This window comes from Shewanella gelidii (assembly GCF_014647855.1).
Classification (GTDB): Bacteria; Pseudomonadota; Gammaproteobacteria; order Enterobacterales; family Shewanellaceae; genus Shewanella; species Shewanella gelidii.
This window is the reverse complement of sequence record NZ_BMPZ01000001.1, coordinates 576715-634385: the sequence shown is the minus strand read 5'-3', so window position 1 is coordinate 634385 and position 57671 is coordinate 576715. Positions and strand designations below refer to the sequence as shown.

Sequence of the window (57671 nt, the reverse complement as noted above, 5' to 3'; positions counted from 1 at the left end):
GTAAAACCGATTACTTCGTGAATGAACGAAGCGCTGATGTGAGTGATTTCAGAACGCCTAAATACTTGGGGGAGTCGGTTGGTACCGTCAGTAAAATTGGCCGTGACCACTTTGTTATTGATAGCCAACACCAGTTTAGCAACGGCGATGGCTTTTGCTTTTTCGATGCCAAGCACTCATCTGCAGTGCTATCAGATGACAAATTGCAGGGATTGAGGATTAATCGCGCTGATGGCAAAAAGTTGTTTGTTGCGAAGCTGCCGAAAGATTTACAAATCGGTATGCAATTGTACCGAAATCATGATCAAGCATTTGAGTCAGAACTAGCGAAGGACTCATCGAAGCGTATATTGCCTGTGCGCATGGCGCTTCGAGAAGCCGATGATGGGCTTGCACTGACCATTTCCGACGAATATGAACATCAGGCAACCGTTAAACTTGCAATACACAAAGAATTTGCACAGGACAAAGAGCGTTCACGGAAAACTCTGCATAAGCAACTTGGCAAGCTAGGAAGTACTGATTTCGAACTTCTAGAGTTAAAGACACACGGTGTAGAGCAATATTTTTTGCCAGCATCCGTGCTGAATGGTTTGCGTCGTGATGCGGTTGCGGCTTTACTTGAGGCTCGTCTGCAATCATATCAACGCCCCCCTGTTGGCTCGATAGATAAAACGGCCGTGTACCCTGAGAAGCATTTGAGTTATCTCGGGAATGTTGCCAATCAGAAAGCAAAATCATTTTATCAGCAACACGGTGTGATCCAGGTTGAAGATGCATACGAAAAGAACCGTGTTATCCAGGATGCGCCGCTGATGATCACGAAGCATTGTTTGCGCTACAGCTTTGATTTGTGCCCGAAAGAAGTGCCCGATATAAAAGCAGATCCTATGGTGCTTGAAATGGGGAATGACACCTTAAAATTGGTCTTTGATTGTTTAAAATGTGAAATGTTAGTAGTGGGTTCCAGCAAGCAGGTTTAGCTAGCAATAGCCCAATGGTAAAGTGCTGTGCTATGTTAGCGAAAAAAGCGCGATTGGGTACATGCAAAATCGTCGTTTTAACACCATGTATTTAAGTTATTGATGCAGCATGAGTATTCACCCTGCATTACGACACACTGAAGGGAATGATTATGGGATTATTTGATGCACTTATTGGCAACGCTTCTGAAGTCGACCTAGAGGATTTAGGCTCCGAATTAAGCCCGATAATGGGTGACAGCGAAACACTCAATCTGGCATATAAAATGGTGCGTGATCTGTTTATTTTTACAAATAAACGATTGATTTTGATTGATAAACAAGGGATGACAGGAAAGAAGGTTAGCTACCATTCGATTCCTTATAAATCGATTACTCATTTTGAAGTGGAAACCTCGGGTCACTTTGATATGGATGCAGAGCTCAAAATTTGGATCTCTGGTCAAAAAGAGCCGTTAGTGAAAGAACTGAAAGCGGGCACTGATGTGGTGGGTATTCAAAAAACTATCGCCAATTGCGCTTTGGGTTAATCCATAAATGGCATACCGTTTTACAAGAAAACAGCCAGCATTATTGCTGGCTGTTTTGATCTCGTGTTTGAATCCTGTTGTTCTAATCTTCGCTGTCTCCCAGAGAGAGCAAGGTGGCATTGCCGCCAATGGCGGTAATGTTATTACTGCGAGTTTTTTCTGTGATAAATCGGCTCAGATAGTGGGGTCCGCCGGCTTTTGGCCCGGTTCCTGAAAGGCCTTGACCACCAAAGGGTTGTACACCAACCACGGCACCAATTTGATTGCGATTGATATAGACGTTACCGACGTTCAGTTGGTTCGCAAGATGGAGAGCTTGGGTTTCATTGCGACTATGGATCCCGAGAGTTAGACCATAACCGGTACTATTAATTTCATTAATTACCTGTGGCAATTCAGAGGCTTTATAACGAATTACATGCAAAATAGGCCCAAACTGCTCTTTCTCAAGCACCTTAATTGAGTCAATTTCAACTGCTGTTGGCGCAACAAAATATCCGTGATGCGTACATTCAGGAAGTGCAACTTGTTTCAACAATCGGCCAACTTGTTTGATGTGGTCAATGTGGGCGTACAAATTCGCTTGAGCCGTTGCATCAATGACTGGGCCGACATCAGTTTTAATTGAAGTTGGGAAGCCAATTGTAAGCTCATCCATCGCACCTTTTAAAACATCAATGACTCGGTCGGCGATATCATCTTGAAGATAGAGTACTCTTAATGCCGAGCAGCGTTGTCCTGCACTGGTAAACGATGAGTCGATCACATCGGTCACGACTTGTTCGGGCTGAGAGGTTGAGTCCACTAACATAGCGTTTTGGCCACCAGTTTCCGCGATCAAAGGAACAATGGCTCCTCGTCGGTTGGCAAGCGCTAAGTTAATCCGTTTGGCAGTATCGGTTGAGCCAGTAAAGCAAACCCCTGCAATTCGCTCATCGCTCGTTAGCTTTGCTCCTACGGTTGCACCGGTGCCAGGCAAAAACTGCAGTACATCTTTTGGGATCCCGGCTTGATGTGCCAACTCAACTGCGCGAAAGCCAACTAAACAAGTTTGTTCTGCTGGTTTTGCAATAACAGTATTGCCTGTTGCTAGTGCCGCAGTGATTTGACCTAAGAAAATCGCGAGTGGGAAATTCCAAGGACTGATACAAACAAATACCCCGCGACCTTCAATAAAGAGCTCGTTTAACTCACCTGTTGGTCCAGGAAGTTGAGTTGGTGTTTGCATCATCTTCCGAGCTTGTACCGCATAATAGCGGCAGAAGTCGACGGCTTCACGAACCTCATCGATGCCATCTTGAATGCTCTTGCCCGCTTCTCGGGCGCAAAGGGCGATAAGCTCTTCACGATTATCTTCAAGTAAATCGGCAAGCCTATAAAGTGCTGCAGCTCGTTCACTTACACCACCATTATTCCAGGATGTAAATGCTTGCTGTGCGCTTTGCAACGCGGTCTCTATCGCCGATTCGTCTGCAAAAATGACTTGACCTACGATTTGTGCAGCATCATAGGGACTGGCGACTTGGTGGCACATCTCTGAATTTGAATGACTTAAAACCGCTTCACCATTGATGATTGGACCCGCTTGCCATTGGCTCCCTTCAAAATGTGATAACTTATTGAGAAAAGGGGCAGATTCAGAATGAATATTGAGATTCACACCACTTGAGTTTTTTCGCTCGTCACCAAAGATATCGCAGGGTTTGCAAATTCGATTATTTGCTAAAGTGGCAAATCGCTTCATTGTGTTTAGTGGATGCACAACCAATGATTCAATCGGTGTTTTAGGGTCGACTAGCTTGTGTACAAATGAGGTATTCGCCCCATTCTCAAGAAGGCGACGAACCAAATAAGGTAATAGATCCTTATGTGCGCCAACCGGTGCGTAGATCCTTACATGCTGCTGTCCTGCTTCTGCAAGAATAGTGTCATATAACTCTTCTCCCATCCCGTGTAGCCGCTGGAATTCATAGTTACGCTCGCCTGCCATATCGCAAATGGCCGCAACTGTTTGGGCATTGTGGCTAGCAAACTGAGGGTAGATCGCACCTAATGTTGCTTCGGACAATAAATAACGAGCGCAAGCCAAGTACGAAATATCAGTACCCGCTTTGCGAGTAAATAGGGGATAACCGCCTTCGCCGCCAACTTGAGACCATTTCAATTCGCTATCCCAGTAGGCGCCCTTTACTAATCGCAACGGTATTTCGTCACCTTGGTTTTTCGCAAGACGCGTGATCCAGCAAAGTACCGGCAAGGCACGTTTAGAGTATGCTTGGACAACAATACCGAGTAAGCCCCACCCTTTCGCAGCTTCGGAGTTATAGAGTTTCTGAAAGAGCTTTAATGACAGCTCTAATCGATCCATTTCCTCAGCATCAATTGAGATTCCAACATTCACGGATCTCGCTTGAGTAACTAGTCGGATCAGGGTGTCATAAAGCTCGGTGAGAACTCGGTCTTCATTTGCGACCTCGTATCTTGGGTGTAATGCAGAGAGTTTGATGGAGATTGTCGGCCGCGGTGCTTGAGATTCGTCATAGGATTGCTGTCCTAATGCGCGGATCGCATCAGAATAGTCATCAAAATACTGGCTCGCATCTTTCATGGTTAATGCCGCTTCACCAAGCATATCGTAACTGTGGGTATAGCCGAGCTGACGCTTAGACTCGCTATTTTTAAGCGCTTCTTTAATCGTACGGCCCAAGACAAACTGTTTACCCATGATCTTCATTGCGGCCAGCATGGCTTGGCGGATCACTGGTTCACCGACACGACTCACTAGTTTATTTAGCAGGCCGCTAGGTTTGCCATCAGTGGGGTGATCGAGTTTGACAACTTTACCAGTTAGCATTAACCCCCAAGTCGAAGCATTCACTAGCACAGAATCACTGCGGTTTAAGTGCTCATCCCACTTCGCACCGGAAAGCTTATCTTCAATCAACGCATCTGCAGTTGCGGCATCGGGGATCCGCAGTAGTGCTTCAGCAAGACACATTAAAATAATGCCTTCTTGGGTTTCTAAACTGTATTGCTGCAAGAAGGCATCAATGCCAACCATTAAGCCTTTTTTATCATACTGACGTACTTTGGTGACCAGCTCATGTGCGCGTTGGGTGACACGGTCAATCGTATCTTCGCTTGCAGGGACAAGTTGGATCAATTCGGTAAGGTATTGTTCTTCATCAACAATATAGTTATCGGTAATTGCTGTGAATAATTGATCAAGTTCGGCATTATCGTAGCGACCAGCTAGTACTTCACTCGCTTTGAACATAGTCATGGCTTCCGTCAGGTCTGGTAAGAGAGTTTCCTATGTACTTGCAAATATTTATCTGCCTCATAGGTATCGTGACCGAATAGGCTCAGCACAATCTGAATTGTTCGCCTGTGAGCCTATCAGTTCCCACTTTTTATTTTGTATACAATATGTGGTTTTCGCCGAGAATTATATACCACTCTTTTTTGATCGTGATAGCAAAAAATAAAAAACTGAGCGGTAGGTTGGTATAGGTGGGTTGTGGCTAGCCTTTGGGTCACAAGGTTGGGTTGGTTTTTTTGAAGTCCATGCGAAAAAAAGCCAGCTTATCGCTGGCTTGTATGAGGTTGATATTGGCTACCACCGATCTTTTCTGCGGCCACCTGGGCGAGGTAGATACACCAAAATAATACCAATGATTGCGCCAATCAGAGCAATGATGCCGCCTTCTCGCCATAGGGTAAATTGCTGGTTATCAATGACCTTAGCTAAATCGGCTTTGGCTTTGTCTCGCTCCACAATGGCTTGCTCATAATCTCGCTTTAGCTTGGAAAGCTGTGATTTCCGGCTAGAGAGTTCACGACTGGTATTGGCGCTATTGTCTTGATTTTCTGCGAGCTGTGTTTCTAAGCGCTTAATCTTATTTTGAAGCTCAGGAACGAGGTAACGAATACTTTTCTTGGCGCTGAGTAGCTTTGTGAGAACCCAACCTTCACGGTTTTTATGGTCAACGATTTTAGAAAAATCACCCTGTGTTTCATTCAAATAAGTAACCGCTTTACCTGCTTCGATGCTGCCCAAAATACGATATTGGGTGCCTGGGCCACCGTGCAAATATAGATAGACATTGTCAGAGATATAACGAGTCTGACCTGCGGCCAGTAGGTTAGTTGATAGAAACATCATACTAACTAAGAAAAATAGTCTTAACACTTAGTCTTTCCATCAGAGAGTTGTACGCCACATGCTAGGGATTTCAGCCGTATTTTGCAAGGCGCAAAATTGCCTATTTAGTTTAATTTTCACTTAAAACATTAACTTAATTTAGTTTCCGTTCGAACCAAAGAGATATCCAATGGTTGCGGGGTTATAAAGACGCTAACTTCGTGTTCAAAAGATTATTCTAATAGTGACCAATGGGGCAGAATTTCTAGGCAAATTGATTTACTTTGAGCTTTCATCAACATGTGTTTGCGAGGTTATAGCAGACCCATGAGAGCTTGGCCTTGACGGAAGAAGTTAGATACTTGTTCTACTCGTTCATCTAGTCTGTGGGGCGTAATGAACAGCAACCAATTAAATGAAGCGGCGCTTTTAGCTGAAATAGAACGTCTAAAATCACAATTGGCGAAGCTTGAACAGAGCCAAAGTGCAAATGTCGCACGACTTTATCAAACTGAGGAACGACTTGCTGTTGCGATGCGTGGGGCAAGTGATGGCCTTTGGGAGTGGGATTTAGCTTCAAATGAAGTTTACTACTCACCGCGATGGAAGGCGATGCTTGGTTATGAGGAACATGAATTAGAAAGTCATTTTGGTACTTGGGAATCCCTGGTCCATAAAGGCGACCACGCTTATGTATTGAGCTGTGTGCAAAGCTATCTTGAAGGCTCTGCTACCTCGTTTGAAGTCGAAATGCGTATGCAGCATAAACAAGGGCATTATGTTTATGTTCGCTCTAGAGCGTTTAAAGTGGCGCCATCGCCACATGCGGCGCCAAGTCGTTTAATTGGCACCCACGTAAACATTTCCGACCAAAAAAAATCCGAGTTATTTGAAGAGCAAAGCAATAATATTCTAGAGATGATTGCGAAGGGAAAGCCTGCCAGCGATATCTACATCGAAATAGGTCTGCTGTATGAAGAGCGCCATCCAGGGCTAAGATGCTCAATGTTAGAATTGAGCGGCAATCGCTTATTGCATGGCGGCGCGCCTAGTCTACCAAAAGCTTATTGTGAAGCGGTTCATGGATTAGAGAATGGCCCCGATGTCGGCTCTTGTGGTACGTCAACTTATACGGGAAAGCGGGTGCTCGTAGAAAATATTGAAACCGATCCAAAATGGGCCAAACTGAAAGAGATTGCAATGCCGTTTGGTATGCGCTGTTGCTGGTCCGAGCCGATACGAAGTTCAGCAGGTGAAGTGATCGGTGCTTTTGGTATGTATTACGATCATCCCGCCTTACCGACCTCCGATGAACTCATCGATTTAATCGCTGCTGCACGGATCACCAGTATAGTGATGGAGCGCGAGAAGAATCTGCGCCGGATCACGGATTTAGCGTACACCGATCCATTAACTCGCCTTTCAAGTCGTGCACATTTTTACTCGACGGTGGAAACCTTGATCGCGCTAAACTCTGGTCATTTGCAGTTTAGCCTTTTATACATCGATCTTGATAACTTCAAAGGGGTTAATGATAGTCTTGGTCATGATGTTGGGGATTTATTATTGCAAGAGGTCGCTGCTCGGTTAAAGCGAGCGCACCGCGAAGAAGATTATATTGCGCGATTGAGTGGCGATGAGTTTTGTATTCTCGTCACTGATAGCCTTGATAATCGCAATGCCTCCTATGTTGCAAGTCGTTGTATTCAAATGGTGGCAGAATCCATGGAGTTGATGGGGCGAAAATACACCCCAAGTTGCAGCATTGGTGTTGCCCATTACCCAGACAACGGCCAAAATTTACAAACTTTGTTGAAAGCTGCTGACACGGCGTTATACGCGGCGAAAGCGAGTGGTAAAAACTGCTTTGTACTATACGAGCCAGAAATGACGGCTAGCGCTGAATATCGGTTTAAGGTAGAGCAGTGCCTCCGTGAGGCTGTTGAATTGCAGCAATTAAACTTGGTGTATCAACCGAAAGTTGATCTGACTACGGGCGCCGTAGCCGGTTTTGAGGCGTTATGCCGATGGTCTCATTCGCAGCTCGGACCAATTTCACCGATTGAGTTTATTCCCATCGCCGAACAAATTGGCGTCATTAAACCTCTGACTGCGTGGGTGTTAACCTGTGCTTGCAGACAAGCTGCGCATTGGAATCAGATCAGCGACGCTGATATCAGTCTTGCTGTGAATATTTCTCCGAGTCATTTTCTGGACTCGGACCTGGTTGGGCTTGTCAGTGGCGTTTTGCAAGAGACTGGACTGCCACCGTATTTACTTGAACTTGAAGTCACAGAGGCCTTGGTACAAACCGACCAATTAAATTTGGTGACTTTTGGGAGCCTAAAGGCTATGGGGGTAAAAGTGGCAATTGATGATTTTGGCACCGGCTATTCTTCTTTTGCCTCTTTGAGTCATTTGCATGTGGATTCACTGAAAATCGACAAGTATTTTGTTGACGATATGCTCAATGATACAAAAGTGAAAAAGTTAGTGGGTTCAATGATTGAAATGGGTCATAGCTTAGACTGTAAAGTCATTGCGGAAGGTATAGAGTTGCGTGATCAATTAGAAATCCTTCAAACTTTCGGTTGCGATGGTGCGCAGGGGTACTTGTTTAGTCGCCCTGTTGAGGAAGATCAGGTGCCAGACTTACTCCAAAAGGCGACGTTGTTTACTTAACTGTGTTACTTCTTTTTTATGCGATAAAAAAACCGGCCTCAAATTTTTTTGAGGCCGGTTTAAGTATGCTCTATGTCTGGTGCTAAGGCGCCAGAAGACTAATCGTTAGCGATTAACCAAAGATACCTTTAATGGTGAAGAAGAACATAATCGATAAGCCAGCTCCTGCAGGCAGGGTGACGACCCAAGAAACAACGATGTTACGCACGACACCAATGTTAATTGCGGCAATACCACGAGCCATACCGACACCTAACACCGCACCCACGAGTGTTTGAGTGGTTGAGATGGGCAAGCCTGTGCCCGAAGCAATCACGACGGTAGAAGCGGCTGCAAGCTCTGCTGCGAAACCGCGACTTGGAGTCAGGTGAGTAATGTTCTTACCAATAGTCTTCATGACGCGTTGACCGAAGATAGCCAAGCCTAAAACAATACCTGTTGCGCCAAGAGGTAGAATCCACCAAACGAGTTCAGCTTTCTTCGAAATTTCACCACCACTTTGTACAACAGAAACAACAGCTGCTAGAGGACCAATTGCGTTGGCTACATCGTTAGAGCCGTGTGCAAATGCCATACAACACGCTGTGACAACCATCAGCACTGCGAAAACTCTTTCAACGTTACCGTAGTGGGTTTCTCGGTCGGCAGAAGGGCTCATCTTTAAACGAGATATTGCCAACTTACCAGCGAAGAATACCAATACCGCTACAGCAACCGCTAGGCTGTATGCTTCCACGTTGTCGAACTTGATGCCAATGTGCTTGAGGCCTTTTTTAATGGTCACAAGTGACATAACAAAGCCCGCGAGGCCCATATAAAACGGCACGTAACGTTTTGCATTCGCAAGTGGGTCTTCGGTGTCAAAAATTAGCTTTTGCACACTAATGAAGATGGAGTAAGCAATAAAGCCTGATATCGCTGGTGTGACAATCCAAGAGCCAACAATGCCAGCGACTTTGCCCCAAGCAACAGCATCAGTGCTCACACCGACTGCTGCGAAACCTACGATGGCACCAATAATCGAGTGCGTTGTTGAAACAGGCCAGCCGAGTGCGGATGCCACAACAAGCCAGATACCTGCGGCAAGTAACGATGCAATCATGCCGTATACCAGAAGCTCTGGTGAATCGACAAAGTAGCCCGAATCGATAATGCCTTTACGAATTGTACTGGTGACTTCACCACCCGCGAGGTATGCCCCGGCGAATTCGAAGATCATCGCAATAATAATTGCTTGCTTAATCGTAATTGCGTTTGAACCTACAGAGGTTCCCATTGCATTTGCGACGTCGTTGGCACCAATACCCCATGCCATCAAAAAACCAAATGCGGCCGCGATGGCAATAAGCCATGGGCCATTGGCGACTAATACATCAACCATTTTTGTAACCTTTCTAAATTAGACTTTTGCTAGCATTAGTTCTAAACGAGAACCTACGCGCTCAGCTAGATCAGCAAGCTCGCCAACCCATTCGATAATCTTGTAAAGAATCATAACGTCGACAGGATTCAGCTCTGTTTCCATGGCGAATAGTTGGCGACGTACTTGGATTTGTAGCTCATCAGTGTCATCTTCAATGCTGTCAAGTTCACTGATCATTTTGGCAACTAGCTCAACTTCACGGCCTCTGAAACCTGTTTCTAGTAGGTCATCAAGTTCGTTAATAGCTTCTTTCGCTAGTTTTACTGCATCTAGGCAACGTGCAACGTAAGTGTTGAAGGTGCTTTGAATTTGAGGTGGGATGATCATCTCACGACCGATAATACGGCCAGAAATGTCTTTTGCTTTATTTGCGATTTTATCTTGCTGAGTCAGTAATTCGAGCAGGTCCGTGCGCTCTACTGGCATAAATAAGCCGCCTGGGAGTTTCATGCGGATTTCACGTTTCAAAACGTCCGCTTCTTTTTCAGTGTTGCTGATTTGCATTCTTAAATCAGCTGCACGTTCCCAGTCACTAGCCATTGTAGCTTCGAAAAATGGCACTAAAAGTGCGGCACATTCATCGACTTTATCAATATGTTCTTGCAACGGTTTAATTGGCGATTTTGCAAACACGCCCATAATAGAGTTTACTGGCATAGCCTTTACCTTTTCAGGTGGATCCATTTATGTAAATTGCGGGCGCATGGTAACCTAAGCGTCCACGTATTGAAACTGTGTTTTTGTATAAAAACTCACAATTTTTATTCCAACGAGTTATATAGTAACGCTGGAGACGGGATGATATCCGCCTATTGTGACAGCTATGTGACATTATGAATTTTTAATGACAGCCAAATGACACTTTGGTGACCAAGTGAGCAGTGAGTCAATGGACACTGAGATTGAACTAAAACTATTTCTTCAGCATAAATATAAAAATGAGCTTATAGAGTATTTAGATAAACTGCCTAAAAGTGAACCTAAGCCCACGTTGCAGTTAGGCAATTGCTATTTCGATACGCCTCAACTTCAACTCCGACGCTGGAAAATGGGGTTAAGGGTTCGTTCCCAAGAGCAGCATCGACAGCAAACGATTAAAACTGCGGGGTCCGTTGTTGGTGGGATCCATGCAAGACCCGAATATAATGTTGATATTCAAAGCGACACTCCCATCCTCAACTTATTTCCTGAAGATCTTTGGCCGCAAGAGGCGAATCTTGCTGATATTCAATCCGAAATCGTCCCCTTATTTGACACCGATTTTGAGCGCCGGCTCTGGCATGTTTATTGTGACGAGAGTTTAGTCGAAATCGCATTTGATATTGGTTACATCAGTGCCGGCGGTAAAACTGAGCCCATTTGTGAATTGGAATTCGAACTACTTGCCGGTGAGGCGCAGGCGTTAGTTAAGCTTGCTGCAAGTGTTGCCTCAGCAGTGCCAGTTCGTTTAGGTAAAGCCAGTAAAGCACAGCGTGGATACAGATTGGCAGCACAATCAAGCCCTCTTGGGCTCGAAGCGCTCGAATTTATTGCGCTCCCGCCGAGCCTTAGTTTAAACGATACTTTAGTGACCTTACTTGAAACAGGCATTGAACGTTGGCAACTGATTGAGGATATGATTTGTAATAGTACCTCCATGCCAGCAGAAAGTGCCGAGCTTTGGTATCGCCTCAGAGCATGTGTTCGTTTATTGAAATTGACACTTGAGCAGTATCAAATGGAGACCAGTGAGCTAGATGCAAGCTTTGCGCTTATCGAGTCGCACTTAGTCTTTATCGAGAAAACCCAAAGCCTTGCGCAAATCGTGTTGCAGCGAAAGTCTTTGATGGGTAAGTTACCCCAAGCAAAGGTGTTGCAGCAGCAGGCTAAAATTCACCTCCATGATTTAAAGCTTGCTGAGCAACTACAAAAACTGTGGGACTTGCCTGAATATGGTCAATTGCAGTTAGCATTAGTCGAGCTCATGATGGCAGCACAGAAAGGCTCGGTTTTACTCGATAAAAAAGAAAGTTTACGTAGTTTTTCTGACCGATTACAGGAAGCGTCTTGGCAAAAAATTGTGAAAATTATGCCGAGTAAAGCTTCATTGTCGAGCTTGGACTATCAGCAATTTGCCCAAGCCCTAGATGAAAGTATTTTAGTCGGCTTTGCTTATGGCCAGCTTTATTCAACTAAAGAGCGAGATTTCTTTCGGCGGCCGTGGCAAGACTTAGTGCTAGGCATTCGTACACTTGCGAGTTATCAGCAGCTAGAAGTATTAGGAAAAGAGAGTGGGATCGATATTGAGCAATGGCTTGAAGATAAATCCCATAGTTTATTGGTCGCAATGGAGCATTCAAGGCGCTCAGCATTAGCGACTGAGCCTTATTGGCGCTGAAGTCTTCATCAATAAATCGAATGCCAAAAAAGCAGAGGGATACGCTCTGCTTTTTTGTGGGTGAATTATCGATTCAATTTTTCGATTGTTGCTGATCGAGCTGCGTTTTTAAACTTGAGATTTCAGCCATCATTTTTATCTGATTTTCTTCCATGCGGCCAAGGGCAATTTCAAGTTCCGTTTTTATTTCTTGATTGTGACTATCTAAACGTTCGTTCTCTTCTGGCGCGACAAAAACAGACGCCATATAACCCGATATGACACCGAAGAAGCTGACGCCACAGACGATTACGATACTACCAATAATATGACCTGCACTGGTCACCGGATAAAAGTCACCGTATCCCACGGTAGAAATGGTCACAATAGACCACCATATGGCATTTTCAGCTGTTTGAATATTTGCGCCTTCAGCGCCGCTTTCGACTAACAAGATCAGAACCGAAGCAAAAGAAAGTATCGTTACCATGGCCAGCATCAAACTGGCTAGGGTGGCCTGTCGGCGTTGTTTTAATAGCGGTAACAGCAATGAGCGTGTCATGCGGATTAAGCGAATGACTCGTAAAATTTGGAATAATCGTGCAAAGCGAAGTGGTTCTATTGCTGGGATACTTGCAACTAAATCAATCCAATGGTGCTTGAAATAATAGGCTTTCTGGCGAGCTTTGAGCAGCCCGTAGGTAAAATTAATGAGAAATATGACACAAATACTGGTGTCTACATAAACTAATAATCGATAGGTTTCTTCGTCCAGTTTTGCAAAAGTCATGGTTAACACAATGATGACAGCAAAGAAGGAAAGCAGCATCATTGCGAGTTCAAATGGCGTGGGAGCGGTCGGCCGTACAGATGCTTTGCTCTTGTCAGTCATGATTTGCGAGATCCTATGCAAATAAGCGGGAAGTCTTCATAGATTAAAAGACCATAAGCAGACTGTATAGAGAAGAATTTGATTATGGCTCAGCTGAATAGCCTTTCAATGACGTTAAGTTTGATCTGTATCGACGAAGTTGACTAGATCATCGAGCACACGCTTTTTGATTTCGAGTTGATTGTCGGGTGCTAAATCGTATTTCTCTGCAAGTTGCGCATAGTCAGCGGCATTAAGCGATACGGTAAGGCGAGGGCGCTTTGGTCGTTTAGATACCGACAGACCTAGAATCGTTCTTATTTGATCGGATGGACTGACTCCAGCATCGAGTGCAGCTTTGCGAATTGAATATTGAAACTGTTCATCAAGGTCAAAAGCCACTTGGGTTGCTTTGGCTGCTTTTTGCTCTTGAGCCCACTGTTCAGGGAGTTGTTTCTTACTCATTTCTATGCCCGTTTTTTCTATGAAATATGCTGTTTACTGTGGTCAATTATACCTGTTATTTAACTGGCCAGTATTCCCGAATATCCGATAATGGGCGATAAATGGTTAACATGACATCAGTTTCGCCATTTTCATAGACCTCAATATCAATGGCAAAGTCTTCTTCTGCATCAAGCAGTTGGTATGACTCAAAAGCTTCACCGCGGTGTTGTGAGTCTTCTTCTTGAGGTGGGCGCTGACCGCGGTAATCTTGGCGATGGAAATAGCCGAATTGTCCGCTGGTTTGCAAATGGTATTGGTCGGTTGTCCATGCTGAGAATTCTGTGTCTAACTCTGGAGATAATGGCAGACGATCTAATTGAACTTGAGCATTTTCTTCGAAAATCTCACCAAATTGCTCTAACGCAAATAGCTGTTCAACTTGGCCGCGATTGAGCTTGATTGAGAAAGCGAGGTAAGTTTCGTCATCTTCATCAATTGACATGAAGATGGTTTCATTATCATGACCTTTGAGCAACCACTCTGGTTCTTGAGAACGCTGGTACTCATAGGTGCTTACACTTTCAACTTGAAGCTGTTTGCCTCTTAGCTGGGATGGCAGCGCAAAACTATCATCTATGGAAATCATATCGCCTTTGACAAGTTTATTGGGATGATCCAACTGGCGTGCAGGTGCTTCTTTTTTTCCAAAAATGCCATCAAATAAACCCATCTTAATTCTCCAGCGGTGGCGATTGATATCGACAGATATTGATCCCCTATTTAGTACCAAAAAAAGAGCCAAGTGGGGCTTGGTCAAACCCCACTTGAAAGCTCAAGGGTGATCATGCTTTCCATTGAGAAAGGCTGCGAACCTCTCTCTGTTTTTAATTAACCTTTGCGGTTTTTTAAACGCTCCAACACGGCACTTGCATCAGCTTTTTGTTCACCAATACCTGCTTCCGCTAGCTTCGCTTGTAGTGAGCTATCACTATTTTCATCAGCCAGTGCTTCAGAAGCTTTCATCCGGTCATCAACTTGTTGCTGACGTGCTTTAATGCGCTCTAAAGAATCTTTGGCATTCAATAGCTTTGAGTTACTGCTCGCAAAAGAGTCCGTGATCGTTGCTGTCGCTTTTTGAACGCTTTCAGTCGTCTTTACCATGCTTAGTTGGCGTTGGTAATCGGTTAACTGACGCTCAGTTTTGCGAACCAGTTCTTTAAGACGTGTTGCATGGGCACTAAAGCTATCATTTGCAGTTTGTTGCTCAGCAAGCTCACTATCCAGTTGCGCGATTTTTTCAGCGACTTCAAGTGCAAGTGCTTCGTTCCCTTTTTCCAGTGCTTGCGTTGCGTAACCTTCATGTTCCGCGACAGCACGTTTAATGCGGTCAACTTCGCGACTGGCTTGCATTTCTTTTGCCATCACGTCGGTTAATTCACGCTTGGCTTTGGTTAAGTGTTTCTCAGCATCACGGATTTCTTGTTCAAAAATACGTGTTGAATTTGCATCGACGATGGTCTGGCCAACTTCAGTTGCGCCGCCACGGAAAGCCGTCATAATTTTGTTTAAAATGCCCATAGTGTGGCTCCTTATTTAAGATAGTCGACCATTTCGTCGATGACTTCGAGACAGTTGTCTGACAATACAGACAGTTCCTGCTCGACATCTAACATGCTTGATTGAGTTGAAAGTGCACCAAATACCACGTACTTGTCATCGACTTTGGCGAATGAAGACAGTGGCATTGGAATATTTAACTCCAACATCGTTTCAAACATTTCTGCACGGCGCTCTTGATTGACTTCATCTTCGCCCCACAGGTAACTAATACATAAAATTTGATTTTGAGTGACGGAAACAAACACTGGAATCTCTTCACGGCCGACGATATTGACCTGTAAAACTTCCACGTCACCATCAATTGGATAACAATCAAATTGAAAACCGGTTTCGCTGTTATCACCAAGTCCATTTAAATGGTTCGCAATCGTATGGATATTCATATTTGTCCTTATTGACATATTATGTCTGTGTTCAAAGATAGCACTGAGACATAATATGTCAAGCGCTAATTTCCAATTAATTTATTTTATTGTCGTACTAATTAAATAACGATAACCCTTGCTCTTGTTGCCACGCCTGTAAATGGTAGTGATACAAGTTTAAGGAACCTATGGTGTTACTTTTGATCTCTGCTTTGTTTTGATAAAAATTCCCTGGGAATTCAAATGCAGCTCGAATAAGCCCTGGTGTAAGCCATGCTTCGTCGATATCGAGTGTGTCGAGTTGCTTTAACCTTTGTGCTCCATTCTTGCCTGCTACCGTCGCTAGGCTCCATCCCCATTCGCCAAAACTTGGCACATTATGATGATACTGGCTAACTTGAAAACCTGCACTTTCGAGGGTATTCCCCACGGAAATGAAAGCATTCGTGGCGTGATAAGGCGAGGTGGATTGCACGGTAATTGCACCATCCGCACTTAAAAGTTCTTTAAGTTTGGCGTAAAAAATATCGGAATAGAGTTTGTTTAAATCTGGATGACTCGGATCGGGTAGGTCAACCACAATGGCATCAAATTTCTCTGATTGCGCGATTAATTTGTCGACCCCATTAAATGCATCATCAAATATCAAACGCAGCCGTGGGTCATTCAGTGCATCTTGATTTAATTGGCGTAATGCGGTTTGAAGCCGTGGAGGCATGTGACTGGATTGACCTTGAAATAGCGCGACTAAGTCCTTGTCTAAGTCAATTAAGGTGACAGAGGTCGGGTTCCATTTATAAAGCTGTTTGAGGCCGAGGCCATCACCACCGCCAATTACTAAGATTTTTTGCTGGCGGGCGCTGGCTGCTAGGGTCGGGTGCACTAGAAAGCTATGATAAATATGCTCATCACTACTTGAAAACTGAAGTCTGCCATTAATGTAGAGCGAGTACACTGGCGGTAAACCGCTGCCACGTAATCGTTCTGTAAACGTGAGCTGCTGGAATCGCGTAGCTTGGTCGTAAATGACCGTATCTTTGTAGAGCAAGTGATTGAATCCTTGCTCCCATTTCGGGCCCCAAATAGCGAGCATGATAAGCACAAAACTTGCAAAGATATGGCCTAACAAGATGAGCTTTGAAAAACGGATTTTATGCCAAAATCGCCATATAAAAATAAAACCAGCGAGCAAATTACAGCTGGCCGTAAGTGCAGCCGCCAATTGAATATCTAGTGCGAGCATAAAGCCGACCCAGATCGCCGCGCCAACCCCCGCACCAATATAATCTGCACCATAAATTGTGCCGGCATTATGCAGTAAGTGTGCTTCTGACAAAGATTGTCTCACGCGTGCAATTAGCGGGATTTCCATCCCGATCATCAGGCCTAGAATCACCCCCCAAACATAGGGCAGATATTGTAAAGTGTTTTGAACTTCCCCTAAAAAACCACCATCTGGCAATTGATCGTGTGGCAATCCAAGGGTATTGGCGAGTAACAGTGGCAGTTGGTGCGCAAAACCAATGAGGGCAGCGGTAATCATAATCGCACTAGCACCGCCGAGTGCGACGAGGAGCTCTAGCGTGGCAAATCCGGTGAAAGCACAACGTATTTTACGTGCAGCAAAAGCACCGATCCCCATGGAAACAATCATCAAACCAATCATGGTATAGATGGCTGCTTCTAACGCCCCAAGAATACGTCCCGCATAGTGCGAGAGTAAATATTCATAAATGAGCCCGCATGCAGCGAGCACAGCCATAATGCCCAGCAGTAGCACATCATCAAACCATCCCAATTGTCTAGGGTTGTTATGATCTTGTACTAACTCGTCTACTTGAATCGGTGTTGAACCGCTCATGGGTTACGGCTTCGCTTTAAGCATTTTGGCACAGTGTTCACTTACGCATTAAGCCATCAAGGCCGTGAGTAGTAGAGCAACAGCCACACTCAGTGCCATCTCCACTGCCGCAATACCAATATTTTGTTGCTTTTCTACTTCTTCAGCCAAGTTGATCGTCGCCAAAACCAGTTTTTTCACCAGCGTAATTAACAAAGATAAGGTGGCCAGCATGATGATAGAGAACATCGACCAACCAATTAAGTTGCCAATGTAAGCCTCAGGGTTATAGATAATGAAATGGCTGGCCGCATTAAAGCTGAGTGCCATTGCCAGCATATAGCCTGCGTGACGAATTGCGAGTGCTGTTTGTCCTGCTGCAAGTGCTTGTTGCATCGATGCGCCCTGATTGCGGCCCGCATATCTTTTTTCCCGTAAGCGAGTAAGGAGTACCAGCATCACTTGAGAGATGGCGAATGCGCTAAATATGGCCACAAAGGTGTTGACGGTCAAATCCTCTGCCCAGAGTAAGACTGCTCGAATAATTATCGCCGTCGCAATCGCGGCACTTGCATCGACAATTGCAATCGAAACATTGCCTTTGATGATTAAGTCATTTTTACAAACTTCATTCAGCGCCATTTTATCGTGGAACCAACGACCGATTTTTATCAAAATCAACCCAAATAACCCATAGGCTGTCATGCCAATCGCTTCTACTGCATAAGAGCTTGCAGCTTCGCCGGTAATCGCTCCGGTAAGCACGATGCCAAGTGCCATTACTGCACCAGCCGTGCTAATGCCAAATGCAAAATTGTCTTTCACTGCGAGTTCATCGCGGCTATTTACGTTTACACTCCAACCTTGCAAATAACGCATTAAGGTTAGCAACACGATTGCTATCGTTAAGTCGATAACGAGGATGAACATAAGTTCTGAGGTAATACCCAAGTCCTGAAAGAATGTCATGTGAGTTCCTTAGTTATTTGCCCCGGCGAATTCCGCGGGTTGTGCGGCTGCTGGAATTTCTGAAGCTGCTATCTTTGGCATAGTTCGAACGAAACTTCTTCGGACTACTTTTTCCTGTAGCACTTGATTTGGGTGTGCTTTGGCTAGAGCGAGATAGCGCGGTCGCACCGGTTCTTTTTTTCGCATATGGGCTGTCAAAACGCTTTCCTTGCGAGCTGAACTGCTTCTTGGTGCGTTCAAAGGTTTTATTTTGCGCGCTGGCTTGTTTTGGTGAGGTGTAACGGTAGCGTCCAACATCGTTGTAATAGCTGTATCCACGGCGCGATGACCAGCGATCATAGTAGACTGGACCATGCATGATATTCGAGAACATCGAATACATGCCATACCACGCCCAAAAAGACGTCCCACCGCTAGATTGCCATTGACCGTAGCTTGGGTTCCCGACCAATTGACTGCCTGCACCGATATCTTCGGTACTATTGGCAAGCGCTTCTGCTTCACGGCTTATCGAATTCACCCGTGAAAGTTTGCCATTGGACATATCCGCAATGACGTTTACCGGATCAGAAAGCATATCGTTGAACAAGCTTGGATCGGTTGCTTGATAGAGGTTCTCTGCTTCAGACAATTGCTGATCAAGATCGACAAAATTGCTGCTATCTTTAAGCTCATTTAACCTTTGAGTCAGTGAACTAAACATCGGGCCTGAACCTTTTGAGTCCCGTGCAAGTTCAGAGACCAAAGGTGCTATCGTTGGCTGTTCTTGCGCCACGATATCGGCATATTGGCTGAGTAAGTTGGCATTGCGAATTTGGCCGTTATTCAACATATCGGCTAAAGAGCTCACTCTTTTTTCCGTCAATTGTTGATACTTTTCAATCTTATCAACGCGATCATCACCGCAGCCGGTGAGAAATAGCAGTGATACGATTGTGAGAACACGTATGAGCATTCCTGCCATGTTGTCTCCAAAGTTTAGGGTTGGTTTGTTCTTTAATTTTGCTAAGTATGCCAGAACATTAAGATATAGTATTCTGTCACTTGGTTTTTTTAGGCGCTAATCCCACGGAAAGCACGCAAAAACTGTTAGCGCTTATTTCGAAACTATAGCTATACCATTATTGACATAATATGTCGACACCTTTGATGAGTTAGGAATAATTATGACGAGCGAAAATTACAGTAACAAGGCATTGCCTGCTCTTGTCTCTTCTTCTGCAGAATGTTACTGGCAGCGCTTAATTGAAACAGGCTTCGACCCCGAAGCGTGCCTGACATCTGAGCAGTCGCAGGAACTTAAATCCATATTAGGATTAAGTGACTTCGTTGCCACACAGCTTTGTCGGCACCCTGATTGGATTCCCCTTCTATTTGAGCAGGGATTGAGTCAGCTGGATCGCCAGCAATTTATGCCTGAATTAAAGCTTGCACTTGAAAGTGTGACGACAGAAGAGCAAGCGAAAGCCAAAGTTCGACAATATCGAAATTTACAAATGGTGCGACTCGCTTGGCGTGACTTTATGGGCTACGTTTCAGTGCAAGAATCTCTGCTCGATTTGTCTTCTTTGGCAGAAGCGCTGGTGATTGAATCTCGAGACTGGCTTTACGGTGTCATGTGTCAGCAGTATGGAACGCCTTCAGATAGTGAAGGCAACGCACAACCTTTGTTGATTTTGGGCATGGGCAAGCTTGGTGGGCGTGAGCTCAACTTCTCTTCTGATATCGATTTAATTTTTACCTTTCCCGAGCATGGTGAAACCGTAGGGGGGAGAAGGGCGCTTGATAATCAGCAGTTTTTTATTCGGATGGGACAGCGTTTAGTTAATTTGTTAGATCAAGTGACTGTCGATGGTTTTGTGTATCGGGTGGATATGCGCTTGCGACCATACGGAGATAGTGGCCCGTTAGTTGTAAGTTTTAGTGCGTTAGAAGATTACTATCAAGAGCAGGGAAGAGACTGGGAGCGTTACGCGATGGTGAAAGCGCGAGCTCTAGGGCCTTGGAGTAATTATAGCGACGAGCTCCATAGCTTGTTGCGACCTTTTGTGTATCGCCGATATATTGATTTTTCAGCGATTGACTCACTTCGAAAAATGAAACAACTCATTGCCCAAGAGGTTCGTCGTCGGCAGTTAACCAATAACATTAAGTTGGGGGCCGGCGGAATTCGCGAAGTTGAATTTGTTGTGCAGAGTTTTCAGCTGGTGCGGGGGGGGCGAGAGCCTGCGTTAAGGCAGCAAAGCCTATTTGCCGCGATTCAAACCCTTTATGATTTAGGTCAACTTGAGTATTTAGCGGTTGATGAGCTTAAACATAGCTATATCTTACTTCGACGTGTTGAGAACTTATTGCAAGCCCTTGACGATAAGCAAACGCAAACATTGCCAGATAACGAATTGGATTGGCAACGTTTATGCTTTGCGATGAATGTTCCATATGCTGAAGAGCTTAAACAACAAATTGATGAAGCAATGGCACGTATTCATGACCACTTTGATGCGACCGTGGGGGAAGATAGTAGTCGCCCACAATCTGCCCATTGGACCGCTCAATTGTGGGAAATATTCGACGACCAAGATGCGCTGGCATTACTTGCTGAGCAACAAATTGAAGATGACAGCTTGTGGCATAATTTAAGAGATTGGCGAGATAGTGTTGCACGCCGCAGCATCGGTCCTCGCGGTCGAGAAACTCTCGATAAAATGATGCCCAAACTATTGGAGGAGCTGATTGTTCAAAACCAGTCTCCTGATGTTTTCGCCCCGGTTTCAAAGGTTCTTGATCAAATTTTAACCCGAACCACTTATCTTGAGTTGTTATGCGAAAACCCTGGTGCACGGCAACAACTGGTGAGCTTGTGTAGTGCTAGTCCTTGGATTGCAAAGCAGCTTGCCCGATTCCCGATGTTATTGGATGAATTGATTGATCCTTCGCAGTTATATGACGTCACGTCTCTTGATGACTATGGCAGTGAGCTAAGACAGTATTTGTTGCGAGTACCTGAAGAGGATATGGAACAGCAAATGGAAGCGTTGCGACAGTTTAAGCTGTCTCAACAGTTAAAAATTGCCGCAGCCGACGTCACAGGTGTATTGCCCGTAATGCAAGTGAGTGATCATCTCACTTTCCTTGCAGAAGCGATAGTTGAACAAGTTGTCAATCAGGCATGGCTGCAAGTCAGTACTCGCCACGGTGTACCAGATAACTTAAAAGGCGGGGACAAAGGTTTTGCCGTGATTGGTTATGGTAAAGCTGGTGGAATCGAGCTTGGATATGGTTCCGATCTGGATTTGGTGTTCTTGCACCAATCGGATGTCAATGGCCATACCAATGGCGATCGGCAAATAGACATAAACCATTTCTATTTGAAACTGGCCCAGCGAATTTTACACCTGTTTTCGACCCGAACCACCTCAGGAGAATTGTATGAAGTGGATATGCGCCTCAGACCTTCAGGCGCATCAGGACTGTTGGTTAGTGAGATTGAGCGTTTCGGAGAGTACCAGCGTGAAGAAGCGTGGACCTGGGAGCATCAAGCCTTGGTCAGGGCGCGCTTTATGTTTGGTGATAACGCGCTGTCTACGCGTTTTAGCGTCATTCGTTCTGAAGTATTGGCGCTAGAGCGTGATAAACAAACATTGGCCAAGGACGTTCGTGATATGCGCATCAAGATGCGTGATCACCTGCTTAACGTGGACTCGGGGTTTGTTGATTTGAAGCAAAGCCGCGGTGGCATTGCTGATATTGAGTTTCTTGCGCAATATCTTGTACTTGCAAATGCGGCAGAATATAAAGATTTAACCACATGGTCTGACAATGTTCGCATCTTTGCTGCGTTGGCAGAGCTCGAGATCATCTCTATTCCGATGGCGCAGCAGTTGACCCATGTGTATTGTAAGCTGCGAAACGAAAGTCACCGTCTGACACTTCAGGGATTGCCGGGAACTTTACCGTTTGAACAAGTGGAGCAGGAAATGGCCAGCATTTCTCAGATCTATTTGGATGTGCTCGGGTAAGCTGTGAGGGCGCTTGTATTCGTCAATTCATAAATTAAATACAAGCGCTCTAGTCTATGGGGGACGAGTGTTCACTCCCCTTTATTAATCGCGATGATTTTTTGAATAAAGCGCTCTACAGCTTTTGAATCATCAAATTTAAATGGCATCCCGTAGTGAATTTCGTTGAGTCCTTTGTGCTGCTTTTTAGGGAATCGCGTCATATCATTATTAAAGAAGTAGCTACTTTTATGATGTACACCTTCGAGAGAGTCTAAGTCTGCGACAAACACCTCATAAGCAGGCCTGATTAACAACTGAGCCGCAAGGTGATCACCATGTAAATAGATGGGTTCTTTTAATTCCGGCAGCATAAACTCTGTGATTTTTTTCATCACAAAATTACTGCGGCAGCCACTATCCAATAGTACTTGCTTTATTTCGTCGTGGGTTAATGCCATTTGTTATCTTGTTCCTATCCATTGAGCGATACATTGCACCATAGTGTGGCTGGCAGTGCAAAGTTAGTTTTTTCGTAAATATGGCAATAAGAGTAGCGTTAATCCCACCAACAAAAAGGGCACGCTAAGCATTTGACCAGCGCTTAAAGTCAGCTCATCCGCGTAGGCCGCTTGTTTGACTTTTACAAATTCAATGCCAATACGTGCACTAAATATTAAGGTGAGGAATAAACCAAACAGTACGCCGTGTCTCTCTTTTAATTGTGTCACTCGATAAAGCAGGCTTAACACGATAAAAATAACTAAGTAAGCCAACGCTTCATAGACTTGTGCGGGGTGTCGCGGCAATGAATCGATCCTTTGGAAGACAATTGCCCATGAAACCTGTGTCGGTATCCCGATAATTTCGGAATTCATAAAGTTTGCCATTCTTACGAAAAATCCAAAAATAGCGGTCGCAATCGCAAGACGATCCAGTAAAAACAAGAAAGGGAGCTTAGTTTTCCTATGGTAATAATAGAGTGCGAGAATCGCACCAAGGCCACCCCCGTGACTGGCAAGACCGCCTTCCCAGATTGCAAGTATTTTAAGGGGATGGCTAAAGTAGTATTCGGGATCGTAGAAAATACAGTGTGCCAATCTCGCCCCAACGATAATGCCGATTACGCAATACATTAGTAGGTTATCAAGTGACTCAATATCCAGTTTTTCTTGCTGGTAAATGAATTTCATGACGTAGAAGCCAGACATAATTGCGACAGCAAATAAAGCACCATACCAATGGATACTTAGTCCCATAAAGGAGAATAAGACTGGGTCAATATTCCAGACAAAGTGGCTCAAAAGTGTTCTTCCATGTGATGTATTGAATTCTTGTGTGGATAATAACGAAGTTTATCGAATAAGCGAAGGCACGCTTTAAATCGTGATGAAGAAAGCTCTCTATTCAAATACACTTTGTCGGTTTGAACAGAGAGCTTTGCGCTTATTGTGATTTTAATTCGCTTTGATTATCTGGGCTTTGCGTATGCCCAAACTTGCCAAAATCCGCCAAGATGGCGTAAGCGCATGGGATCACGAACAGAACCAATAAGGTTGATGCGAATATGCCAAATACGATTGAAATGACGAGCGGCTGCACGACCTGAGCTTGTAAGCTGGTTTCTAATAGCAACGGCAGTAAACCCGCGGCGGTAGTTAATGAGGTGAGAAATACCGCTCTGAAACGTTCCCGACTAGCACTGGTGACCGCTTGCTCTACGCTATCGCCTTCATCGACATGATGCCTGATATATTGCACCAGCAAAATTGAATCGTTGACGACGATTCCTGCGAGCGAAATAAAGCCCATTACTGATGGCATTGATAGGCTGTACCCAAGTAAAAGATGACCCCATAAGACCCCAATTAGTGCCAATGGAATGGCGAGCATAACAATGGTTGGTTCAAGATAGCTCTTGAATTGGAAGCTCAGAATAAAGAACAAACCAAATAAACCAACCAAGAAGCCTTTACCTAACGATGCCCCCGTTTTGGCAGTCTCTTTGGCAGAACCTTCAAAATCGACGCGTACACCGGGAAAATCTTCACTAAGCCGTGGTAACCATTGGCTTTTAACTTTTGCTAGGGTCTCTGTCGAATTGGCTCTGGTGTTATCAATGTCAGCCATCACGGTGACTGTTCTCAGACTGTCAATGCGCTGAATTCGGACGTAGGAGCGCTGGTGCTGCAAATGAGCAATTGCCGACAGTGGAATTTGATTGCCGTCATTGAGCATGATTGGAAAGTTTGCCAAAGCATTTAGGTCTCCGGCTTGCGCTGTATTTAAACGAACGTCAATTTCAATGTTTTCGGGACCCACTTGGATCTCATCGGCGGTTTGACCGAAGTAAGCTCCTCTGAGTTGCGACGCGACGGTTTGGCCGTCGATTCCATAAGACTCTGCACCATTGCGTAAGCTTACTTTGATTTCTTCTTTGCCCGGTCGCATATCGTCAAGAATGCCGTTAACACCATCGAACTGGGCTAAAAAGGACTGCAATGAAACAGAAGCTTGTTTGAGTTCGGCTAAGTCATCTCCTTGTAATCTCACCTCGATATCCCGACCTGCAGGGCCCATCGTTGGTTGCTTAAATACCATGGACAGTGGCGCTGCAATATCCCCAGTGTTTTGACGCCAGTCTCGAATGAACTCTTCTATCAGGGTTTGTCTTATTTCCGCAGATAATAGATCTAGCCGGACTGTCGCGACGTGCGGGCCGCTTTCTCCTGCATCGGCATTGAAGTTGTATTGCGCCGTAATATCTTGGATGAGAACTTGGCCTTGTTCTTTCTCTTGCTGATATTGCACTCCCGTTTGTTTTGCACTTTCAATAATCCGCTCAACAACGATTTGGGTTTGGCTTAGCGGGCTGCCAGGGGGCAGGATAATACGGGCTTCTGCGATATCACCATCGAGTTCAGGAAAAGGAACAAATTTAATGATTCCGCCAGCAACGAGTGCAACGGATGCGAATAAAATCCCAATTGTGGCGCCAACGGTAGCATATCGCCAGCGCACTAACCGGGTCACAATTTCAACCAGTTGCTTATTACGAAAGCGTTCGAATCGTGCTAGAAAACGAGTCTTGAAGGCTGCTTGTTTAAACTGAGTTTGTTTATCTGAGTGGGTTAAAGAATGGTGTAAATGGTTTGGCAATATTAAAAAGGCTTCGATTAAGCTGATACTCAATACCATAATTAATACAGTTGGCACAGCGGATAAAACGGCTCCCATTTGCCCGTCAAGCCCCAGAATGGCGCTAAAGATAAATACAGTGGTTAGAAATGAAGAAAGTACCCCTGGTGTGACCTTTTTTACACCCTTAATCACAGCATCATGTGCTGAGTAGCCTCGATCCACATGAGAGGCGATAGACTCGGCAATGACAATAGCGTCATCCATCATAATACCAATGGCCATCAACAAGCCCACTAAACTCATCACGTTGATTGATACACCAAACAGACTCATTAAGAAGAGTCCGCCAAGAAAAGCGACTGGAAGTCCGGCAGAAACCCAGAATGAATATCGTAGCGAGAAAAACAGCCACATGCTGAAAAACACAAGAATGATCCCTTGCCAGCCGTTTTTGAGCATCATGTCGAGACGGTCTTGAAGTAAAGATGACAAGTCATTCGTTAAACTCAGCTCAATACCTGCAGGAACTCGAGATTGCTCTTGTGCGATAAACTCGCTGACCACGGCTTTAATTCTTAAGGCATCATCAGCTTTATTTTTCTGAACTTTTAGAATGGCTGCTGGCTTGTCATTGAATAAAATATGTTCTTCATCAAGCTCAAATCGTTCTTCTATGGTTGCGATATCTTTGAGCCGCACCGTGCTACCGTCATTGGTGGAAGCGACAATAATTTCTCCGAGCGCCTCTGCTGTGATCTTTTGTTCATCAAATCGCAGTAAAAGATTTTTATCTTTCAGTTCGATAGACCCCGCCGGCATTTTCACATTTTGCCGACTGACTTTATCTGCAATTGCTGAGGCGGTAAGCCCAAGGCGGCGCATTTCCGTTGCTTTGAGTTCGATTCTTAGCTGATGATCTGAAAAGCCACTGACGCTAACTAAACTTATGCCCGCATTGATCTTGAGCCTACGCTTAAGGTCTTCCGCATATGCTTTTAAGTGCGGCCAACTTGCATCTGCTGAGATGGCAATATCAACAACGGGCTCTGCCCAGTCGAGCTCTTTTACGACCGGAGGCTCAATTTGAGACGGGAAATTTTGGATGGCATTGATTTCGGTTTGCACATCAACTAAGAATCGTCCAATGTCTGCTTGTTCATTGAGTTTTAAACGCATTGATGCAACGCCTTCTTGAGCGTCGCATTTTACTTCCTCAACGTTGCTAAGGCCATCCACAGCATCTTCCATGCGCAAACACAGGCTTTCTTCGACTTCGACCGGTGAGGCTCCAGGATAAACGACAGTGGCCATGACATATGGCGGCGCGAATTCAGGAAAGGTTTCACGCTTAATACCACTCAAATTGCTCAGGCCAAGCAAAATAAGAGAGAGCATGAGCAAGTTGGCTAAGGTTGGATGTCTTGTTAAATAGCCAATCACTGGGCACCTCCCTGCTGGGAGTCATTGGAATCAGGGGCTTGAATAATGCTTAACGCCATGCCATCAATTGCTGGGATAATATCATTGACAACAATCCGATCACCTGCGGTGAGATTTGTTTCAATCGCCACGTGTTTTGGCGTCCGAAACAGCACTTTTAGGGAGTGCTTCTTGAGTCGGTTGTCTTTCGTGACTTGATAAAGCATATTCTGGTGAATAACTTTTTCGGAAACGACAAGGTGCTTACTGGGTTGACCGTGAATGTGAGCCGTGACAAACATCCCTTTGGTTAAAGGGGGTCTGCGGAGCAAGTCGATTTGGTGAAAGTCCTGTTCTACTTCTAGATATAACCCTAGGGTTGCGTTATTGGGGTTGACTGTTTCAGCAACACGAGTCACTTTAGCGGGCCAGGAAAACTCTTCATCGCCAGCCTCAAAACGGATTTCTGCAGTGAGCTCAAGCTTTTCAATCGAAGGGAGGCGCTGGTTTTGTGGCATTTGATGCAAACTGTTGGCCAGCGCCCGCATATCATGAATTGCAACTTCAGCTTTAATCTCGGCAGTCCCTAATTCATAAGCCGTTAACATCACGGCACTCATGTTGACCACTTGGTCTTGTTCTATATTGATCTCAGCAATGCGAGCATCAAATGGTAAAACAATTTCTGTTTTTTGTAGTCGTCGCTCGGCATCTTCTAGCTTCGCCTGATCGACACTGAGCTGGGCTTGGGTGACTTTGCGATCGTCTGGTAATAATTTCAGAGAGTTCTGTAATTCTTCGACTTGCTTCGTTTGTGCGAGTAGCGCGAGCTTTTGTGATTCGAGCTCTGAGCTTGAAACTAGGTTTTTATTTTTGAGAGTTTTCTTACGGGCATACTCTTGTTCAGACAAAACTTTACGCTGTAATTCAATCTCTAAGCTTGTATTAAGGTTTTGTTGTTGTTGATCAAGCTGAGTTAGCTTAGCTTGGGTCGCATTGAAATTTGCTTGTGCTTGAGCGAGCTGCAATTGGTACTCAAGAGGATCGATCGCCAGTAACCTTGTGCCTTGAGGTAGCAATCGACCCGTTTCTAATTGCGGGTGTCGAAAAATGAGCCTACCGGAGACTTCTGCAACTGCTTGCCAAACATGTTTGGGAGCAACTCGGCCATAACCTGTAATTATGGGCGCAACATGTTGCTCCTCCAGTGTCATTACTTCAACTTTTGTTCTTTTATTTTGATTGGTCGATTGTTTCGGCGGAGATTTTAGTGCGATGGCAATTATAAGTATTAATAGGCCTAAACCGATGCCCACCAGAAGGTAGCGTCTTTTTAAGTTACTCATTGTTTGCATCCTTTTTAAATAGTCCTTGAGACAGAAGCTGGGAGTTTTGTTCAGCTAATTGCTCAAGAAACTCAGGGGTAATCTTAATCCCAAGGTTATTTAGGACTCTGTCTGGGGCGAGGAATGGAAATACCATTAAAGAAAAAAAGCTTAAATTAGCGCATTGAGGATCGACATTATCATGTAGCTGCCCATTTTCTTGCAGACGGTCGAACATCATCATCTTACTGCCTTGCATAATTTCAGTAAGAATTTTGGTCAACTCACGGTTAATCTGAGTGCTTTGATCCAATGAAGCAAGTTTATATATCAGTCTAGGGAAATGTGGGTGTGCAGACATGACACGATAGTAAGTTTGCAAAATGTTGGCAGGACCATCGGCTTGATTGTGACTATTACTTTTTGATAGTTCGGCCATCACAGGGCTTGCCGTTTCATGGATCATTGTTGCAAATAGCGCTTCTTTGGAACCAAAGTAATAGCGGATTAAGCCTGCATCCGTGCCTGCATGGGTGGCAATTTCACGAATTGACACTTGGGCATAATCTTTTTCTACAAACAGGGTTCTTGCTGCATCCAAAAGTTTATCGCGATTATTGGTGACTTGGCTCGGGCGACCTACTTTATTCGTCATCACTGACCACATTAATTCTACAAGTGTTGAATTATTCTATGGGATGCAAAACTAGATTGGCAGAAAAATAATTCCGCATATATTCTTCAATGTAGAATTAACGTGATAAGTAATTGATTTGTTTTGTTAATGGGTGATATTGGGCGAGCAGTTTTTGCTTCAAAGGCGAATTAAACTAGCGTCACAAGTGTGCGTTTAGATAAAAGATGAATATCTATTAAAAGCTCGATCTAATTTGCCGATTGATCTCGTTCAGAGTCTTTGGTCTCAGCAATGATTTGGTTGCGACGATCATCAAGTTGCTTCATTGAATCTTGATTCAGCAAGATTAAACCATCAAAGCGATCGTGGATTTCGCTGAGTTCGGCTATATACTCGGGATCATCTTTTGATTTTGTATGCCAATAGCGTTTACGTTCAAGTTTTTGAAGCTCGCTCGAACGAAGGATTTCGTAGTAACTGTTCTCTTGTTTTAAACGATAGATTTCACTTTCAAGCAGCTGCAATAGCTTCTCTTTCGAAATGGTTTGTCGTTTGAGTAGTGCTTTTAGCGGGTCGATTTTAATTTTTTTGCGGTCAGAATCAATTTCTGTCGTAATCCCTAACTCATATTCAATTTTGTGCTGACGAAACTCTTTAGGGCATACGCTTTGTGAAAACACAATTTTGTCTTCTTGGATGCACTTATAGATCGAGCTGGCTTCACCTAAACAGGAGAAGCTTGTCAATACCAGTAATATGAGAACCACTCTAGCCATTCAGCTACACATCCTTTTGCATCATATTGATTAATCAGAATAAACATCAAATCCGTGACATTCGAACACTATTTTACACTATCCTTACCTATCGCCATATACTTCATTAGTATTTGGGGAAGAAACCCTATTACTATGACTCAAGTATCAGATTAATACCAGTTTTTTGCTCGCCAGTATTATTTAGATTTTCGAGTATTGTGACCAAGCCGATAAGCTTAACTATTAACGATAGACAATAAATGGGGCATATGCCCCATTTAAGTGTAAATTAGTGTTCAGATTGAAGGTATTGGCCTAACGCTCAAAGCATAAATTATCGATAAGTCGTGTTTTGCCAAGATAGGCTGCTGCAAGAATCACTAGGGAGCGGTCGTTCGCTTGCGGTGCTGCTAAATCTTTGGCGTTACACACTTCAAAATAGTCTGGTTTGAGGCCATTTTCAATTAACGTTTGCTTGGCCAGAATGACCGCATTTTGTACCGATTTCCCTTGGCTTACGCTCGCTGCGGTTTCATCCATCACTTGCTTCAGAATCGGTGCGATTTGTTTCTCTTCTACGCTGAGGTAACCATTTCTTGAGCTCATGGCTAAGCCAGAGGCTTCACGAATGGTGTCCACCCCGACAATTTCAATTGGCATCGACAGATCTTCGACCATGGTTTGAATGACCATGAGTTGTTGAAAGTCTTTTCGTCCAAATACGGCAATATCGGGTTGTACGATATTGAAAAGCTTACAAACGATAGTTGCTACGCCTCTAAAGTGGCCAGGACGACTATCACCACAGAATATATCGGAGATATTTGGTACTTCGACATAGCTTTGATTGTCTAAGCCTTTTGGATAGATAATTTCTGGAGTTGGCGTAAATAACAATGTTGCACCAGCAGCCACCAAAGCGGCTTGGTCATCAGCAAGTGTTCGTGGATATGCGTCTAAATCTTCGTTTTGTCCAAATTGCATTGGGTTTACAAATATAGAAGCAACAACGTGATCGGCGCGACGAACCGCTTCTTCAACAAGGGTAATATGTCCTTGGTGCAGATTACCCATAGTCGGCACAAATGCGACAGTCTCGCCTTGCTTGCGCCACTGATTCACTTGATGACGAATGTCTTCGATATTAGCTGTGGTAATCATCCACATGTTCCTTAATTAAACGTGTGCTCTTCAGCGGGAAAGGTGCCATTGGCCACTTCCTCTATATAAGCGCGAACCGCTGCCCTGATTTCGCCTGTTTGCTTGAGATAGTTCTTAGAGAAACGGGGAATATAGCCACTTGAAATCCCGAGCACATCATGCATGACAAGGATCTGACCATCGGTATCGTTGCCCGCACCAATGCCAATGACTGGAATGGTGAGTGCTTGGGTAATTGCTTTGGCGAGCGTTGCAGGGATGCACTCTAGTACCAGTAGTTGTGCTCCAGCGGCTTCAAGCGCCTTGGCTTCATCGAGAATACGCTGGGCGTTATCCGAGTCACGACCTTGAACTTTAAAACCACCGAAAACGTTGACGGACTGCGGGGTTAGCCCCAAGTGAGCACAGACTGGGATCCCACGTTCAGTCAGCTGAGTTACTGACTCAAGAAGCCACTTGCCACCTTCGACTTTCACCATATTGGCACCCGCCTGCATCAACACTGTCGCGTTAGTTAGTGTTTGCTCTACAGTGGCGTAGCTCATAAAGGGCATGTCGGCAATGAGTAAGCAGCGCTCGATGCCTTGGCGCACGCAACGCGTATGGTAGGCAATGTCGTCAACTGTGACCGGCAGTGTATCGCTGTGTCCTTGAAGTACCATTCCTAATGAATCACCTACGAGTAGGACATCGATTCCTTCGCTATCGAAAGCGCCCGCGAAACTGGCATCGTATGCAGTGAGTGCCGTGAACTTTTTACCTTCCTGCTTAAACTTCAGCAGGGTTGAACTCGTAACTTTTGACATAATGGTATTCTTCAAAACAGTAGGAAGTGGTGTTATAAGCTAACTTAGATTGAACTTCAATGATCCAAGTGGACTTGTTGTAATTCGCTTCTCATTTTTGTACTGATCAGTTGCTTTATTGATGTACCGCACGGAAGTATTAATTGAGGAACGAGATCTGCCAAAGGGATGAGGACAAAGCTTCTTTGTTTCATTCCATAGTGTGGAATGGTGAGACGGGGATGGTCAACCGTTTGATCGCCATAGAGTAGCAAGTCTAAATCCAAAGTGCGGGGTCCCCAGCGCTCAATTCGAACTCTACCTTGGTTGTTTTCTATGGCTTGGAGCTGATCAAGTAGAGCTAGAGGAGGCTGCGTTGTCTCAAAGCTTGCAACTGCATTGATATAGTCTGGTTGAATCACATCCCCCATGGGGGTTGACTGATAGAAGTTAGAGACCTCTATGGCCTCTGACTCGGCAATTGCTGTGAGCGCAGAGACTGCGCTTTGGAGTTGCTGTATTGGCTGCTCAAGGTTGGCACCAAGTGCCACAAACACTTTGATCATGGCGCTTCGGTGATTTTGGGCTTTTTATTTGCTGGACGGCGTCGACGGCGGTTGTTGCTTTTCTTTGCTGTGCTGCCTTTGTTTTTCGCGCGTGCGATGAGCGTGCGCTCATCTTCATTCGCCTCAACAAATTTCTGCCACCAAGCGGCTGTTTTCGCAATTGTGCCACCTTCTGCTGCTGCTCTGAGTAATAACAGATCATAAGCTGCTCTAAACTTAGGGTGTTCCAGTAGTTTAAACGCACGGCCACCTTTGCTTCTTTCGAACCGAAGTTGCAGTTGCCAAATATCCTTCGCTGGGGTGCTAAAGCGACGAGGAATGCTGATGGTCTGGCATTGTTTCTCCATCACATCGCCCATTGCCGCGTAGTAAGCATCGTAACTACTGAGGCCACTTTCAATTTCAATCTCTTCTGCGCGTTCCTTTAATGAATACCAAAGGATTGCTGCGTAGAAAAATGCTGGCGTAACAGGCTTTTCTTGTTTGACGCGGTCATCTGTGCTCAACATGATTTCTTGAACCATTTTGGCCGCGCAACCGTGAGGCGCTTCGTTGATTAGGTGTTCGACTTGTGGGAACAGTGGTGCAAAGAGTTTATATTTGCGCATCATATTGAAGTTATTGAGCGCTTGGCCTGCAAAAAAGAGCTTCAGTACTTCTTCGTACATTCTTGCAGCAGGAATATCTTTGAGTAATCCAGAGAGCTGTTTAATTGGTGCCGCGGCAACCGGGTCTATCGTTAGATCGAGTTTTGTCGCAAATCTGACCGCTCTTAGCATTCGAACCGGATCTTCGCGGTAGCGCGTTTCAGGATCGCCAATGAGTTTAATTACACCAGCTTCAAGATCTTGAATACCGCCACCATAACTGTGTACCGAATAGTCACTAATGTCGTAGTACAGCGCGTTAACTGTGAAGTCCCTACGTTCGGCGTCTTCATCGATATTGCCGTAGACATTGTCTCGAAGTAAACGGCCTTCGGCATTGGATTTAGATATTTTGTCACTGTTGTCACCATGGTGACCGCGGAAGGTTGCCACCTCGATGATATCTCTGCCAAAGACGATATGCGCTAAACGAAATCTGCGCCCAATGAGGCGACAGTTTCTAAAGAGGCGTTTAATTTGTTCTGGTGTGGCGTTGGTGACAACATCAAAATCTTTGGGCTGCATGCCAAGTAAGATGTCGCGTACGCCACCGCCGACTAAATAGGCCTTATAGCCAGACTTATGAAGACGATAAAGTACCTTTAACGCGTTTTCGCTGATTTGTCGGCGCGAAATGTTATGGGCATTTCTAGGGACAATTTCTAGGGTTAATCCTGTTTCTGTGGTTTCGACTACAGCAGTGCTCTCTGACGGAGAATCTTCAAATAGTTGCTTACAGAATTGACTGATACGGCGAAAAATGGGACACCTCGAACATTAAACAGAGTTGATATCAAAATAGGCGCATATGATATACCAATTGCGCGCTAATGAGTAATTTACTGGTGGATCAATATCTCAGATTGGTTGGGGATAGAATATAAATCAAATTGGTCAATAGCTTGGCTGAGCATTGACGCCATATTGCCATCGGTATCAACGGCTTGCTGACCCAGAAAAGTGAGGGCTTGATTGAGTGCTATTTGCGGTGAAAGCTGGGCAACTGCGTCTGCATGGTTTTGCTTTGAGAGTTTAAGCCCCGGCTTAGTGCAAGCAAGTGGTAGATGGATAAACTCTGGGATTGAATAACCAAACAATTGGTACAAGCTAATTTGACGGCAGCTGGCTTCAAGTAAGTCACAGCCTCGCACTATCTCAGTAATGCCTTGTTGATGATCGTCGAGCACCACAGCGAGTTGGTAGGCATAGAGTCTATCGCTACGCTTAATGATGAAATCTTCTCTTGCAAAGGATTCAGGGACACAAACATTTCCCATGAGGCCATCCACAAAACTGTGATTTGCGACTGTGTTTTTAATTCGAATTGCGCCGGAATATAAGGGGTGAGCGAGCTTTGCACATTGGCCATCATAAACGCCTCCGCGAGCCTGGATCTGTTTACGAGTGCATTGGCAGTAATATGCCTGTCCAGTGCTTAAGTATTGATCGATGAGCGCTTGATATGCTTGTTGACGCTGACTTTGATATAAAACGTCATCATCCCATTCAAAACCAAACCGCTCTAACGTCGATAAGATATCTTTCGCAGCACCTTTAACTTCCCTTGGTGGGTCTAGATCTTCCATTCTTACCAACCACTTTCCGCCCAATTTACGCGCACGCAAGTAGCTACCAAGGGCTGCAACGAGAGAGCCAAAGTGTAACGGGCCGGATGGCGAAGGGGCGAATCGTCCAATATATGGGGAGTGGGTCATAGGGAATGCTGGGTTGCTTTTGAGAACATTTAACGAACTGAGTTCCCATCGCAAGCTATTTAAACTGGCAATTGAAACCTAAAAGCGGGCTGAAAACCCGCCTAGGTATGACATCGATCTAACCCGCTAGCTGTTTTTCCTTAATTTCTGCTAACGTTTTGCAATCGATACACTGATCAGCGGTTGGACGTGCTTCTAAACGACGAATACCAATTTCGATACCGCAGGAATCACAGTAACCAAATTCGTCTTCTTCAATCTTTTGAAGTGTCTTTTCGATTTTTTTAATGAGTTTACGCTCACGATCACGGGCACGTAATTCTAAACTAAATTCCTCTTCCTGAGCTGCACGATCAACTGGGTCAGGGAAATTAGCGGCTTCGTCTTGCATGTGACTTAGCGTGCGATCAACTTCTTCGCGCAACTGAATTCTCCATGCTTCAAGCATCAACTTGAAGTGAGACAGTTGCTCAGCGCTCATATATTCCTCACCCGGCTTCTCTTGGTAAGGTTCTAGACCTGCGATAGCGAGTACGCCGAGTTTTTTATTGCCTTCAGGCATAACGCATCTCCTGTATTATTTGCGTTTTAGGGCGATTTTAAGAACGGCCGCTACATTTAGCATAATTAAAATACCTGCGCAATGAATTTGCGATAGTTCGAGCCCTTTATTTGACTATGTAAGCTAATTTTACAATTATCAAGTTAAATGCATTCATCTAAAAGTACATCGACGGCATGGGTTACCTTTATCTCTTCGGGGCAAATTGTTGTCCCGTAAGCAATAATTTCAACTCCAGAATTGGCGGCTTGTTTTAGTAATGCCGAATATTCTGGATCGATATGTGCAGCTGGTGACACGCGATCGATGCCAGTATGTTGCACAATAAAAAGTAATACCGCGCGATGTCCTTGTGCTGCCATCTCCATTAATTCTCTGAGATGTTTTTGACCTCTCGTGGTGACGGCATCAGGGAAGTAGCCTGAATTATCTTCAAGAAGCGTACAGCTTTTGATTTCAACGTAGCAGTTTGGCTGTTCAGGCGCTGTGAGCAGAATATCAATCCGGCTATTTTCATTGCCATATTTCACTTCTTTTTTAAGCGTCTCATATCCGGCCAATTCAGGAATAACTTGTTGCTCAATTGCTTCTGTTGCCAGATGATTTGCTCTGCCAGTATTGATGCCGATTAAATGTCCTTCATCTGTTTGCGCAATTTCCCAAGTATTCGGGTATTTTCGCTTAGGATTATCAGATTCAGAGAACCAAACATCCTCACCTTCAAATAAACAGTTTTTCATTGACCCTGTATTTGGGCAATGAATCGTGCGTTCTTGGCCATCAGCCAGTAATACGTCGGTGAGAAAACGCTTATAGCGTCGAACCAACTTTCCCTGTTGTAGCGAAGGAATGAATTTCATTGTGAGCCTTTGTCTTTTGTTGCTTTTCTAAGCCGTCAGATAGTTTCTACTCTGTCATGTGCTTATCTGCGCTGAATCTTGGTGTGGTGACCTTTTCTATTCACGAGAAGTGAATTACAGCTTGCGCAAGCATTGTAAATGCCGCAGTTCAAGCAGTAAACTAAACAAGTATTTCAAGGTGAATGCATTTGCCTTTTTTGTTTTAGTTTCAAGATGGCAAGTACCTACTCACCCTTTTGTCATTCTAGGAAAGACCATGACGCAATTTATGAAAGTAATATTAACCACAGAGGTTCCTGCTGCCCATTGGGGAAAAGCTGATGTGACCTATGCTGATAATCAAGCATTGATCCATTTGCAAGGACAGGATGATCTTCGGCAAATTCAAAAAGCCGCTCGAAAAATCCGCAATCAAGGCATCAATCAAGCCCAGCTTGATGGTGAGCTGTGGACGATCGACAATCAATGGGCATTTTCTCAAGGATTTGCGACGGCAAAACCTGGTTATCACATTCAATGGTGTGGTGATGCGGCAATGACAAAGACGCTACAAGATCGATTTGACAGTGCTTATTTTGCGAGGCAATTAGTAAATGAAACGCCTGAAAACCTCGCCCCAAGCGAGTTAGCCAATCAGGCTGCTCATTGGCTCAGTAGTATTGCTGAAGATGAGATTAGCTTTCGCATCGTAGAAGGTGAGCGCTTACTTGAAGAAGAGTGGATCGGTATCCATGCGGTAGGCCGCGGGAGTGAGCGTCCCCCCGCATTGTTAGAGCTTGATTACAATCCTTTTGATGACAATGCACCCGTCGATATTGCTTTAGTTGGCAAAGGGATCACGTTTGACTCTGGAGGTTACAGTATTAAATCCTCTGAAGGCATGCTGGGTATGAAAGCTGATATGGGGGGCGCGGCGACGGTCACCGCGGCTCTTGGGCTTGCGATTAAATCTGGTTTGAAAAAACGAGTGAAGCTGTTCTTGTGCTGCGCAGAAAATTTGATAAGTGGCAGAGCCTATAAGCTAGGGGATATTTTAACCTATAAAAATGGTGTCTCGGTCGAAGTTGTCAATACCGATGCAGAGGGCCGTCTCGTGCTTGCCGATGGTTTGCAAGCTGCTTCTGATACCGGTGCAGCCCTTATTATCGATGCTGCGACATTGACAGGTGCTGCTTATATGGCTGTCGGTAGTCATTATAATGCGATTTTCTCTCCAAACTCGGAATTACTAACTCGTGCAACCCACGCGGCTGAATCGGTTGCAGAGCATGTGTGGCCGTTGCCTCTCGAGCGTTGGCATCAAGATGCTTGCCCGTCTCCATACGCGGATACCGCGAATAGTCGACCTATGAAAGGTGGAGGGGCTGGAGGCGCTTCCAATGCGGCTGGCTTCTTATGGCGATTTGTTTCACCTCAAGCGGATTGGCTGCATTTTGATTTGGCTGCTGCATTTGAAGATAGTGCATCTGCAATGTGGGCAGCAGGTGCTACAACGAAAGGTGTTTTAACGATTGCAGCAATGCTTGAACATCAAGAGTAAATCATTGTATTTAAGCTTGTGTAGACAGCGGTGAATATTTAAAGGTTTTGAAAGAGCTATGTTTGGTGTTTTGTGCCGAGCATGGCTCTTTTTGTGTATGCCTTATGTCAATCGATGCTTATATTCATTGTTTACTTGCGCGTGTAATCGTACTTTTAAAAGTGCATCCAAAAGTAAACTTGGTATTACTCTACTCTGTGCTTGAAAAGCATAAAGTTAGTTTTCATATACGTCGTTACAGTGTTTCATTCTAATCACTTGAGTCTCACTATCGCCGTTCTCTGTATTCGTTTTCAATTTCACATTTAAGCCGCAATTCGAATGATAATTGTGTATTCAATATCGTCTTGTGAGGTTCTTTTTCGTGTTTCGAGTCAATTATGAGCAGTTAGCGCCTTGAAGCTTTACACCTTGATTTAACTGTCTAGGATGGTGCGAATTGATAACGCAAGCGTGGTAAAACGTTTTGTTTTAACTCAAATGTTTTAATCAATAGCTCACCTTATTCCCTGAATTTTGTACGTCATAACTAAGTATGAGTTATTGGCTTTTTGATTATGAATGTGCGGCTCGGACCGATAAATAAGTAACGTAGTCTGGATGGCATCGAATCTATGTTCACTATCGTGTCAATGTGAAGGGAGTATTCGATGACGCCTGTGATGGCTCGTATTGTCTGTTGTTTTCGGCATTTATTTCGCTGCAAAAACGCAGGGCAAGTCGAGTCAATTACAGGCCTAGGTAAGCAGCAAAACCTACACTGACGACCTTATCATCAGTGAATACGCGCTTTTATGTGATTAGCGTGAGCTATTCTTGATATTTTGTTGCTTAACAGTGCCAATTTTTTGGCGCTCTACTGAGTAAAAGTCTTTGATTCGTAAGAGGTCCTCATTTTTTTAGTGGATTCAATGCTTAAACCGTGAACTGTCTATCAGAACGTGAATTTTAGGGTGAAAATTGTTGATTAAATTTCTTTTGCGGTCAGTTTTTCTTGTTATAACGCCTATACTTATTTTGGACTTTGTAGTTGTATCTCGTAAGGAAATGACTCGTACATGTCAGATAGTTTAATGAATAAACTACAACATGCTTTGGTCAATATTTTTAGTGACTCTCCTTTGGTCACACTTGAGCAAAATGTTGATCGAGCGCTTGAAGCAATTACACAGCAGCTGCAGTGCGATGGTGTATTTGTTATAAGTCGTACACGTCAACAGAGCCATCTCCAGGCTCGCAATATGTACCTCAAGCCAGAATTTTGTAATCAAAAAGCCGTTAAAGAGTGGCCTCTCCAAGACACACCATTTTTCAATGAACTCGCAGCTCAACCTCGACTGGTAAAGCTATCCGATTTATCACAGTTGCCTGAAAATGCATCTCGTGAGAAAGAATTACTCGCACAATGGCAAGTCAAAAGCCTTTTGGTGTTGCCTTCAATTACGTTTGGAGAGACCCGGATTGCAGTAGTTGCTTTGAGCTGCAATCGCCCGAACGATTGGTCTGATGAATTGATCACTGAACTGAATCACGCGGCAGGATTATTGGGCGCTACAATGGAGCTCACCCGGGTCGCACAGGCATTGATGCACAGTGAGCACAAATACCAAGAAGTCTTTCAAAAATTGCCAATTGCTTGTGGTTTAGTTGATAAGGATAACCGTCTGACCATGCTTAACAGCATCGCAGAGCACATGACGGATGCAAAAGAAGGTGAGCATTTGCTGGCATTGGTGCGTGAAGAAGAGCAGCCCGTTCTTATTGATACACTAAATATCGTCCGTGAAGGTGTGCTCAATCAAGCTTGGTGCGAGTTGCCGTTGCAGACAACCCATAATAAGCACAATTGGATGAAGTTAAGTTTTAGCTGCTTACGCGGGAGCAGTGACCAATTGGTGATGATGGCCGAAGATGTAAATGAAAACCATCGACTAGCAGATGAGCTATCATTTCAAGCGAATTTTGATGCTCTGACAGGCCTACCGAACCGGCCCCATTTTGAAGCCCTTTTGTCTAAGCTAGTGCAGTCGGGTGATGATCAAACGCATATCGCATTTTTAGATCTTGACCAGTTCCAAGTGATTAATAATGTGAGTGGACATAAAGCGGGTGATCAGCTTTTGTGTCAAGTCGCTAAACGTTTGAAGCAGCTGGTGCGCAAAGGCGATGTGGTTGCCAGAATTGGGGGCGATGAGTTTGGCATTTTGATGCATCAGTCAACTTCCGAATCTGCTCAAGCAATTGCAAAACGGATTTGTTTGCAGCTATTTGAACACGAGTTTTATTGGCAAAATCGTAAACATGCGGTCAGTGTCAGTGTTGGACTTGCGAAACTGGATCGGACTGCCAATGAAATTTACGACGTAATGAGTCAAGCCGATGCTGCTTGTCGTCTTGCGAAAGATGAGGGGCGCAATGGTTGGCGACTCTATTCAGTGACCGATCCCAATATGCATCGTTTGTTTACCCAGATGAATTCCTCTGTCGACGTGATTGGTGCACTCGCATTGAATCGATTTGAACTTTACTTTCAACCGATTGAGCCATTGCTCGCGAAAGAGAAAGGGTTGCATTTTGAAGTGTTAACTCGAATGTTGAATGAAGATGGCAAGATTGTTTCTCCTGCGGTATTTTTACCTGCAGCTGAGCGCTACAACCTTGCACCAAGAGTGGATCTTTGGGTCATTGATAACCTGTTGAATTGGGCCAGGGAAAATTGTGAAATTTGGCGGGACCTTTCCATGGTTTCAGTTAACCTGTCAGCCACCTCCTTAGGCGACAGCGAATTTATGTCCTGGTTAGAGATGCGCTTACTTTCGGAACCGGAACTGGTTTATAAACTGTGTTTTGAAATCACGGAAACTGCTGCACTGAGTCAACTGGAACAAGCCAATAACTTAATTGATCTATTGCGTCCTCTGGGTTGTAAACTCGCTTTAGATGATTTTGGTTCGGGCTTCTCTAGCTTTGCCTATTTGAAGCGTTTGGATGTTGACTTTGTGAAGGTTGATGGCCAATTCGTGGTTAATCTCTGTGAAAGCCAGTCTGATCAAGCCATTGTCAATGCGATTTGCCAGCTTGGCCGAGATATGGGTTTTTGCATTATTGCTGAGTTTGTTGAGTCTGAAGCAATCGGCTATAAACTCAAAGATCTCGGCGTCGACTATGGTCAAGGTTATGCCATTTCTAAACCCATGAAGCTTAGCGGTTTGAAATCGGGTAAACATAAACCTTGGTTAATTACCGATACCAGTGACTTTCGAGACTCATTTATTTAGACTCAAGGTCAACTTTCATCATCTGATTACCTTTTGACTCAATTACCTATTCACGAACTGCTAGCGCCTTTAAGAAAAGCTCTTGTAGAACAAAATCAAGTTATCCTCCAAGCACCGACGGGATCGGGTAAGTCGACTGCGCTGCCTCTGGCAATGCTTGATTGGCCTGAAATCCAAGGGCGCATCATTTTGCTTGAACCTCGCCGAGTTGCCGCTCGAAATATTGCTCACTACTTAGCCAAGTGTCGCCAACAAAACGTAGGTGATGAGGTGGGCTATCGTGTGCGTGGAGAGACCAAGGTGAGCCGTAAAACTCGGCTGGAGATCGTGACGGAAGGGGTTTTAACAAGGATGATCCAAGCTGATCCTGAACTTAGCGATGTCGCAGTGGTGATTTTTGATGAAATCCATGAACGTCATCTTACGACTGATTTAGGCTTGGCACTCGCCCTTGAAGTGCAGGGGTCACTCCGGGAAGATTTGAAGCTTGTTGCCATGTCTGCGACTTTGCAAGGCTTGGGGTTGCACGATTTGATGCCTCATGCTGCTTCGCTACAAAGTCAGGGGCGTAGTTTTCCTGTTGGCGTTATATATCGAGCGCCACGGCAATACAAGGATTGGTTAAGCCATTGTGAGCGCCAAATTATTGAGCTGCTTGACTCGACAAGCGAGCTTGCACAGTCAGCTGTAGCCGCTGTGGTTGCACTGAATCCGCAATCGGATGTGCAAACCTTGCAACAAGGCTCCATTTTGGTTTTTTTGCCAGGCCAAAAAGAGATTAATCAGTTGGCACGACGATTAGGGGACCGCTTTGATGAAGCTGTAGATATTTGTCCCTTATATGGTTCGTTAAGCTTTAAAGCGCAAGATCGCGCATTATCTATGCCGAGCGCAAAGCAACGTAAGGTGGTACTTGCGACGAATATTGCTGAGTCGAGTCTAACCATTGCAGGCGTAACTTTTGTTGTGGATTGTGGGTTGGTGCGTCAAGCTAGCTTTAATCCTAAGACGGGAGTTACGCTGCTAGAAACGAAACGTATTAGTCAAGCTTCTGCGGTTCAACGCTCGGGCCGTGCCGGGCGTATTACAGAAGGTGCATGCCTTAGATTATGGAGCAAAGAAGAACAAGGTCGACTGGTTCAAAGTGCAGCGCCTGAAATATTGACAAGTGAGTTGGTATCAATGGCACTAGATGGCGCATTTTGGGGAGTACGCTCTTTCTCAGAACTCGCTTTATTGACGCCCCCTGCACCGGTAAATGAGCAGCTGGCATGGGAGTTATTGCAATCTCTCAAGATGATTGATGCTCAGTATAAGCTAACCGCACATGGTCGAACTGCATATACATTAGGGTGTCATCCACGACTGGCTCATATGCTGCTGACGGCACAGGCCATCCCTGAAAAGGGACAAGAGCAACAGCGATTGCTCGCGCTGGCTTGTTTGTTGGCCACACTCGTGGAAGCTCGAGGCCTGCCGAAGTTGGGTGTGGATATCAGTCAGTATTTGACGTTAGCATGCCAAGCTCCTTTGTTACTTCAAGCCAAAAAATGGTTACAAAAAAGTATTGGTGTCGCTCAGGCAAAGGCCATTGATTTTAATCGGGTTGTCCGTGAGGCAACGGATACGGACATCGGCATGCTGTTAGCGCTCGCTTACCCCGACCGGATTGCCAAGCAGCGAGGGCTGCATGGATATCAGCTGGCGAATGGTACAGGAGTTGAACTGTATGAGCGGGATGCGCTTGCAAACCAACCTTGGTTAGTTGTCGCTGATTTTCAGCAGCAACAAGGTCAAAGTGCTGGGCAGGTCTTTTTGGCGAGTCGATTAGAACCAGCATTGTTTGAACATGAATTGGCTGAATTGATGCAATCACATAATACGGTTGGCTGGGACAAATCGACGGGAAAATTTGTTGCAGAGCGTCAGCAAAAAGTTGGCCGTATTATTGTCACTAAGCAAAAGGTCGCTTCTCCAAGCCGAGAAGCTTTGAACCAAGCAATTTTAGAGTTAGTTGCCGAGCAAGGTTTGCAGCTGCTGAACATGCATGCTGATGTTGAACAATTACGGTACCGTGTCATGCTGGGGCGTCAGGTGATGCCTCATATGCCTTGGCCTGATTTATCGGAGAAAGGCCTGTTAGATACTTTAGCGTCATGGTTATTGCCGTATCTGGGTACCGTAACGAGCTTGAAGCAATTACAACAGTTAAACCATGCTCAGAATCTTCACAACTTGATGGCGTGGGATTGTCAGCAAGAACTAGCCAGTTTAGTTCCAACCCATTGGACCTTAACAACGGGAACTCGATCAAAAATCACCTATCAAAGCGATGGACGAGCGCTAATGCGTGTTAAGTTACAGGAAACTTTTGGCCTGCAAGAAAGCCCAGTGGTTGCCAAAGGGGCTGTGATTGTGACCTTAGAGTTATTATCGCCAGCGCAGCGGCCGCTCGCATTGACCTCTGATCTTGCAAGCTTTTGGCAAGGGCCTTATGTCGAAGTAAAAAAAGAGATGCGAGGTCGATATCCCAAGCATTTATGGCCAGATGATCCTGCGAATACTCAGCCTACTAAATTCACTAAAAAGCGCACCTTAGCCGGTGACAAATCATAGACGAAATGAATTGTGACGACAGATAAAACGCCGAAGAAAACACCAACTAAAAAGAAAAAGTCGAGTCCGGAAGGGAGTACGGCTAAAAGCACTGCCGCCAAGAAAAAGCCAAAAACAGGCACTGGACAATCAAGTCGCAAAACGAAAGCCCAGTCGAACACTAAAGCCAAGAGCAGCCGTTGGCGTCGCCTTGCGAGAGTGATGGGTAAAATTTCGCTCGTGCTTTTGGTCGTGACCTGTAGTTACGGGATTTATCTTGATCAGGTGATTGCAACTAAATTTGAAGGTCACAAATGGCATCTTCCTGCCCAAGTTTTTAGCCGCTCAATGTCTTTATATCCGGGCGCTGCGGTGAGCCATCATCAAATGATGGCAGAGCTTAAAATGCTTGGGTATCGTAAGGTGGTGAATCCGCGCCAGGTTGGTGAGTTTTCGGCATCCAGCCGTAAGATAGAGCTTTGGAGGCGACCTTTTTTACACCCCCAAGGTGATCAAGTTGAACAAAGGGTATTAATTAGTTTCGATGCCCAAGGCGTGAATAAAGTCCAGCGGGTATCGGACTTACGAGAACTTGCAGTGTTTCACCTAGAGCCTGTGTTGCTGGATCGCATGATTGCAGGCAGTGATGAAGATCGACTATTTGTTAAAACAGAAGCGATGCCTAAGTCGATTGTGGAAGCTCTTATTTTGGTGGAGGATCGAAGCTTCTTCCGTCACCACGGTGTGAATCCTCTGGCTATCCTGCGTGCGGCCTTTGTGAATATTAATGCGGGACGTACCGTTCAGGGGGGGTCAACCCTTACGCAACAACTTGCGAAAAACTTCTTTTTATCCAGTGAACGCTCCCTAGTTCGAAAAATTCGTGAGGCTTTAATGGCTTTGATTATCGATTTTCGATATGACAAAGACGAGATCCTTGAGGCCTACTTGAATGAAGTCTACATGGGACAAAATAAAGCACGGGGCGTCCATGGTATGGGGCTGGCATCTCAGTTTTATTTTGGTCGCCCAATTGCAGAATTAACATTGGCCCAGCAAGCATTTTTGGTGGCTGTCATTAAGGGACCTTCCTATTACAACCCTTGGCGCTATCCAGAGCGTGCGCAAGCGCGTCGTGATTTGGTGCTCAAGCTTTTGCTTGAAGCCGATAAAATTAGCGTTGCGCAATACCAAGCCGCCGCAGAGTCACCTTTAGGGCTTCGTGATGGGAAGCGCAGTGTTCATAAAAAATTACCGGCATTTTTTGAAGTCGTGAAACATGAACTGATGCGGCGATATGGCCAAGCACTATTAAATCAGTCGGGAGTAAAAGTGTATACAACACTGGATCCCATGGCACAAGAGGCAGCTGAAAAGGCTGCAATTTCAACATTAAATCAATTAGACAAGCCGGGTAAAACGCTACAAATTGGCATGGTGGTCACGGACAAATATAGTGGTGGAATTGCTGCTATGGTTGGCGATCGAATTCCCAGTTACAAAGGCTACAATCGGGCTGTTGAGATCCGCCGCCCCATTGGTTCGTTGGTTAAGCCTTTTGTTTATTCGACTGCGTTATCAGGTTTTTCAACCAAACAGGGGGATAGTTATTCGCTTGCTTCGCCTCTTGCCGATCAACCTATAACCTTAAGTAATGGCCAAGGTAAGACATGGTCACCACAAAATGTAGACAAGCAATTTAGGGGACAGGTACCGCTATTGACCGCATTTAAGGACTCTCTAAATGTTCCTACGGTGAATTTAGGTATGGAAATTGGCACGGAGAATGTTGCAAATATGCTTTCTCAATCTGGGTGGCGAGAAGATGTTTCTCAGTTCCCGTCCATGTTGCTCGGTGCGATTAATGGCTCACCTTTAATGATTGCTCAAGCCTATCAAACCATAGCTGATGAAGGTCGCTATCGTCGGCTCACTTCAGTAACTGCAGTGCTGGATAGTAACAATCAACTCATTGATGCTGCGAAACCAACTGCATCGCAAGCGATTCCTCGAGAGGTTAACTATCTCACCAAATATGCGATGACACAGGTGGTGAAAACCGGTACGGCGAAGCGTCTCGGGAGAGAATTTGCTCACGAGACTTTGGCAGGAAAAACTGGCACAAGTAATGACAGTCGTGATTCTTGGTTTGCTGGTTTTGATGAGCGAAATGTTGCCGCGATTTGGGTTGGGCGTGACGACAATGGAAAAACCAGTTTGTACGGCAGTAGTGGGGCGATGGCGGTTTATCGTGCATTTTTACGTGAGCGGCCACCTATTAGTCTAAGGATGTCACCGCCCCAAGGTGTGGTTCAGGGCTATTTTGATCCGCAAACTGGAGAAGCAAAACAAAAAGGTTGTGGCGATACGATGGCATTACCTGCACTAAGCGACAGTTATCATCCTGCAGAAAACTGCGGTAAACCCAAGTCTTGGTGGCAGAACTTGCTCGGAGATTAATCTTAGAAGCGCAGGTAACCCGAATAAATAAGCCACCAGACGTCAAAGGTCTGTGTGGTTTTTTTTATTTAGATTGAAAATGAATTGTTTCGTTAGCTGAGACATATCGCATAATTTTCAAGGTTACAAAAATATTTAGACATCTAGACGTCCCTCTGCTAAGTTGGATTTATTCAATGCCAATTCAAGTGCGTGATTGGTGAGTTGCAGCACACAAGAAAGATAGGACAGCATCTATGAAACTCGAATCTTTGGCTCTACACCATGGTTACAAATCAGAAGCGACAACCAAAGCCGCGGCAGTGCCCATTTACCAAACAACATCGTACACATTTGACGATACCCAACATGGCGCAGATCTGTTTGACTTGAAAGTCCCTGGCAACATATACACTCGTATCATGAATCCAACCACTGATGTGCTTGAGCAGCGTATTGCAGCGATAGAAGGTGGCATTGCTGCGTTGGCTTTAGCATCGGGTATGGCTGCAATTACTTATGCAATTCAAGCGTTGACTCAAGTTGGCGACAATATAGTCAGCACAAGCCAACTTTACGGCGGCACATACAACTTATTTGCACACACGCTACCCAGACAGGGGATTGATGTGCGTATGGCGGCATATGATGACTTTGCAGGGCTCGAAGCGCTAATTGACGAAAATACAAAAGCGCTATTCTGTGAATCGATAGGTAACCCTGCTGGGAATATTGTTGATTTAGCTCAGCTCGCTGAAATTGCGCATAAGCATGGCGTACCGTTGATTGTTGATAATACGGTAGCGACGCCAGTGTTATGTAAGCCGATCGAGTTTGGTGCAGATATTGTCATCCATTCATTAACCAAATATATCGGTGGACACGGCACGACGATTGGTGGCGCCATTGTTGATTCGGGTAAGTTTGACTGGACTGCGGATAAAAAACGTTTTGCACTTCTAAATGAGCCCGATCCATCTTACCACGGTGTGGTGTACACAGAGGCATTTGGGCCTGCAGCATTTATTGGTCGTTGTCGTGTTGTACCGTTACGCAACACGGGAGCTGCTTTAGCACCACAAAGTGCATTCTTGTTGCTTCAGGGTTTAGAAACATTAGCATTACGTATGGAGCGCCACTGTGAAAATGCTCTCGCGCTTGCTCAGTTTTTAGCACAGCACCCTCAAGTCGCTTGGGTTAATTATGGTGCACTTGAAAACAGCCCGTTCAAAGCGAATTGCGACAAAATTACCAAGGGTAAAGCTTCCGGCATTATCAGTTTTGGCATTAAGGCCGCTGCAAACCAGACGAGTACTGAAACCGGTGGCAAATTTATTGATGCGCTACAAATGATATTACGCCTGGTGAATATTGGTGATGCGAAGTCACTCGCATGTCATCCAGCTTCGACGACGCATCGGCAGTTAAACCCTGAAGAGTTGGCAAAGGCAGGCGTGTCTGAAGATCTCATTCGTATTTCTGTTGGAATCGAACATATCGATGACATTATTGCCGATGTTTCGCAGGCGATTGATGCAGCAAGCGCTTAATGCGCGGTAAATTTCTCTAAGGAAAGCGCAGCCAAAGCTGCGCTTTTTTGTGGGCTGAAAAGTGTGATCTAGGTGCTATTTTGTATAGAGTAAGTATACTAACCCCATCATAAAGAAGAACGAGAAAACAATGAGTATTTGGTTTAAACCGGTGACGCTTGAAGATTGTGCCAAACTTGATCTAGGGATGCATGGTAAAGGGACTTTGATGCAAACCTTAGATATAAAAATAGTTGAGATAGGTGATGATTATATGACGGCAACCATGCCCGCATCACCTGCCGTTCATAATCCGCTTGGGATTGTTCACGGTGGTGCCAATGTTGCTTTAGCGGAAACCGTTGCGAGTTATGCCGCTAATTTTGCATGTAATTTTGAAGAGTACTATTGTGTCGGGCAAGAGATTAATGCCAACCATTTAAAGGCTTCACGCAACGGATTACTAACCGCCGTTGCAAAACCGGTTCACTTGGGAAAAAGAAGTTCGGTGTGGGAAATTCTTATTCACAATAGCGCTGGCGAGCTTTGTTGTATTTCTCGGATGACCGCGGCAATCGTAAAACGCTAGTTGAGCGCAACACAAGCGTTGAATTGATGGAGTGAGCTCTATGGATAGTGCAACCATATGGGAATGGGTCGGTTACTTAGCATCTGTTGTTGTTGCCGTTTCGTTAATGATGGCGGATATTAAAAAACTCCGCTGGTGGAACTTATTGGGCGCAGCATTGTTTGTAGCTTATGGCTGGGCTATTGGCGCTGTACCAGTGGCTTTAGTTAACTTTTTTATTGTTGTTATTGATATTTATTACATTATCAAAATATATCATGAAGAGCGTGATCAGAAGCGGAATTCAGATACACAGCCTTAAACAATACGTGGGTCAGGCGTTAGAAAAACAATTGTAATTACGAATGATTTGTACTGCCAATGTTGTCGCTTGAGTGAAGGTCAATTTGGCTTTTTTGTGAGCCACTAAACAGTTCAAGTTTTGCACACGATTTGTTGTGAGCCAAGCCTCATTTGACCTATGTAATGGATTGACTGAATTGAAAAATGGTGACTAAAATCAGGTGTATCTTTGATGCGATAGACGATTAATTGGATTGTTTTTGTCGCCGCAAGACCGTTGTAAAAAAGGCCTAAAAACAACCTAAAGCTTCATATGTATGAAAGATTTAGCTGTATATCAAGTGGGTGATGAAGCACTGATCCAGTTAATTTATCTTATCTATTTAAAAGGAGTTTCTATGTTAGGCGAAAACCACTCTCTCGTGAATGAATTTCCAAAATACCAAGACCTCATTGCTAAGCTATCTGCGGACGATGAAAAATTTGCTGCTGATACGAGGCGATACAATGCTCTCGATGAAGAAATCCGCAATTTAGAACTCGATGGTGCGCCAATTGATGATGAAGCAATGCATCAGTTAAAACATGACCGTGCCGAGTTAAAAGACATCCTTTACCAACGACTCATTACTGAGAAGTAACCCTCCTCGTCGAACTTGCCTGCATTTGCTCTCGATGAGGGAGCAAATGCTTATTTGTTCCCTCTGTTCTTTTGATTCACTGCCTTTGGGCTATAGCGCCTTGTCGATAGGCTATTGTGGGTTGAATGTTGACCTTAGCCATGAAAACAGCGGCATCAACTATGTAATTGGCTGCCCTCATTGTCTTTGTCGTATGGTTCATATGAAATCAGTTTGTAGCAAAGTTGAAAGCGCTTGCCGATATATATTGCGTTTGATACTGTGATTTATTGGCTAGATAGGTTTATGCCTGCATATTTAGTCATATACAGAATAAGAATTGATTCAATTCATTGGCGCATTCAGTTGTCAGGTGAGCCGTTGGCTTAACTTCACTTTTTAGCCAAGAATAGTGCAATCAAAATAATAAATTAAAGTATAAAGTTAGGGTGAGACTTCGTGAATTTTAAAATGATTGGCTCTATCGCCATCGTCGCTGGGACGGCCATTGGCGCAGGCATGCTTGCACTTCCTTTGGCGACCGCTGCGCTTGGTTTTATACCAGCAATCGCACTACTGGTCGTGATCTGGGCGGTTTCGGCGTATACCTCTTTATTGATGCTGGAAATTAACCTGAGAGCTGGCGTTGGTGATAATGTCCATGCCATCACGGGGAAAACTCTGGGCAAAAAAGGTCAGCTTATTCAAGGGGCTTCATTTCTCAGTTTGTTATTTGCCTTAACAGCAGCCTATCTCACTGGTGGTTCATCATTGTTGGTTTTAAAAGCGCAAACCATGTTTGATATCGCCCTCAATAATCAAGTCGCTGTGGTTCTATTTACTCTCGCTTTTGGTGCGTTTGCCGCTTTTGGTGTGGCTTGGGTTGATAAGTTCTCTCGGGTTCTATTTTCGGTGATGGTTGCGTTATTAATATTAGTGGTGTTGTTTTTGTTTCCTGAGGTTAGCCCGTCGACCATGCTGACGGGGGCGGTTACCGAGTCGGTGGCCGATAGCTGGATGGCCGCTATTCCAGTCGTCTTTACCTCGTTTGGCTTTCATGTTTGTATCGCGACCTTGGTGCGCTATTTAGATGGCAATGCCACCTCATTACGAAAGGTGTTATTAATTGGTTCCAGCATCCCGCTGGTTTGCTATGTTCTTTGGCTGATGGTGACACTTGGTACCGTAGGTGGTCCACGGATTTCAGGTTTTGAAGGTTCACTACCAGCATTAGTGAGCGCGCTTCAAGAGATTGCCGCCCAACCTTGGATTAGCAAAAGCATATCCTTGTTCGCTGATCTCGCTTTAGTGACTTCTTTCTTAGGAGTCACGCTGAGCCTATTCGACTTTATTTCTGAACTCACTCGAGCGAAGAAGACCCTCGTTGGCAAGTTACAAACCTGGCTCATTACTTTTGTGCCACCATTAATTTGTGCACTGTACTTACCTGAAGGCTTTGTTGCTGTACTTGGGTTTGCAGCAATACCTTTGGTTGTGATGATTATCTTTTTGCCTGTTGCTATGGCGTTAGGTCAGCGACAATATTCGCATGACTCACAATACGAAGTATCTGGCGGCAAATTAGGAATGTTTGCAATCTCGCTGGTAGGATTGATTATTATCGCAGCACAGCTTTGGGTTGCTTTGTAGTAGCCTTGAGAAATGAGGCATTGCGTGCAGTTTTCTGGGCTGTTTAGCGAGTTTGTAAGCGAGTTTGTATAGCCCTGTAGTCACTTGGGGAGATATGCTAAAGTCGAGCGATTGCTCGGCTTTTTTGTTGGCTCTTGTGATTGCTTTCGAATCGATGGTTACCCATTGGGCTCCTTTCGACCGTTTAGCATCAACTCGCATCAGCCATGCAAATCTCCCAGTGCTGAAAACAACAAATTGAATCATTCACACTTTTATCAAATGGATTTAAAACCATGAAAAAATGGCTACTTGCAGCCACTGTGGCAAGCACTTTTGCTGCCCAAGCTGACGAAGGTATGTGGCAGCCTTATCAACTCCCGGCAATGGCGGATGAGCTAAAAGCCAAAGGGTTGGAAATTGATGCCAAATCAATCTCAAAACTAACAGAATTTCCAATGAACGCAGTAATTAGCCTTGGTGGTTGCACTGCGTCATTTGTATCTCCCAAAGGCCTCGCAGTGACCAACCACCACTGTGCATATGGCTCGATTCAATATAACTCAACTGCTGACAATAACTTATTGAAAGATGGCTTCTTAGCTAAAACGTATGCGGACGAGCTACCGGCGACACCGGGATCACGGATTTATGTGACTGAAGCTGTTACCAATGTGACGGATAGAGTGCAACAAGGGCTCGCGAAAAAAACCGGTAAGGCATTTTATCAAGGCGTAGAAGCCAAAGAAAAAGCGCTCGTTGCCGAGTGCGAAAAAGAAGAAGGTTATCGCTGCCAAGTATACAGCTTTCATGGTGGCCTTGAGTATTACCTTGTGAAGCAAATGGAAATCCGCGACGTGCGACTCGTGTATAACCCAGCTGCAAGTGTTGGCAAATATGGTGGAGATGTCGATAACTGGATGTGGCCTCGCCATACCGGAGACTATTCTTTTTATCGTGCTTACGTGTCGAAAGCTGGTAAGCCAGCAGACTTCAGTAAGGACAATGTGCCTTATGAGCCAAAAAGTTTCTTAAAAGTTTCTGCCAAAGGGGTGAGCGAAGGCGATTTTGTGATGGTAGCAGGCTATCCCGGTCGTACGAACCGTTATCGCACCGCAAATGAAGTGCAGAATCAATTTGAGTGGGCTTATCCTGAAGGCAAGATGTTGCGCGAGCGCTTCATTGAAATCATTAAGGAAACGGCTCCTGAAGGTAGCGATGAGCGTATTAAATACGCAAGTTTGATTGCCGGTCTTGCAAACTATGCCAAGAACTTTACTTCAATGATTGAGTTCTACGGCAAATCCAGCATGTTGGATGATCGCAAGCAACGTGAAGCAGAGCTTGCAGCTTGGATTAGTAAAGACAGCGAACGACAAGCGAAATATGGTCAAACCATGTCTAAACTTGACCAGCTCATCAAACAAAGTAAAGCACATCAAGAACGTGACATTCTTTTGGGATATATGGGTTACACCACTATGTTACCCACGGCGCGCAAGCTATATCGCCTTGCCAATGAAAAGCAGCTAGATGATATGCAACGTGAGCCTGGTTACCAAGAGCGAGATATGATCCGCTTTAAGTCAAGTATTGAGCGTATTGATCGCCGCTATGCTGCCAGCGTTGATAAAGCAGTACTGCTTGATTTGTTGACTCGTTATGCGGCACTGCCTAAAGAAGAGCGCGTTCCAGCATTAGATAAAGTGTTTGCTATAGGCAATCAGTTTGATGCTGCTAAATTAAGCAAAACCCTCGATAGGATGTACGCTAAAACCAAGCTTGGTGATCAGAAAACACGCCTAGCATGGCTAGAGAAGTCTGTTGCTGACTTTAAAGCTTCACAAGACCCTTTCATCCAATTTGCCGTTGCAATGTATGACACCGATATGGCTGAAGAGAAGAAAGAGAAAGAGTTATTTGGTGAATTGATGAAGGTTCGCCCGCAGTATATGGACGCGATCATTGCGTACAGTAAAGAGCAGGGTAAGCCCGTATACGCTGATGCGAACTCAAGCTTGCGTGTTTCTGTGGGACATGTGAAAGGTTACTCGCCTCAAGATGGCTTGAAAGCTGTGCCATTCACTCGCTTAGAAGGTATTTTAGCGAAAGATACAGGCATTGAGCCCTTCGATGCACCGAAAAAGCAACTTGAGCTGATCAAGTCGAAAACCTATGGTGACTTTTACATCAAGTCGCTTGATTCTGTGCCTGTAAACTTCTTATCCACCCTTGATACAACAGGTGGTAACTCTGGTTCGCCAACTTTGAACGGCCGTGCTGAATTGGTTGGCCTGTTATTTGACGGTGTGTATGAGAGTATCATCGGTGATTGGGCTTATGACGATAAAATCAACCGTTCGATTCAAATTGATAGCCGTTATATGTTGTGGGTGATGAAGTATCTTGACCATGCAGACAACTTGTTGGAAGAGATGGAAATTGTAAAGTAACGTCGATTTCCTTGGATTTTAAAAGCCTCAGATGATTTTATTGTCTGGGGCTTTTTAACTATTAAAATTGATTTGGTGGTTTACGTTTACATCTTATGGATGAAATTTTAAGGTAAACCTGTTTAGGTCACGGAGAATGATAGCTAGAGATAGCAAGGTGCAATCAGAACGTGGGTCAAGGTGATTCGAACGGCCTTGATGATTTTAAAGTCAATTGCACATGGGTTCTAGAGCCCGTCTACTGAACATTCAGTTTTAATGCTGCAAAGAGGTATATCATGACAAGTTGTTGCTCTGAAAACACGGATTCATCAAGCGCACCTAAAACGCATCGGTGTCCTGTGGACGGGGAGCTTTATAGTCGTGTTCCTATGACCACAATTCTGCATCACATTCATCAACCATGGATGTGGCACGCAAAACCACAGGGTTATTATTTTTGTAGTAACCCCCACTGTGATGTTGTTTACTTTGGTGAAGATAATTCAGTGCTGACTAAATCCTCTCTGCGAACCAAGGTCGGTGTGAAAGACAATCACCCCAACTCGCTGATCTGTTATTGCTTTGGTGTGTCTAGAGCTGAATCCAAGTCTCAGGATATTAAAGCGTTCGTTGTGAGAAGTACTCGAGAAAAAAAGTGTGCCTGTACAGCCAGAAACCCGTCAGGTCGTTGTTGCTTAAAAGATTTTCGCTAGTAGAACTGTAGCGTCAGTCCTTAGCTTTTTGATTGTTTTAGAAGCTTGATTTCATTTGCAGACAGCGGCCGTATTTCTGCCAAAGGCAAAGTGTCTAACTGAAGCGCCCCTATCGCGACCCGTTGAAGATCAATCACGGTTCGCCCAAGAGCCTGTGCCATTCGACGAATTTGTCGGTTTAGTCCTTGTGTGAGAATGATTTCGAACTGGCAGGGTGTCAATTGTTTCGCTTTGCAGGGTAATGTTTTTATATCGCCATACGCGACGCCAGCTTCTATGTTTTTAATAAAGCTGCCGTCAATTTCGTTATCAACTGTGACACGGTAAGTTTTTGAATGAATATAGCTAGGGTGCATGAGCTGTTGGCTCAAGTCTCCATCATTGGTTAACACCATTAGGCCATGGGAATCTTTATCCAGACGTCCAACAGGGAATACGCGAGGCAATTCTTGAATCAAATGATAGAGGCTATCAGCTCGTTCGGGCAGTAATCGACAATCTATGCCTTGTGGTTTATTCAGTCGGTAATAAACAAGGTCAGGCAAATTGCGGATTGGCGTACCATCACATGCGAGACTGCCATTCATTGGTGTCACGGTATCTTCAACATTCACTTCAATGCGAGTGGTGTGATCGACAGGCTGGCCATTTAATGTAATACGGCCTTGCTTGATCCGTCGACTGGCTTCGCGACGAGAGCAAATACCTGCGCGGGCAATCACTTGAGCGATACGAGTCGTGCCCTTCATGACCTTAATCTAACGGCGATGAGTGTCATGATGGGGTTCGGAATAATCTTGCTGGTTGATGATGTTTTGGTTCATATGTAATGCCAAAGAAATACACCAAAATACGATGACTTGAACCTGAATGCCAATGCTAACTGCAATCCAGCAAACTTGTTCTTTAACATGCTGGCATGGCGTCACATCTAAAGTTGCCCAATCATATTGGGAGAGCACAATGATACTCGCGGTAAATCCAATGATGCTTAGAATAAACATTGGCAGTGCGCAGAGGGATTGATGGTTAAACTTAGCGATAATGCACAGGCCATATAAGCACATGGTGCTAAGTAGGAAAGCCAAAGAGATAAACTTGTGTAAAACCGTATAGTTAATGGGAAATACCCCCATCAAAACGGTGCTAAAACCAACTAAAAAACCTAAGCATGCAACGATACTGCTATAGGCGCCTTGCTTAAGTAAGAAGAGTCCGTACATTGCGAGCAACATGCACGAGCCTGCAGCAAGCATTGAGATATTAAAGACGATGGCAAGCTCTGAGTTGACGTAGTCTCCAAGCATATCGACTCGTGTGTACAAAGCTTGGATGCCATTCTCTAAATACTCCGCTCCCAACGCGATACATATGCCCACTTCACCGACAAGTGCAGATAAAAGGGTCATAATGACGACAAGGCGATGTAAATCAAAATGCTGAGATTTCATAGCTGGGTGGCGAACTATACAACTTATGACTGTAATGGACACAATGTAACATGGTTCATTGTTGCCGCATCTATGTATTGGTGTCAGAAATCGGTTTTCATCAACAAAAACTTATAATTGCAACTAAAGTCTTACTTGGTGCGAGCGGGTGCGTGAGGTGCGCGCGACCTTTATAGTACGTGCTAAAAGGTCGCTGATTGGCATGCTCTTGTGCTGTGTCGCTTATTGATGTCGATGAATCGCAATGCCGAGTTTCGGCTTTATCGTGGCCTTAACGTAATAATAGCCAAAGCGACTGCTGCTAAAACAAAGCAATACCATGCATTCGATATCGCGGCCAAAGGCGTGATACTGAAGATTGAGCCAATGAGCAATGCTTGTGCGCCGTAGGGAATAATGCCTTGGACAATACACGAGAAAATATCGAGCACGCTTGCGTTACGTTTGGCACTGACTTGATGCTTGTCGGCCAAAGACTTCGCGATATCTCCTGTGACGACAATTGATACGGTGTTATTGGCAACACAACTGTTAGTGAGTGCAACCATTGAAGCGACACCAAGTTCAGCAGCGCGGGTTGACGCTTCACCTTTTGATTTAGAAAACCGACGGATGAATGTTTCAATCTGATGATTGATATAGTTGAGACCACCTTGTTGCTGCATTAAGGCTGCGAGGCCGCCCACTAGCATGGATAAGATAAATATCTCTTGCATGTTACCAAATCCAGCATAGATATCTTTGCCGAATTGAATGGCACCATAGTCAAGCGTGAGCATTCCTGTTATCCCTGCAAGTACAATGCCTAGAGTTAAAACTACAAATACATTCATACCAATGACGGCGAGTACTAAAATCGTAAGATAGGGCAGCACTTTAATGATATCAATTTCTTGGGCGGCCAGATCGGCGTCGCCAGACGCTGAAAAAGCAAAAATAAAGAGCGTAATTAAGGCTGCTGGCAACGCAAAAATGAGGTTTTCTCGAAATTTATCTTTCATATCACAGCCTTGAGTGCGAGTGGCTGCAATTGTGGTATCTGAAATGATTGAAAGGTTATCGCCAAATAAGGCACCTGAAAGCACTGCACCAGCCATCAGAGAGGCTTCAATTTGAGCCTGCTCTGCAATACCAAAAGCGATGGGTGCAACGGCTGCAATCGTGCCCATTGAGGTGCCCATGGCGGTCGCAATAAAGGCGGCAATGATAAAAAAGCCTGGGAGCAGAAATTGGGATGGGATGAAAGAAAGACCAAGGGCGACCGTCGCGTCTACGCCGCCAGTTGCTTTGGCAACTGCGGCAAAGGCGCCTGCCAAAAGGTAAATCATACACATTGCAATAATGTTACTGTGGCCAACGCCAGCAATAAAGGTTTCGACTGCTTGGTTGAGCTTTTGCTTTGAAATGGCAAGAGCAACAATAATGGCTGGCAAAATCGCAATGACGCTTGGCAATTGATAAAAGGCAAATTCAACGCCTTGCTGCTGGAAATAGACACCGGCACCAATAAATAAACAAAGAAATATTGCTAATGGAAGCAGCGCGATGGCTGAACCCGAATCTGTGGTTTGTTGGTTCAATGGTGACTCTCTATCTTGTTTCACGTAGAAGGACTTTTTGTGGTTCATGTCATGAAAATTAGTCATCAACCGTTATTTAATCATGGATTTAGCAGCAAGTTAGCCGCTCTAGTCTATCTTTAGTAGAGGGGGAGTTTGTTGCTTCATCTGTGATTCAGTACCGATAACGAGCAGTGCTCAAATTGTTTTGAGATTCCGTTGATTTCTGCGGTATGGACTTCATCGATGAGTGTAGGGAATTGATAACCCAATGTCAATCTGGACGTCTAGATGCCTTTGTGTCTGGCCATCTTTTTGGTTGTCTGCAACTTGTTCTCAGTGGCTGAATGCATTGAGTATTTTTGCATCATACTATTTTGGAGTTTGACCTAGTTTGATTGTAATGAATCGTCTAAGAAAGCGAATCAAATGGCTAAGCAAGCGCTCTGTATGCTTGTTGATGTGTTTGACTGTTCATTTTTCAGTGTTTGCAACGCAAACAACACAAGCTCAGCGTAACGAACTTGCTCATGAAACCAAGCCCTTGGTCAAAACCGTCTTCTTGACTAATGGTGAATGGCCTCCATATCTGTCGCAATCTTTACCAAACTATGGTTTTGCTTCCCATGTGGTGACAGAAGCGTTTGCAAATGTCGGTATCGAGGTTAAATATGGCTTTTTTCCTTGGAAGCGTTCTTATCGATATGCAAAGCAAGGTTATAGCGCGGGTGTCCAAGCATGGAATGGTAGTGTTGTGTGGGTACATACCCCCAAGCGGGCTTTATCTTTTCAGTTCAGTGATGTTGTTGTCGAAGAAAATGAGCATCTATTTCATCTTAAATCTTCAGGGCTGGAGTGGGTACGTATTGAGGATTTGTATGGCTTAATCATTGGTGGAACGCTTCATACCGTTTATCCAGATTTAGAGAGCGCTGAGCGTCAAGGCTTGTTAACGATCGATCGCGACGGGAATTATGACCTCCTATTTAAAAAACTGCTGCATCGAGGTATTGACGCAGTCCCTTTTGTGAAACATGTGGGTCATTACTTTATTCAAAGTCAGTTGTCTGCTGAACAAGCAGCGCAAATTGTATTTGCGCCAACGGTTTTAGATAAGCGAGACTATTATGTGATGTTCTCAAAAGAGACCGATCCCAATGGCCAGTTACTGGCTTTGTTCAATCAAGGGCTTGCACAGTTAAAGGCCT

General features: G+C 44.7%; 45 protein-coding genes (2 of these 45 only partly in view). 17 read left to right on the top strand and 28 right to left on the bottom strand.

The genetic code is table 11. The features are described from left to right. A protein-coding gene (locus IEY18_RS02780; protein WP_188917550.1) for a peptidase U32 family protein crosses the window boundary here: on the top strand, positions 1-983 show its 3' portion. It extends 937 nt beyond the left edge of the window; 983 of the gene's 1920 nt are visible here — the last part of the coding sequence; its start codon lies beyond the left edge, outside the window; its stop codon occupies positions 981-983. Between the two features lie 152 nt (positions 984-1135). After that, the gene (locus IEY18_RS02775) at positions 1136-1513 is read left to right on the top strand and encodes a PH domain-containing protein (RefSeq protein WP_188917549.1); all 378 of its coding nucleotides are present in this window, start codon (positions 1136-1138) and stop codon (positions 1511-1513) included. Positions 1514-1595: 82 nt separating this feature from the next. Here the strand turns inward: IEY18_RS02775 and putA are convergent, their stop codons facing one another. Further along, positions 1596-4790, bottom strand: a complete 3195-nt coding sequence (gene putA, locus IEY18_RS02770; protein ID WP_188917905.1) for a bifunctional proline dehydrogenase/L-glutamate gamma-semialdehyde dehydrogenase PutA — start codon at positions 4788-4790, stop codon at positions 1596-1598. Between the two features lie 339 nt (positions 4791-5129). Continuing rightward, complete coding sequence (locus IEY18_RS02765) at positions 5130-5705, bottom strand: TIGR04211 family SH3 domain-containing protein (RefSeq protein WP_229779700.1); 576 nt, start codon at positions 5703-5705, stop codon at positions 5130-5132. Between the two features lie 348 nt (positions 5706-6053). Between IEY18_RS02765 and IEY18_RS02760 the strand changes: the two genes are divergently transcribed. Next, positions 6054-8339, top strand: coding sequence for a bifunctional diguanylate cyclase/phosphodiesterase (locus IEY18_RS02760; protein WP_188917548.1), 2286 nt, complete (start codon positions 6054-6056; stop codon positions 8337-8339). A gap of 112 nt (positions 8340-8451) precedes the next feature. On the opposite strand, the gene IEY18_RS02755 is transcribed toward IEY18_RS02760, so the two are convergent. Then, on the bottom strand, positions 8452-9720 hold the full coding sequence (locus tag IEY18_RS02755) for an inorganic phosphate transporter (protein WP_188917547.1): 1269 nt from the start codon (positions 9718-9720) through the stop codon (positions 8452-8454). Between the two features lie 18 nt (positions 9721-9738). Then, entirely contained in the window at positions 9739-10419 is a 681-nt protein-coding gene (locus IEY18_RS02750; RefSeq protein WP_188917545.1) for a TIGR00153 family protein, read from the bottom strand. Between the two features lie 232 nt (positions 10420-10651). On the opposite strand from IEY18_RS02750, the gene IEY18_RS02745 reads away from it, so the two are divergent. After that, positions 10652-12139 carry a CYTH domain-containing protein gene (locus IEY18_RS02745; RefSeq protein ID WP_188917543.1) on the top strand — a complete coding sequence of 496 codons (1488 nt, stop codon included), beginning with the start codon at positions 10652-10654 and terminating at the stop codon, positions 12137-12139. A 73-nt stretch (positions 12140-12212) separates the two neighbouring features. Here IEY18_RS02745 and IEY18_RS02740 read toward each other — a convergent pair whose 3' ends face one another. The 8 genes from IEY18_RS02740 to IEY18_RS02705 form a co-directional block, all read right to left on the bottom strand. Beyond that, a complete protein-coding gene (locus tag IEY18_RS02740) occupies positions 12213-13010 on the bottom strand; it encodes an ion transporter (RefSeq protein ID WP_188917541.1) in 798 nt (265 codons plus the stop codon). A 114-nt stretch (positions 13011-13124) separates the two neighbouring features. Continuing rightward, the gene (locus IEY18_RS02735; protein ID WP_188917539.1) at positions 13125-13454 is read right to left on the bottom strand and encodes a hypothetical protein; all 330 of its coding nucleotides are present in this window, start codon (positions 13452-13454) and stop codon (positions 13125-13127) included. Positions 13455-13509: 55 nt separating this feature from the next. Beyond that, positions 13510-14166 (bottom strand): hypothetical protein, encoded by a 657-nt coding sequence (locus IEY18_RS02730; RefSeq protein WP_188917537.1) that lies wholly within the window; start codon positions 14164-14166, stop codon positions 13510-13512. A gap of 158 nt (positions 14167-14324) precedes the next feature. Beyond that, the gene (locus IEY18_RS02725; RefSeq protein WP_188917535.1) at positions 14325-15014 is read right to left on the bottom strand and encodes a PspA/IM30 family protein; all 690 of its coding nucleotides are present in this window, start codon (positions 15012-15014) and stop codon (positions 14325-14327) included. Positions 15015-15025: 11 nt separating this feature from the next. Next, complete coding sequence (locus IEY18_RS02720) at positions 15026-15439, bottom strand: YjfI family protein (RefSeq protein ID WP_188917533.1); 414 nt, start codon at positions 15437-15439, stop codon at positions 15026-15028. 97 nt (positions 15440-15536) lie between these two features. Further along, a complete protein-coding gene (locus tag IEY18_RS02715; protein ID WP_188917531.1) occupies positions 15537-17282 on the bottom strand; it encodes a polyamine aminopropyltransferase in 1746 nt (581 codons plus the stop codon). Between the two features lie 48 nt (positions 17283-17330). Continuing rightward, positions 17331-18230, bottom strand: coding sequence for a DUF350 domain-containing protein (locus IEY18_RS02710; protein ID WP_188917529.1), 900 nt, complete (start codon positions 18228-18230; stop codon positions 17331-17333). 13 nt (positions 18231-18243) lie between these two features. After that, on the bottom strand, positions 18244-19194 hold the full coding sequence (locus IEY18_RS02705) for a hypothetical protein (RefSeq protein WP_188917527.1): 951 nt from the start codon (positions 19192-19194) through the stop codon (positions 18244-18246). Between the two features lie 202 nt (positions 19195-19396). Here IEY18_RS02705 and glnE point away from each other — a divergent pair, with 202 nt between their 5' ends. Further along, a complete protein-coding gene (gene glnE, locus IEY18_RS02700; protein WP_188917525.1) occupies positions 19397-22249 on the top strand; it encodes a bifunctional [glutamate--ammonia ligase]-adenylyl-L-tyrosine phosphorylase/[glutamate--ammonia-ligase] adenylyltransferase in 2853 nt (950 codons plus the stop codon). 71 nt (positions 22250-22320) lie between these two features. On the opposite strand, the gene IEY18_RS02695 is transcribed toward glnE, so the two are convergent. The 13 genes from IEY18_RS02695 to sfsA all read right to left on the bottom strand — a co-directional run bounded on the left by IEY18_RS02695 (position 22321) and on the right by sfsA (position 35804). Further along, on the bottom strand, positions 22321-22689 hold the full coding sequence (locus IEY18_RS02695) for a hypothetical protein (protein ID WP_188917523.1): 369 nt from the start codon (positions 22687-22689) through the stop codon (positions 22321-22323). A gap of 63 nt (positions 22690-22752) precedes the next feature. Next, positions 22753-23532, bottom strand: coding sequence for a prolipoprotein diacylglyceryl transferase (gene lgt, locus IEY18_RS02690; RefSeq protein ID WP_188917521.1), 780 nt, complete (start codon positions 23530-23532; stop codon positions 22753-22755). Between the two features lie 142 nt (positions 23533-23674). Further along, positions 23675-26809 carry an efflux RND transporter permease subunit gene (locus IEY18_RS02685; RefSeq protein WP_188917520.1) on the bottom strand — a complete coding sequence of 1045 codons (3135 nt, stop codon included), beginning with the start codon at positions 26807-26809 and terminating at the stop codon, positions 23675-23677. After that, complete coding sequence (locus IEY18_RS02680; RefSeq protein WP_188917518.1) at positions 26806-28134, bottom strand: efflux RND transporter periplasmic adaptor subunit; 1329 nt, start codon at positions 28132-28134, stop codon at positions 26806-26808. The genes IEY18_RS02685 and IEY18_RS02680 overlap by 4 nt, the downstream gene beginning before the upstream one ends. Continuing rightward, positions 28127-28768 carry a TetR/AcrR family transcriptional regulator gene (locus tag IEY18_RS02675; RefSeq protein WP_188917516.1) on the bottom strand — a complete coding sequence of 214 codons (642 nt, stop codon included), beginning with the start codon at positions 28766-28768 and terminating at the stop codon, positions 28127-28129. Before IEY18_RS02675 ends, IEY18_RS02680 begins: the two co-directional genes overlap by 8 nt. 230 nt (positions 28769-28998) lie before the next feature. Beyond that, on the bottom strand, positions 28999-29526 hold the full coding sequence (locus tag IEY18_RS02670) for a DUF4124 domain-containing protein (RefSeq protein WP_188917514.1): 528 nt from the start codon (positions 29524-29526) through the stop codon (positions 28999-29001). A gap of 297 nt (positions 29527-29823) precedes the next feature. Further along, positions 29824-30669 (bottom strand): pantoate--beta-alanine ligase, encoded by an 846-nt coding sequence (gene panC, locus IEY18_RS02665; protein ID WP_188917512.1) that lies wholly within the window; start codon positions 30667-30669, stop codon positions 29824-29826. A gap of 11 nt (positions 30670-30680) precedes the next feature. After that, entirely contained in the window at positions 30681-31475 is a 795-nt protein-coding gene (panB, locus tag IEY18_RS02660) for a 3-methyl-2-oxobutanoate hydroxymethyltransferase (protein WP_188917510.1), read from the bottom strand. A 56-nt stretch (positions 31476-31531) separates the two neighbouring features. Then, positions 31532-32020, bottom strand: coding sequence for a 2-amino-4-hydroxy-6-hydroxymethyldihydropteridine diphosphokinase (gene folK / locus IEY18_RS02655; protein WP_188917508.1), 489 nt, complete (start codon positions 32018-32020; stop codon positions 31532-31534). Next, a complete protein-coding gene (locus IEY18_RS02650; protein ID WP_188917901.1) occupies positions 32017-33429 on the bottom strand; it encodes a polynucleotide adenylyltransferase PcnB in 1413 nt (470 codons plus the stop codon). The genes folK and IEY18_RS02650 overlap by 4 nt, the downstream gene beginning before the upstream one ends. A gap of 77 nt (positions 33430-33506) precedes the next feature. Beyond that, entirely contained in the window at positions 33507-34382 is an 876-nt protein-coding gene (gluQRS, locus tag IEY18_RS02645) for a tRNA glutamyl-Q(34) synthetase GluQRS (protein ID WP_188917505.1), read from the bottom strand. A 118-nt stretch (positions 34383-34500) separates the two neighbouring features. After that, positions 34501-34944, bottom strand: coding sequence for an RNA polymerase-binding protein DksA (dksA, locus tag IEY18_RS02640; protein ID WP_188917503.1), 444 nt, complete (start codon positions 34942-34944; stop codon positions 34501-34503). A 143-nt stretch (positions 34945-35087) separates the two neighbouring features. After that, entirely contained in the window at positions 35088-35804 is a 717-nt protein-coding gene (gene sfsA / locus IEY18_RS02635; protein WP_188917501.1) for a DNA/RNA nuclease SfsA, read from the bottom strand. A 256-nt stretch (positions 35805-36060) separates the two neighbouring features. On the opposite strand from sfsA, the gene pepB reads away from it, so the two are divergent. From pepB to IEY18_RS17500, 11 genes are all read left to right on the top strand, one after another. Beyond that, positions 36061-37344: an aminopeptidase PepB gene (gene pepB / locus IEY18_RS02630; protein ID WP_188917499.1), complete on the top strand. Its 1284-nt coding sequence runs from the start codon at positions 36061-36063 to the stop codon at positions 37342-37344. 1058 nt (positions 37345-38402) lie between these two features. Further along, complete coding sequence (locus IEY18_RS02625; RefSeq protein ID WP_188917497.1) at positions 38403-40622, top strand: sensor domain-containing phosphodiesterase; 2220 nt, start codon at positions 38403-38405, stop codon at positions 40620-40622. Positions 40623-40655: 33 nt separating this feature from the next. After that, on the top strand, positions 40656-43238 hold the full coding sequence (gene hrpB / locus IEY18_RS02620) for an ATP-dependent helicase HrpB (RefSeq protein WP_188917495.1): 2583 nt from the start codon (positions 40656-40658) through the stop codon (positions 43236-43238). 12 nt (positions 43239-43250) lie between these two features. After that, complete coding sequence (mrcB, locus tag IEY18_RS02615; RefSeq protein WP_229779699.1) at positions 43251-45677, top strand: penicillin-binding protein 1B; 2427 nt, start codon at positions 43251-43253, stop codon at positions 45675-45677. Between the two features lie 236 nt (positions 45678-45913). Next, positions 45914-47206, top strand: a complete 1293-nt coding sequence (locus IEY18_RS02610; protein WP_188917494.1) for an O-acetylhomoserine aminocarboxypropyltransferase/cysteine synthase family protein — start codon at positions 45914-45916, stop codon at positions 47204-47206. 130 nt (positions 47207-47336) lie between these two features. Then, positions 47337-47774: a PaaI family thioesterase gene (locus tag IEY18_RS02605; protein WP_188917492.1), complete on the top strand. Its 438-nt coding sequence runs from the start codon at positions 47337-47339 to the stop codon at positions 47772-47774. A gap of 40 nt (positions 47775-47814) precedes the next feature. Continuing rightward, the gene (locus IEY18_RS02600) at positions 47815-48075 is read left to right on the top strand and encodes a YgjV family protein (RefSeq protein ID WP_188917489.1); all 261 of its coding nucleotides are present in this window, start codon (positions 47815-47817) and stop codon (positions 48073-48075) included. A 379-nt stretch (positions 48076-48454) separates the two neighbouring features. Continuing rightward, positions 48455-48697 (top strand): HP1242/YdcH family protein, encoded by a 243-nt coding sequence (locus IEY18_RS02595; RefSeq protein WP_188917897.1) that lies wholly within the window; start codon positions 48455-48457, stop codon positions 48695-48697. Between the two features lie 450 nt (positions 48698-49147). Next, positions 49148-50326, top strand: coding sequence for an aromatic amino acid transport family protein (locus tag IEY18_RS02590; RefSeq protein WP_188917895.1), 1179 nt, complete (start codon positions 49148-49150; stop codon positions 50324-50326). A gap of 275 nt (positions 50327-50601) precedes the next feature. Next, complete coding sequence (locus IEY18_RS02585) at positions 50602-52758, top strand: S46 family peptidase (RefSeq protein WP_188917487.1); 2157 nt, start codon at positions 50602-50604, stop codon at positions 52756-52758. A 278-nt stretch (positions 52759-53036) separates the two neighbouring features. Then, positions 53037-53453 (top strand): putative iron-sulfur cluster-binding metallochaperone, encoded by a 417-nt coding sequence (locus IEY18_RS17500; protein ID WP_188917485.1) that lies wholly within the window; start codon positions 53037-53039, stop codon positions 53451-53453. A 20-nt stretch (positions 53454-53473) separates the two neighbouring features. Here the strand turns inward: IEY18_RS17500 and IEY18_RS02575 are convergent, their stop codons facing one another. The 3 genes from IEY18_RS02575 to IEY18_RS02565 form a co-directional block, all read right to left on the bottom strand. Then, the gene (locus IEY18_RS02575; protein ID WP_188917483.1) at positions 53474-54202 is read right to left on the bottom strand and encodes a pseudouridine synthase; all 729 of its coding nucleotides are present in this window, start codon (positions 54200-54202) and stop codon (positions 53474-53476) included. A 9-nt stretch (positions 54203-54211) separates the two neighbouring features. Continuing rightward, positions 54212-54904 (bottom strand): hypothetical protein, encoded by a 693-nt coding sequence (locus IEY18_RS02570; protein WP_188917481.1) that lies wholly within the window; start codon positions 54902-54904, stop codon positions 54212-54214. A 260-nt stretch (positions 54905-55164) separates the two neighbouring features. Further along, positions 55165-56550: a Na+/H+ antiporter NhaC family protein gene (locus tag IEY18_RS02565; RefSeq protein WP_229779698.1), complete on the bottom strand. Its 1386-nt coding sequence runs from the start codon at positions 56548-56550 to the stop codon at positions 55165-55167. A 307-nt stretch (positions 56551-56857) separates the two neighbouring features. Between IEY18_RS02565 and IEY18_RS02560 the strand changes: the two genes are divergently transcribed. After that, positions 56858-57671, top strand: the 5' portion of a protein-coding gene (locus tag IEY18_RS02560) for a substrate-binding periplasmic protein (RefSeq protein ID WP_188917479.1). 80 nt of this gene lie beyond the right edge of the window; only the first 814 of its 894 coding nucleotides appear in the window; it begins with the start codon at positions 56858-56860; its stop codon lies off the right edge, out of view.

Coding starts and splice junctions, on each gene's coding strand:
- IEY18_RS02775 (WP_188917549.1), top strand. CDS start 1,136: ATGGGATTATTTGATGCACTTATTGGCAACGCTTCTGAAGTCGACCTA.
- putA (WP_188917905.1), bottom strand. CDS start 4,790: ATGTTCAAAGCGAGTGAAGTACTAGCTGGTCGCTACGATAATGCCGAA.
- IEY18_RS02760 (WP_188917548.1), top strand. CDS start 6,054: ATGAACAGCAACCAATTAAATGAAGCGGCGCTTTTAGCTGAAATAGAA.
- IEY18_RS02755 (WP_188917547.1), bottom strand. CDS start 9,720: ATGGTTGATGTATTAGTCGCCAATGGCCCATGGCTTATTGCCATCGCG.
- IEY18_RS02750 (WP_188917545.1), bottom strand. CDS start 10,419: ATGCCAGTAAACTCTATTATGGGCGTGTTTGCAAAATCGCCAATTAAA.
- IEY18_RS02745 (WP_188917543.1), top strand. CDS start 10,652: ATGGACACTGAGATTGAACTAAAACTATTTCTTCAGCATAAATATAAA.
- IEY18_RS02740 (WP_188917541.1), bottom strand. CDS start 13,010: ATGACTGACAAGAGCAAAGCATCTGTACGGCCGACCGCTCCCACGCCA.
- IEY18_RS02735 (WP_188917539.1), bottom strand. CDS start 13,454: ATGAGTAAGAAACAACTCCCTGAACAGTGGGCTCAAGAGCAAAAAGCA.
- IEY18_RS02730 (WP_188917537.1), bottom strand. CDS start 14,166: ATGGGTTTATTTGATGGCATTTTTGGAAAAAAAGAAGCACCTGCACGC.
- IEY18_RS02725 (WP_188917535.1), bottom strand. CDS start 15,014: ATGGGCATTTTAAACAAAATTATGACGGCTTTCCGTGGCGGCGCAACT.
- IEY18_RS02720 (WP_188917533.1), bottom strand. CDS start 15,439: ATGAATATCCATACGATTGCGAACCATTTAAATGGACTTGGTGATAAC.
- IEY18_RS02715 (WP_188917531.1), bottom strand. CDS start 17,282: ATGAGCGGTTCAACACCGATTCAAGTAGACGAGTTAGTACAAGATCAT.
- IEY18_RS02710 (WP_188917529.1), bottom strand. CDS start 18,230: ATGACATTCTTTCAGGACTTGGGTATTACCTCAGAACTTATGTTCATC.
- IEY18_RS02705 (WP_188917527.1), bottom strand. CDS start 19,194: ATGGCAGGAATGCTCATACGTGTTCTCACAATCGTATCACTGCTATTT.
- glnE (WP_188917525.1), top strand. CDS start 19,397: ATGACGAGCGAAAATTACAGTAACAAGGCATTGCCTGCTCTTGTCTCT.
- IEY18_RS02695 (WP_188917523.1), bottom strand. CDS start 22,689: ATGGCATTAACCCACGACGAAATAAAGCAAGTACTATTGGATAGTGGC.
- IEY18_RS02680 (WP_188917518.1), bottom strand. CDS start 28,134: ATGAGTAACTTAAAAAGACGCTACCTTCTGGTGGGCATCGGTTTAGGC.
- IEY18_RS02675 (WP_188917516.1), bottom strand. CDS start 28,768: ATGACGAATAAAGTAGGTCGCCCGAGCCAAGTCACCAATAATCGCGAT.
- IEY18_RS02670 (WP_188917514.1), bottom strand. CDS start 29,526: ATGGCTAGAGTGGTTCTCATATTACTGGTATTGACAAGCTTCTCCTGT.
- panC (WP_188917512.1), bottom strand. CDS start 30,669: ATGATTACCACAGCTAATATCGAAGACATTCGTCATCAAGTGAATCAG.
- panB (WP_188917510.1), bottom strand. CDS start 31,475: ATGTCAAAAGTTACGAGTTCAACCCTGCTGAAGTTTAAGCAGGAAGGT.
- folK (WP_188917508.1), bottom strand. CDS start 32,020: ATGATCAAAGTGTTTGTGGCACTTGGTGCCAACCTTGAGCAGCCAATA.
- gluQRS (WP_188917505.1), bottom strand. CDS start 34,382: ATGACCCACTCCCCATATATTGGACGATTCGCCCCTTCGCCATCCGGC.
- dksA (WP_188917503.1), bottom strand. CDS start 34,944: ATGCCTGAAGGCAATAAAAAACTCGGCGTACTCGCTATCGCAGGTCTA.
- sfsA (WP_188917501.1), bottom strand. CDS start 35,804: ATGAAATTCATTCCTTCGCTACAACAGGGAAAGTTGGTTCGACGCTAT.
- pepB (WP_188917499.1), top strand. CDS start 36,061: ATGACGCAATTTATGAAAGTAATATTAACCACAGAGGTTCCTGCTGCC.
- IEY18_RS02625 (WP_188917497.1), top strand. CDS start 38,403: ATGTCAGATAGTTTAATGAATAAACTACAACATGCTTTGGTCAATATT.
- IEY18_RS02610 (WP_188917494.1), top strand. CDS start 45,914: ATGAAACTCGAATCTTTGGCTCTACACCATGGTTACAAATCAGAAGCG.
- IEY18_RS02605 (WP_188917492.1), top strand. CDS start 47,337: ATGAGTATTTGGTTTAAACCGGTGACGCTTGAAGATTGTGCCAAACTT.
- IEY18_RS02600 (WP_188917489.1), top strand. CDS start 47,815: ATGGATAGTGCAACCATATGGGAATGGGTCGGTTACTTAGCATCTGTT.
- IEY18_RS02595 (WP_188917897.1), top strand. CDS start 48,455: ATGTTAGGCGAAAACCACTCTCTCGTGAATGAATTTCCAAAATACCAA.
- IEY18_RS02590 (WP_188917895.1), top strand. CDS start 49,148: ATGATTGGCTCTATCGCCATCGTCGCTGGGACGGCCATTGGCGCAGGC.
- IEY18_RS02585 (WP_188917487.1), top strand. CDS start 50,602: ATGAAAAAATGGCTACTTGCAGCCACTGTGGCAAGCACTTTTGCTGCC.
- IEY18_RS17500 (WP_188917485.1), top strand. CDS start 53,037: ATGACAAGTTGTTGCTCTGAAAACACGGATTCATCAAGCGCACCTAAA.
- IEY18_RS02575 (WP_188917483.1), bottom strand. CDS start 54,202: ATGAAGGGCACGACTCGTATCGCTCAAGTGATTGCCCGCGCAGGTATT.
- IEY18_RS02570 (WP_188917481.1), bottom strand. CDS start 54,904: ATGAAATCTCAGCATTTTGATTTACATCGCCTTGTCGTCATTATGACC.
- IEY18_RS02565 (WP_229779698.1), bottom strand. CDS start 56,550: ATGACTAATTTTCATGACATGAACCACAAAAAGTCCTTCTACGTGAAA.